This window comes from Cobetia amphilecti (genome assembly GCF_032923285.1).
Lineage (GTDB): Bacteria > Pseudomonadota > Gammaproteobacteria > Pseudomonadales > Halomonadaceae > Cobetia > Cobetia amphilecti.
Window position 1 is genome coordinate 4,091,315 of sequence record NZ_CP136695.1, and the last position, 40,920, is coordinate 4,132,234.

At 64.1% G+C, this 40,920-nt stretch carries 35 protein-coding genes (1 of these 35 running past the window's edge); 15 read left to right on the forward strand and 20 right to left on the reverse strand.

Going from position 1 to position 40,920, the window contains the following annotated elements; genetic code table 11:
• The 8 genes from ald to radC form a co-directional block, all read right to left on the reverse strand.
• Positions 1-1,023: the 5' portion of an alanine dehydrogenase gene (gene ald, locus R1T44_RS17255; RefSeq protein ID WP_215823535.1), read on the reverse strand. It extends 99 nt beyond the left edge of the window; the window shows 1,023 of its 1,122 coding nt (coding positions 1-1,023); its start codon is at positions 1,021-1,023; its stop codon lies beyond the left edge, outside the window.
• A 143-nt stretch (positions 1,024-1,166) separates the two neighbouring features.
• The gene (locus tag R1T44_RS17260; protein WP_317292326.1) at positions 1,167-1,673 is read right to left on the reverse strand and encodes an acyl-CoA thioesterase; all 507 of its coding nucleotides are present in this window, start codon (positions 1,671-1,673) and stop codon (positions 1,167-1,169) included.
• Positions 1,670-2,026, reverse strand: coding sequence for a putative signal transducing protein (locus R1T44_RS17265; RefSeq protein ID WP_153636614.1), 357 nt, complete (start codon positions 2,024-2,026; stop codon positions 1,670-1,672). Before R1T44_RS17265 ends, R1T44_RS17260 begins: the two co-directional genes overlap by 4 nt.
• A gap of 196 nt (positions 2,027-2,222) precedes the next feature.
• On the reverse strand, positions 2,223-3,413 hold the full coding sequence (locus R1T44_RS17270; RefSeq protein ID WP_317292327.1) for a class I SAM-dependent rRNA methyltransferase: 1,191 nt from the start codon (positions 3,411-3,413) through the stop codon (positions 2,223-2,225).
• A 130-nt stretch (positions 3,414-3,543) separates the two neighbouring features.
• The gene (gene mutM, locus R1T44_RS17275) at positions 3,544-4,359 is read right to left on the reverse strand and encodes a bifunctional DNA-formamidopyrimidine glycosylase/DNA-(apurinic or apyrimidinic site) lyase (RefSeq protein ID WP_317292328.1); all 816 of its coding nucleotides are present in this window, start codon (positions 4,357-4,359) and stop codon (positions 3,544-3,546) included.
• A gap of 156 nt (positions 4,360-4,515) precedes the next feature.
• Complete coding sequence (rpmG, locus tag R1T44_RS17280) at positions 4,516-4,671, reverse strand: 50S ribosomal protein L33 (RefSeq protein ID WP_016417370.1); 156 nt, start codon at positions 4,669-4,671, stop codon at positions 4,516-4,518.
• Between the two features lie 92 nt (positions 4,672-4,763).
• Complete coding sequence (gene rpmB / locus R1T44_RS17285; protein WP_043336270.1) at positions 4,764-5,000, reverse strand: 50S ribosomal protein L28; 237 nt, start codon at positions 4,998-5,000, stop codon at positions 4,764-4,766.
• 441 nt (positions 5,001-5,441) lie between these two features.
• A complete protein-coding gene (gene radC, locus R1T44_RS17290; RefSeq protein WP_317292329.1) occupies positions 5,442-6,116 on the reverse strand; it encodes a RadC family protein in 675 nt (224 codons plus the stop codon).
• Positions 6,117-6,416: 300 nt separating this feature from the next.
• On the opposite strand from radC, the gene coaBC reads away from it, so the two are divergent.
• The 5 genes from coaBC to slmA all read left to right on the forward strand — a co-directional run bounded on the left by coaBC (position 6,417) and on the right by slmA (position 11,676).
• A complete protein-coding gene (gene coaBC / locus R1T44_RS17295) occupies positions 6,417-7,784 on the forward strand; it encodes a bifunctional phosphopantothenoylcysteine decarboxylase/phosphopantothenate--cysteine ligase CoaBC (protein ID WP_317292330.1) in 1,368 nt (455 codons plus the stop codon).
• The gene (gene dut / locus R1T44_RS17300; RefSeq protein ID WP_043336274.1) at positions 7,785-8,243 is read left to right on the forward strand and encodes a dUTP diphosphatase; all 459 of its coding nucleotides are present in this window, start codon (positions 7,785-7,787) and stop codon (positions 8,241-8,243) included.
• A gap of 171 nt (positions 8,244-8,414) precedes the next feature.
• Positions 8,415-9,797 (forward strand): phosphomannomutase/phosphoglucomutase, encoded by a 1,383-nt coding sequence (locus R1T44_RS17305; protein WP_054556539.1) that lies wholly within the window; start codon positions 8,415-8,417, stop codon positions 9,795-9,797.
• 231 nt (positions 9,798-10,028) lie between these two features.
• The gene (argB, locus tag R1T44_RS17310) at positions 10,029-10,946 is read left to right on the forward strand and encodes an acetylglutamate kinase (RefSeq protein ID WP_043336279.1); all 918 of its coding nucleotides are present in this window, start codon (positions 10,029-10,031) and stop codon (positions 10,944-10,946) included.
• A 112-nt stretch (positions 10,947-11,058) separates the two neighbouring features.
• Positions 11,059-11,676, forward strand: coding sequence for a nucleoid occlusion factor SlmA (gene slmA, locus R1T44_RS17315; protein WP_043336281.1), 618 nt, complete (start codon positions 11,059-11,061; stop codon positions 11,674-11,676).
• 142 nt (positions 11,677-11,818) lie between these two features.
• Here the strand turns inward: slmA and R1T44_RS17320 are convergent, their stop codons facing one another.
• From R1T44_RS17320 to ftsY, 5 genes are all read right to left on the reverse strand, one after another.
• Positions 11,819-14,449 (reverse strand): putative bifunctional diguanylate cyclase/phosphodiesterase, encoded by a 2,631-nt coding sequence (locus R1T44_RS17320; RefSeq protein WP_317292331.1) that lies wholly within the window; start codon positions 14,447-14,449, stop codon positions 11,819-11,821.
• 195 nt (positions 14,450-14,644) lie between these two features.
• On the reverse strand, positions 14,645-15,520 hold the full coding sequence (rpoH, locus tag R1T44_RS17325; protein ID WP_043336284.1) for an RNA polymerase sigma factor RpoH: 876 nt from the start codon (positions 15,518-15,520) through the stop codon (positions 14,645-14,647).
• Between the two features lie 258 nt (positions 15,521-15,778).
• Positions 15,779-16,861, reverse strand: coding sequence for a permease-like cell division protein FtsX (ftsX, locus tag R1T44_RS17330; protein ID WP_225347357.1), 1,083 nt, complete (start codon positions 16,859-16,861; stop codon positions 15,779-15,781).
• Entirely contained in the window at positions 16,858-17,526 is a 669-nt protein-coding gene (gene ftsE / locus R1T44_RS17335; RefSeq protein WP_286988955.1) for a cell division ATP-binding protein FtsE, read from the reverse strand. Before ftsE ends, ftsX begins: the two co-directional genes overlap by 4 nt.
• Positions 17,523-18,761: a signal recognition particle-docking protein FtsY gene (gene ftsY / locus R1T44_RS17340; protein ID WP_409337976.1), complete on the reverse strand. Its 1,239-nt coding sequence runs from the start codon at positions 18,759-18,761 to the stop codon at positions 17,523-17,525. The genes ftsE and ftsY overlap by 4 nt, the downstream gene beginning before the upstream one ends.
• 628 nt (positions 18,762-19,389) lie before the next feature.
• Here ftsY and rsmD point away from each other — a divergent pair.
• Together rsmD and zapB are read left to right on the forward strand one after the other, a co-directional pair.
• Complete coding sequence (gene rsmD / locus R1T44_RS17345; RefSeq protein WP_317292333.1) at positions 19,390-20,064, forward strand: 16S rRNA (guanine(966)-N(2))-methyltransferase RsmD; 675 nt, start codon at positions 19,390-19,392, stop codon at positions 20,062-20,064.
• A 182-nt stretch (positions 20,065-20,246) separates the two neighbouring features.
• Positions 20,247-20,507, forward strand: coding sequence for a cell division protein ZapB (gene zapB, locus R1T44_RS17350; RefSeq protein ID WP_054556544.1), 261 nt, complete (start codon positions 20,247-20,249; stop codon positions 20,505-20,507).
• 194 nt (positions 20,508-20,701) lie between these two features.
• Here zapB and R1T44_RS17355 read toward each other — a convergent pair whose 3' ends face one another.
• The 6 genes from R1T44_RS17355 to prfB all read right to left on the reverse strand — a co-directional run bounded on the left by R1T44_RS17355 (position 20,702) and on the right by prfB (position 26,292).
• Positions 20,702-21,220 carry a GNAT family N-acetyltransferase gene (locus R1T44_RS17355; RefSeq protein WP_317292334.1) on the reverse strand — a complete coding sequence of 173 codons (519 nt, stop codon included), beginning with the start codon at positions 21,218-21,220 and terminating at the stop codon, positions 20,702-20,704.
• The gene (locus R1T44_RS17360) at positions 21,217-22,188 is read right to left on the reverse strand and encodes a hypothetical protein (RefSeq protein ID WP_317292335.1); all 972 of its coding nucleotides are present in this window, start codon (positions 22,186-22,188) and stop codon (positions 21,217-21,219) included. Before R1T44_RS17360 ends, R1T44_RS17355 begins: the two co-directional genes overlap by 4 nt.
• A gap of 2 nt (positions 22,189-22,190) precedes the next feature.
• A complete protein-coding gene (locus tag R1T44_RS17365; RefSeq protein ID WP_043336297.1) occupies positions 22,191-22,502 on the reverse strand; it encodes a BolA family protein in 312 nt (103 codons plus the stop codon).
• Between the two features lie 237 nt (positions 22,503-22,739).
• Complete coding sequence (locus R1T44_RS17370; protein WP_043336300.1) at positions 22,740-23,123, reverse strand: hypothetical protein; 384 nt, start codon at positions 23,121-23,123, stop codon at positions 22,740-22,742.
• 367 nt (positions 23,124-23,490) lie between these two features.
• Positions 23,491-25,029 (reverse strand): lysine--tRNA ligase, encoded by a 1,539-nt coding sequence (lysS, locus tag R1T44_RS17375; protein WP_317292336.1) that lies wholly within the window; start codon positions 25,027-25,029, stop codon positions 23,491-23,493.
• Positions 25,030-25,193: 164 nt separating this feature from the next.
• Positions 25,194-26,292, reverse strand: a protein-coding gene (gene prfB, locus R1T44_RS17380; protein ID WP_107335890.1) for a peptide chain release factor 2 whose coding sequence is annotated in 2 segments (ribosomal slippage) — positions 25,194-26,216 and positions 26,218-26,292 — 1,098 coding nt in all. Because the reading frame shifts where the segments join, the coding sequence is not laid out codon by codon here.
• Between the two features lie 419 nt (positions 26,293-26,711).
• Between prfB and R1T44_RS17385 the strand changes: the two genes are divergently transcribed.
• The 6 genes from R1T44_RS17385 to R1T44_RS17410 all read left to right on the forward strand — a co-directional run bounded on the left by R1T44_RS17385 (position 26,712) and on the right by R1T44_RS17410 (position 35,231).
• Entirely contained in the window at positions 26,712-28,337 is a 1,626-nt protein-coding gene (locus R1T44_RS17385) for a peptide ABC transporter substrate-binding protein (protein WP_317292337.1), read from the forward strand.
• A 150-nt stretch (positions 28,338-28,487) separates the two neighbouring features.
• Positions 28,488-30,125, forward strand: a complete 1,638-nt coding sequence (locus R1T44_RS17390) for a peptide ABC transporter substrate-binding protein (protein ID WP_317292338.1) — start codon at positions 28,488-28,490, stop codon at positions 30,123-30,125.
• A gap of 59 nt (positions 30,126-30,184) precedes the next feature.
• A complete protein-coding gene (gene oppB / locus R1T44_RS17395) occupies positions 30,185-31,111 on the forward strand; it encodes an oligopeptide ABC transporter permease OppB (RefSeq protein WP_043337152.1) in 927 nt (308 codons plus the stop codon).
• Positions 31,112-31,125: 14 nt separating this feature from the next.
• Positions 31,126-32,049 (forward strand): ABC transporter permease, encoded by a 924-nt coding sequence (locus R1T44_RS17400; RefSeq protein ID WP_175089707.1) that lies wholly within the window; start codon positions 31,126-31,128, stop codon positions 32,047-32,049.
• Between the two features lie 147 nt (positions 32,050-32,196).
• Positions 32,197-33,792, forward strand: coding sequence for an ABC transporter ATP-binding protein (locus R1T44_RS17405; RefSeq protein ID WP_317292958.1), 1,596 nt, complete (start codon positions 32,197-32,199; stop codon positions 33,790-33,792).
• A 356-nt stretch (positions 33,793-34,148) separates the two neighbouring features.
• The gene (locus R1T44_RS17410) at positions 34,149-35,231 is read left to right on the forward strand and encodes a porin (RefSeq protein WP_165874008.1); all 1,083 of its coding nucleotides are present in this window, start codon (positions 34,149-34,151) and stop codon (positions 35,229-35,231) included.
• Between the two features lie 177 nt (positions 35,232-35,408).
• On the opposite strand, the gene R1T44_RS17415 is transcribed toward R1T44_RS17410, so the two are convergent.
• Positions 35,409-36,662, reverse strand: a complete 1,254-nt coding sequence (locus R1T44_RS17415; protein ID WP_317292339.1) for an OmpP1/FadL family transporter — start codon at positions 36,660-36,662, stop codon at positions 35,409-35,411.
• Positions 36,663-37,105: 443 nt separating this feature from the next.
• Between R1T44_RS17415 and R1T44_RS17420 the strand changes: the two genes are divergently transcribed.
• Positions 37,106-37,561 carry a MerR family DNA-binding protein gene (locus R1T44_RS17420; RefSeq protein ID WP_317292340.1) on the forward strand — a complete coding sequence of 152 codons (456 nt, stop codon included), beginning with the start codon at positions 37,106-37,108 and terminating at the stop codon, positions 37,559-37,561.
• A 257-nt stretch (positions 37,562-37,818) separates the two neighbouring features.
• Positions 37,819-40,404, forward strand: coding sequence for a heavy metal translocating P-type ATPase (locus R1T44_RS17425; protein ID WP_394805780.1), 2,586 nt, complete (start codon positions 37,819-37,821; stop codon positions 40,402-40,404).
• Positions 40,405-40,920 lie beyond the last annotated feature (516 nt).

The window sequence follows — 40,920 nt, forward strand, 5'->3', positions numbered from 1 at the left end:
CGCGGCAAAGTGGCTGTCCCGGCTCAGCACCTCGCGATAGCCGCCATTGGCGAGGCGCACGATATACGGCAGCGTCGCACTGGTCAGCGCCTGGGTCGAGGTACGTGCCACCGCGCCGGGCATGTTGGCCACGCAGTAATGCACGATGCCATCCACCACGTAGGTCGGCTCGGCGTGGGTGGTCGCCTGGCTGGTCTCGAAGCAGCCGCCCTGATCGATGGCGACATCCACCAGCACGGCGCCCGGCGTCATCTTGCGCAGATGCTCGCGGCGAATCAGCTTGGGAGCCGCCGCGCCGGGCACCAGCACGGCACCGATGATCAACGCCGATTGCCGCACCGCTTCCTCCAGCGCCTCCGAGGTCGAATAGACGGTACGAATCTGGCCCTGATAGCGATGGTCCAGCGTCTCGAGGCGCGCCAGTGAGGTATCGAGAATCACCACCTCGGCGCCGAGCCCCAGCGCCATGCGCGCCGCGTTCTCCCCCACCACGCCACCGCCGATCACCGTGACCCGCGCCGGCGGCACGCCGGGCACGCCGGGCAACAGCACGCCCATGCCACCCTGCGCCTTCTCCAGCGCGTGCGCGCCGGCCTGGATCGCCATGCGTCCGGCGACGCGGCTCATGGGCGCCAGCAGCGGCAGGCCTCCGTCGGCATCCGTGATGGTCTCGTAGGCGATGGCCGTCACGCCGCTCTCCAGCAAGCTCTCGGTCAGCTCACGAGCGGCCGCCAGATGCAGATAGGTGAACAGGGTCTGGCCGTGGGTGAGCCGCGCCACCTCGGCCGGCTGCGGCTCCTTGACCTTGAGAATCAGCTCGGCGTCGCGAAAGACCCGCTCGACGTCCGACTCGAGACGCGCGCCCACGCCCTGATATTCGGCATCGGGGTAGCCACTGCCCTCCCCGGCACCAGACTCGACGATCACCTCATGGCCCTGGGCGATCAGCTCACGCACACCGGCAGGCGTGAGGGCGACGCGATACTCGTGGTTCTTGATTTCCTTCGGCACGGCAATCTGCATGGTGAACTCCTTGCACTGCTGGCGGAATGCACTGACGTCATCACGACGCCTGCTACAAGCACAGCAGACTCGTCAGCGTCTCGCCAATCAGATACCAGCAAGATTCACCAAAACACGCCAATGATGCAGTGGAATGCGAGGAATCATCGCTGACTGACAGTTTCCTCGCTCACCAGCGCCGCCGAATAGCATTCACGATAGGCGCCGGGCATGCGTCGGGCCCGTCCACTCGAGAGCTCGATGCAGACAAAGCGCGTGCGCGCCTCCAGCAGCGTCTGGCCATCCGAGCACCGGCGCAGCTGGAAGCGACGCGTCAGACTCAGGCGTCCATCGCAATCCACCAGCCAGGTCGCCAGCATCAGCGAATCGCCAAGTCGTGCACTGGCCAGATAGTCGATCTCGTGGCGGTGCACCGCCATGCCGCGGTCCTGCTCACGGTAGTGCGCCAGGCCAAGCCCCAACGCTTCGGAGTGTGCCCAGCTGATGTCCTCCAGCCAGCGCACATACTCGGCATTGTTGACGTGACCATAACCATCCAGCGCCTTCTTCTTCACGCTGATCGGCAACAGGAACGGCCGTGGCAGTGCCCAGCCGGGGGAATCTTGCGTCAACGGCGGCGCGTCGCTCGCCTTCGGGGTGCCTTTGCTCATGCCACGAACTCCGGGTCCTCATCACGCGGACGCGCCTGTGGTGCGGGCTGCTGCGGCGCGCTTGCCCCACACGCCCAGCACTCGCTGAAGCTGCCCTCGAGATGTTCGCCACAGGCACACTGCCAATCCGGCAAGGCCGGCGCGGCCTCGATGCTCGCCAGCAGACGGCGGGCATGCGCAAGGTCACGCTCTGCCACCCACAGCTGGGGCTCACAGTCGAGCACGGGCAACTCACCCGCGGCCGAGCCGAGCAGGCGATTGCGCAGCTCACAGGGGATACCCTCGCTTTCCAGCAGATTGCGCCAGTGATCGAGCAGCACGAGATTGTGATGAGATGTCAGTCGTCTATACATGCCGTCAGACTATCAGAGTCCATGAGCCATGGACGATTAGCCAAAAGCGGGCCGCAGTCGATAGACAAGCAAGCCATAGCCGACACTCAAGCCACAACCGTCACCCAAGCCACAGACGACAACGCCGCCCCGTAGGGCGGCGTTGTCGTCGATGCCGAATGGCATAGCCATCAGTCCTGGTAGCCGTCAGGCGTCATCAGTCACGATAGACGCGCACACCGAGGGCCTTGAGGTAGGACGTCTCGGGGATGGACGGGTGCACCGGGTGGTCACTGGCCTGATGGCCCTGGAAGATGACCTGGCCGTGGCGGTCCTGGTGACGCACGGCGCCACGCACCACATCCATCAGGCGCTCCGGCGCCAGATGCATGGAGCAGGAGCCGGACATCAGCAGGCCGTCACGACCCAACAGGCGCATGGCTTCACGGTTGAGGCGTGCATAGGCGCGCTCACCGTTGGTGATGTCCTTGCGCTTGCGGATGAAGGCGGGCGGATCCGCGATGATGACGTCGAACTGCTCGCCTTCCGCGCGCAGAGCCGAGAGGGCCTCGAAGACATCCGATTCCGCGATGGAGACGCGGTCCTCGACACCGTTGAGCACGGCGTTGCCCGAGACGCGCTCGAGTGCCGCGCCGGAAGCATCGACACACAGCACTTCGCTGGCGCCATGCGCCGCCGCCTGCACGCCCCAGCCACCGACGTAGCTGAACAGGTCCAGCACGCGCTTGCCTTCGACCTGACGGTTCAACCAGGCACGGTTGGCGCGGTGGTCGTAGAACCAGCCGGTCTTCTGGCCGTCGAGTACCGGCGCCGTGAACTGGACGCCGTTCTCTTCCAGCAGCACGCTTTCCGGCAGCTCGCCGTAGACGACTTCGACGTTGCGCTCGAGCTGCTCCTGGCGGCGACCGCTGGAATCGTTCTTGAACACGATGGCTGTCGGCTTGACGACCTTGAGCAGCGCATCGACGATCACTTCCGCCAGACGCTCCATGCCGAAGGTGTTGAGCTGACAGACCAGCACGTCGCCGAAGCGATCGACGATCAGGCCCGGCAGCAGGTCGCCTTCGCCGTGGACCAGACGATAGAACGGCTTGTCATAGAGGCTCTCGCGCAGCGACAGCGCCTGGTTGAAGCGGTGCACCAGCAGCGAGCGATCCAGACGCTGATCCGGGTTGCGCGACACGATGCGCGCGCAGATCAGCGAGTTCGGGTTGACGTAGGCAACACCCATCGCACGACCATTGCTGGCCTCGATGATGGCCTGGGCGCCCGGCTCGAAGTTCTTGAGCGGCGTCGCGACGGTATCGACTTCATTGGAGTACAGCCACAGATGGCCGGCCTTGAGGCGGCGATCAGCATTCTTCTTCAGGCGCAGACGTTCAGTCACGGGAAATATCCAGAAAGCAGAGGAAGGGACAGGACGACGACAGGACGCGCCCGAACGGGCCTATTCTAGTCGTCATGGCGGCCCCGGTCACGGAGCCCCCGGTCAAGCAGTGGTCTGATGCGGCTCGCCGCTAACGCTGACAATACGGGCAGAAGCAGCTGGCGCGTTGGCCCAGCACCAGACTCATGATCTCGTGGCCGCATTCGCGGCATGGCTCGCCACCCCGCCCGTAGACGTTGAGGCTTTGCGCGAAGTAGCCTGGCTTGCCATCTCCGCCGACGAAGTCACGCAACGTGGTACCGCCCTGGGCGATCGCCGCGGCCAGCACGCTGCTGGCGGCGTTGGCGAGGCGCTCGCATTCCTCGCGCGTCACTTCACCGGCAGGACGGCGCGGGTCGACACCCGCCATGAACAGCACCTCGCTGGCGTAGATATTGCCCACGCCCACCACATTGGCGTTGTCCATCAGAAACGGCTTGATCGCCACGCGGCGCTTGCGGGAGCGCGCAAAGAGGTGCTCGCCATTGAAGGCATCGGACAACGGCTCCGGGCCGAGTCGCGCCAGGCGCGTATCGGCATGCGGGTCACCACGCACGAAGTCGACGAAGCCGAAGCGACGTGGATCGTGATAGCGCAGCACATGGCCATTGCCGAGCACGACATCGACATGATCATGCGTGCGTGGCGGCGTGCCGATGGGTACCAGTCTGAGGCTACCGGACATGCCCAGGTGCCAGAGCAGATGGCCATCGGCGATCGGCAACAGCAGGTACTTGGCGCGACGCGCAAGCGTGCCGAAACGCTGACCCACCAGCCATTCGGCGAGCTCGCCGGGCACGGGGGTGCGCAGACGCGGCTGACGCACGATCACCTCGGTGACCTCCTGGCCCTCGACCAGCGGTGCGATACCGCGGCGGGTCGTCTCGACTTCCGGTAATTCGGGCATGTTCTCTCCTCGACTGACCGCCAGACGCACAACAGGGTGACGACAGAAGCCGCCACCCTGTTGCAGGATGCCCAGAACAGCGACATCCAGATACTCGAAAACCCGGTCAGGACCGGGTTTTCGAGGGTTCCGACAGCACGCTGGCGGTAGACAAGATCACTTGATCTTGGCTTCCTTGTACATCACGTGCTTGCGAACGACCGGATCGTACTTCTTGAATTCAAGCTTGTCCGGAGTGTTACGCTTGTTCTTGTCGGTGGTGTAGAAGTGGCCAGTACCGGCACTTGACACCAACTTGATCTTGTCACGCATTTTCAGTTTCCTTCCACAGTCGCATTCACCGAACGATTGAGAGCGTTGCCCTCGGCTCGGTTGCCATTGCTACAGGGGCTGTCTTCTAGTGTTTAGAAGCGCTCGCCACGTGCAGTGAGGTCCTTGAGGACTTCGTCGATACCCTTCTTGTCGATGATGCGCATGCCCTTGGTAGAGACGCGCAGCTTGACGAAGCGCTGCTGGGATTCAACCCAGAAACGGTGGGTGTGCAGGTTCGGCAGGAACCGGCGACGAGTCTTGCGCTGGGAGTGAGAAACATTGTTACCAGTCACCGGGCGCTTGCCGGTAACCTGACATACTTTGGACATTGGAGCCTCCAACCGCTGCGTTGGCTAAGTTGTTCAAAACCTGTCGGGCAAACCGGAAGTGGCAGGCGCCGCCTCATGCCCTGATTTCAAAGTGTTTACGTCCGTTCCGGAAGACAAGCTTTCGGGTGCTGGAACGTGCAGGCGCAGCATTTTACCCGAAGAGGAACGTGAAAGCACGTCCTATACGGATTTTTTTCGCCAGCACGCCCATGCCCGACGTGTCACATCGGTACAGACGCTTCTCAGCCAAACGCTTCACTCAGCCAATGTCGGCCAGAGTGGTCGCGAATTCTGTGGTGGGTGATACGGGAGGCGCAACATTACCACAACCAGTGCCCTGGTTTGCAATCCCTGCGCATTTCTCACGCCAGCGGCGACCGCATCTGGCGGGGGCTGTACCGTCATCGAGCACTCAGCGGCTCAGCCTCCTCGACGCCCCAACTAGAGCCAGCCACGCTCGGCAAACGAGACCACCTCGCCGTCTCCGACCACGAAGTGATCCAGCACGCGAATATCGAAAAACCCCAGCGCCTCTTCCAGGCGCTGCGTGATGCGCCGGTCGGCCTCGCTGGGCTCCGCGACGCCGGAGGGATGGTTGTGGGCCAGAATCAGGGCGCCGGCATTGAGCGCCAGCGCCCGCTTGACCACCTCGCGCGGGTAGACGGCGGCGGCATCCAGCGTGCCGGTGAAGAGTGTCTCGAAGCGGATGACGCGATGCTGGCTGTCGAGAAACAGCGCGGCGAACACTTCATGCGGCAGGTCGCGCAGATGCGAGGACAGATAGCGCCGCACCAGCAGGGGCGACGTCAGGGCGGCCCCGCGCATCAGCAGGCTCTCCAGATGGCGACGCGACAGCTCAAGCGAGGCCTGCAGCTGCACATACTTGGCGTCACCCAGTCCGCGCGCGGCGCAGAAGTCCTGCTGGGTCGCCTCCAGCAATGGCCTGAGACCGCCGAAGGTATTCAGCAGGTCGCGCGCCAGATCCACCGCTGAGCGACCTTTTATGCCCACGCGCAGAAAGATGGCCAGCAGCTCGGCATCTGACAAGGCCCCTGCCCCTGACGACAACAGCTTCTCGCGCGGACGCTCCCCGACCGGCCACTCTCGAATCCCCATGCACTCTTCTCCCATCGCCTGTCGCCCCGAATGGCTGACAGTCCAAAGCATGAGAAGCGTGGCCAGATGCCGCCTCTTTCGCCATTGTGAGCATCAACGCTTGCCGCCCCGAGGACCTGCGTCTGGCCCCTGCATGCCACCTGATGACAGCTCCCGCCCCATGAAGCGAGCGCTCGCAGGGACCATGGCGACACTCGGCGTCGCGGGCCAGCGGCGCTACGCAAGGTTGCATCACGGTGATATGGTAGAGGGCAAACGCGCGAGCGTAGCAATCGACGCATCAGGGACGCAGGACACACCATGCATTCACTCGCCGGACGGCGCATTCTGCTGGGCATCAGTGGCGGCATCGCGGCCTACAAGGCCGCTCTGATCACTCGCCTGTTGAAAAAGGCGGGCTGTGAAGTGCGCATCGCCATGACCGAAGGGGCTCAAGCCTTCATTACACCGCTGACCTTGCAGGCGTTGTCGGGCAATCCGGTGCACACCTCCCTGCTGGACCCCGAGGCCGAGGCCGGCATGGGGCATATCGAGCTGGCACGCTGGGCGGAGGTCATCCTGATCGCGCCTGCCACCGCCGATCTGATGGCCCGCCTGGTGCATGGCCATGCCGATGATCTGCTCACTACCCTGTGCCTGGCCAACAGCGCGCGCTGGGTGATGGCCCCGGCGATGAATCAGGCCATGTGGGCGCACCCCGCCACCCAGCGCAATGCCCGCCAGCTCAGTGCCGACGGCTGGACGCTGCTCGGCCCGGCCAGCGGCGAACAGGCCTGTGGCGACGTGGGCGCGGGCCGCATGCTGGAGCCGGAAGAGATCGTCGCGGCGCTGAGCGACCTCATGAGCCAGAGCGACCTCATGAGCCAGAGCGACCCCAGCCACCAGAGCAATGAGATGTCATTGCCGGCCGCAGGCCTGACGGTGACCATCACCGCCGGCCCGACCCGCGAGCCACTGGACCCGGTGCGCTATCTGAGCAATCACAGCTCCGGCAAGATGGGCTATGCGCTGGCCGCCGAGGCCGCGGCGTTGGGCGCCAGCGTGCGCCTGATCAGTGGCCCGGTGGCGCTGGCGACCCCGGCTGGCGTGGAGCGCATCGATGTCGAATCCGCGTTGGACATGCAGGCCGCCGCCGAGGCAGCCGCCAGCGAGAGCGATCTCTTCATCGGCTGCGCGGCAGTCGCCGACTTCCGCCCGGCCACGGTCGCCGACCACAAGCTCAAGAAGCAGTCGGGCGAGGAGCAGATGCAGGTCACGCTGATCCGCAATCCGGATATCATCGCCGGTATCGCCGCCCAGACGCAGACACGCCGAGCCGCCGGTCAGCGGGCACCACTGGTGATCGGCTTCGCCGCCGAGACCCGCGACGTGCTGCGCTATGCACGCGACAAGCTTGCGCGTAAACAGCTCGACATGATCGTCGCCAATGATGTGAGCACGCCGGGCCTTGGCTTCGGCAGTGACAGCAATGCCGCCACCCTGCTGTGGCAGCCGCTCGATCAGAACACGAACACGCAACACGAACAGGCCATCGCGGCCTGTCCCAAGACGGAACTGGCGCGCGCGATTCTGAAGCGCGCCCTGGCACTCCATCAGCACAGGGTCAGCCTCGACCCTGCCATCCAGACCGTTACACCGACTGTCACCGACGATCAGGAAGCACCTTAGATGACCCGCCCCCGGCTCGAACTCAAGATTCTCGACGAGCGCGTTCGCGATTACCCGCTGCCGCATCACGCCACTCCCGGCAGCGCCGGCATGGACCTGCGCGCACTGCTCGACGCGCCGCTGACCCTGGCGCCGGGCGCCTGTGAGCTGGTGCGCACCGGGCTGGCGATCCACATCGCCGACCCCGCACTGGCCGGCATGATCCTGCCGCGCTCCGGTCTGGGGCACAAACACGGCATCGTGCTGGGCAATCTGGTCGGCCTGATCGACTCCGACTACCAGGGCGAACTGATGATCTCGGTCTGGAACCGCGGCGAGAGCGAGTTCGTGCTGGAACCCGGCGAGCGTCTGGCACAGTACGTGCTAGTGCCAGTGGTACAGGCGGAGCTGGTGGAAGTCTCTGAATTCGAGGCCAGCCAACGTGGCGAAGGCGGCTTCGGCCACTCCGGTCGCCACTGATTGACCCGTCATGCCAGAGGGCAGCTGAGCGGCAGGCTTGCGTCGGCTGCCGGGCTTCCGGTCACAAGGAAGCCATGCAGGTTTCCACACTGATCGTCATGCAGCGATAGCGTTCGAGACGCATGACGCCTCAAGCGACTTCACGATTGATTCAACCGACAGGGATGCACCATGAGTCAGGTACCCGCTTCAATTTTCCGCGCCTACGATATCCGTGGCATCGTGGATGAGACCCTCACCGAAGACGGCGTGCGCGCCATCGGCCAATCCATCGGCAGCGAAGCCGCGGCACGCGGCGAATCCACCGTCGTGGTCGCGCGTGACGGCCGTCTCTCCGGCCCGCGCCTGTCCAAGGCGCTGATCGCAGGCCTGCGCGACGCCGGCCGTGATGTCGTCGACATCGGCATGGTGCCGACGCCGGTGCTCTACTACGCCACCAATATCCTGGAAGGCACCCGCTCCGGCGTGATGCTGACCGGCAGCCACAACCCGGCCAACTACAACGGTCTGAAGATCGTGCTGGCCGGCGAGACCCTGTCCGGCGACACCATCACCGACCTCTATCGTCGCCTGCAGGAAGGCGATCTGGCGCAAGGCGAAGGCAGCCTGCGTGAAGAGGACGTGCGTGAGCGCTATCTGGAGCAGATCACCGGTGATGTAGTCGTCAAGCGTCCGCTCAAGGCCGTGGTCGATTGCGGCAACGGCGTGGCCGGCGAGCTGGGGCCGGAGCTGATCCGTCGCCTGGGCGTCGACACCGTGCCGCTGTTCGACGAGATCGACGGCAACTTCCCGAACCACCACCCGGACCCGGGCAAGCCGGAAAACCTGCAGGACCTGATCAAGACCATGCAGGAAACCGGTGCGGACATCGGTCTGGCCTTCGATGGTGACGGCGACCGCCTCGGCGTCGTGACGCCCAAGGGCGAGATCCTCTACCCGGACCGCCTGATGATGGCGCTGTCGGAAGACCTGATCGAACGCGTGCCGGGCGCGCGCATCATCTTCGACGTCAAGTGCACCGGCAATCTGGCGACCGTGATCGAGAAGGCCGGCGGCACGCCGGAAATGTGGCGCACCGGCCACTCGCTGATCAAGGCGCGCATGAAGGAAACCGGCGCGGCACTGGCCGGCGAGATGAGCGGCCACATCTTCTTCAAGGAGCGCTGGTTCGGCTTCGATGACGGCATCTACGGCGCCGCGCGCCTGCTGGAAATCCTCGCCAAGCAGGATGTCGATGCCGACACCTTCTTCGCCCGTTTCCCGCAGGACCTCGGTACCCCCGAGATCAATGTGGAAGTGACCGACGAGAACAAGTTCGCTATCGTCGAGCGACTGGCCAGCGAAGGCGACTTCGGCAGCGACGGCGTCAAGACCACGCTGGACGGCATTCGTGTCGACTACGCCGATGGCTGGGGCCTGTGCCGCGCCTCCAACACCACGCCGATGCTGGTGCTGCGCTTCGAAGGCAAGTCGGAAGCCGCACTGGAGCGCATCAAGGACAGCTTCCGCGCCGCGCTGAAGCAGGCCGAGCCGAGCATCCAGGCACCGTTCTGATCCCGCACTCGCTCGCCATCGACAGGATGGCATGAGCCGCAACGGGGGCGGCGGTCTGCCGCTTGATCGCCGCCCTCGCCTTGCCAGGCACTGCAGCCGCTCATCCGGGCGCATCAGGTGCCTGAAGCAACCGATTTGCATGACAGCGAGCACCGCGCGCGCTGAAAGACCGTTTCGAGTGACAGTGTCCGGACTCTCTTTCCGGACCATTTTCTGTGGAGTGATACGCTGATGAGCCACGCCAACCGCGACCCGCATCAGGTGGTCGAGGTCCTGTCCGAAGCCCTGCCCTATATCCAGCAGTTCTCGGGCAAGACCGTGGTGGTCAAGTACGGCGGCAACGCCATGACCGAAGAAGCCTTGATCGACTCCTTCGCTCGCGACATGGTGTTGATGAAGGAAGTCGGCATCAATCCGGTGGTCGTGCATGGCGGCGGCCCGCAGATCGGCGCGCTGCTCGAGAAGCTGAACATCGAATCGCGCTTCGTCGATGGCATGCGCGTCACGGATTCCGAGACCATGGACGTGGTCGAGATGGTGCTGGGCGGCCTGGTCAACAAGGGTATCGTCAACCTGATCAACCAGAGCGGCGGCAAGGCCATCGGCCTGACCGGCAAGGACAGCGGCCAGATTCGCGCCCGCCAGCTCAAGGTCAGCGGCCAGACGCCGGGCATGAATGCCTCTGAAATCATCGACATTGGTCATGTCGGCGAAGTCGAGCATGTCTCCACGGACCTGATCGAACTGCTGACACGCAACGATTTCATTCCCGTCATCGCCCCCATCGGGGTCGATGCCGAGGGTCGCAGCTACAATATCAATGCCGACCTGGTCGCCGGCAAGGTCGCCGAGGCACTGGGCGCGGAGAAATTGATGCTGCTGACCAACGTGGCTGGCCTGATGAACGCACAAGGCGAAGTCATGACCGGCCTGACCACCGAGGCGGTGGATGGCCTGATCGAGGATGGCACCATCTACGGTGGCATGCTGCCCAAGATCAGCTGTGCACTGGACGCCGTGAAGCAAGGCGTGCGCAGTGCCCACATCATCGATGGCCGCGTGCCACATGCGACCCTACTGGAAATCTTCACCAATGCCGGGGTCGGCACGTTGATCAGCAACGCGGAAGCGGACACTGACAAGGCGTAAGGTGACAAGCCGGGGCTCGGCCCCGGTGTTTCGCGCGAGGCAAGCGACATGCCTCAGGACACGGACCCGCCCGTAGCACACTGCTGCAGGCCGCGATAAACGACAAGATTCCATGACGCAGGCGAATCCAAAACAATCACGTCGCGAACAGATCCTCCAGGCACTCGCTCTGATGCTGGAAGAGGACAGCGGCAAACGCATCACGACTGCAGCACTGGCACGACAGGTCGGTGTCTCGGAGGCGGCGCTCTATCGTCACTTCCCCAGCAAGGCCCGCATGTTCGAAGGACTGATCGAATTCATCGAGAGCACGCTGTTCGAGCGTATCGCGCTGATCATTCAGGACAACGACACTGCGCATGCCAGGGTGCATCACATCCTGAGCCTGCTGCTGGGCTTTGCCGAGAAGAACCCGGGGCTGTGTCGCCTCCTCAATGGTGATGCCCTCACCGGCGAGACGGCACGCCTGCGCACGCGCATGGCGCAGCTGTTCGAGCGTCTCGAGACGCAGATCAAGCAGGTACTGCGCGAAGCCGAGCCTCGCGAAGGGCTGCGGCCGGCCATCACCGTCACGGCAGCGGCCAATCTGTTGCTGGCGTGTGCGGAAGGCCGTATCGGCCAGTACGTGCGCAGCGACTATCGCAAGCGCCCGACCGAGCACTGGGAAGACCAGTGGCAGCTGCTGAGCCGCGACCTGTTGCTGAGCAGTCAGGAGCGCATTGCCGTCTGAGGGTCTTGCCCCGCGCGCATGCGCCGCACCAAAAAGAACGCCCCGCCTGCAGTCATTGCAGGCGGGGCGTTCTTTTTGGGTCAGGCCTTCTCATGTCACCACCGGGTGGGGTGGGATGGGGGCGGACTGCACGGACAGCGCCTCAGGCGTTGACGCTGAAGCGCTCCAGTATGGCCTCGGCGGACATCGGCCGCGCCAGCAGGTAGCCCTGATAGGTGTCGCAGCCCAGTCGCTTGAGCTCCTCGAACTGCACATCCGTCTCGACTCCCTCGGCGACGATCTCATGGCCCAGCGAGTGCCCCAGGCTGATCACGGCGCCGACCAGCTGGATAGCCTGCTGATTGGGACAGCGGATACCGCCGTCAGAGCCGGCGACCGCATCCATCTTCATCACGAAGCTGCGGTCGACCTTGAGCACATCCAGCGGCAGGGATGACAGATAGGACAGCGACGAATAGCCCTGCCCGAAGTCATCCAGCGCCACACGCACGCCCAGCTCGCGCAGCGCGCCGAGCACGGCAAGCCCCCCTTCCATGTCCTGGATCAGCAACGTCTCGGTCACCTCGACTTCCAGCCGCGTCGGCGACAGCTTCTGGCTTTCCAGCACGCCGAAGACTTCGTTCTCGTAGCCCGAGGTCAGCTGGCGCGCCGACAGATTGACCGCCATGCGCGGCATGTGAAGGCCGGCGTCCTGCCAGCGCACCATCTGGGCACAGGCCTCCTCGAGCACGAACCGTCCGAGGCGGAAGATCAAGCCGGTCTCTTCGGCCAGCGGAATGAACTGGGCCGGCGAGATCATGCCCAGCTCCGGATGCTGCCAGCGCAGCAATGCCTCGACACCCTGCAGCTCGCCCTGGCTATCCAGCTGCGGCTGGTAATGCAGATAGAGCTGCTCGCTGCCGATGGCCTGACGCAGGTCCTGCTCCAGCGTCATGCGCGACGCGACATGCTTGTCCAGCGACGACTCCCAGCGCAGCGCATGATCGCCGCGCGACTTGGCATGATAGAGCGCCACATCGGCATTCAGCATCAGCGCCTGGGCATCGCCATTGGTCTCGGACAGCACATAACCTGCCGTCAGACTGATGATCAGCGGGCGACCCAGAATCGTGAAGGGACGCTCGACCTTCTGCTGGATCTCCTCCACTACCTGCGCCGGATCATCATTGCCATGCGGCAGGTAGAGACCGAACTCATCGGCCCCCAGACGCGCCACCAGACCGCCCGGCGGCAGCAGACGATGCAGACGCTCGCCGACCGCGACCAGCAGCTGGTCACCGGCTTCATGGCCCAGACCATCATTGACGGTCGAGAAACGGTCGATATCGGCGTAGATCATCAAGCCACCCGCCGCGACGCGCTCGTCGGCCGCCGCCATGAAGGCCTTGCGGTTATAGAGCCCCGTCAGGGCGTCATGGCGCGCCAGGAAATCGAGCTGACGCTCGGATTCCTTGTGCGCACTGATGTCGAGCAGCAGGCCTTCCCAGTAGCGCACGCCATCCTCGCCCTCGATCATCACGCTGCGGTCCAGCACCCAACGCTCATGGTCGGCGATGATGCGGAAGACCTGCTCATGGCGCATCTGCGCACACATCGCCCAGTGGCGAGCGGCGCTGACGGACTGGCGGTCTTCCTGATGGATCAGCTCGGTCAGGGTGATGCCGGCGCCGACCAGTGATTCGGCCGAGCGGCCGAACAGCTCGGCCGAGCCGTTGCTGATGAAGGTCAGCACTCCAGTGTTGACCTCGATGCGATACACCACACCCGGCAGGTTATCCATCAACGTCACCAGGGTGCGAGAACGCGCCGTCATCGACTCGAGCGCGCCCTCCAGCTCATCGTGACGCTCAGCGCGCTTGCGCTCGGCGCGCGCCACCACGACCACCAGCACGACCAGGAAGATGCCGCCGAGCAGCATGCCGAACCAGATACGATTCCACCACAGCCACCACAGGCTGGAGAGTGGCTGACTCACGACGCTGAACAGCTTGAGCGGTGCGATATAGCTGCCCGCCGCCATGCGCGGCCGGCCGTCGAAGCCCGGCACATGATAGCGACGCACACCACGCTCGGAGATGTACTTGCCCATGTTGGCCATCGAGGACAGCGGCAGCTTGCCGGTCACGCCCAGCGCATGCTCCTGAGGGCTCGAGAACAGCAGCAGACCGTTGGTGGAGAACAGGCGCAGGCGCTGCCCATCATCGGAATTCGGGTTGGCCAGCAGGCTGCGTGCCTCGGAGAAGTCCAGGCAGCCGATCAGCAGCCAGGACATGCCTTCGATATCCATGTGACGGTAGAACGGCAAGCCCGGCTGACCGGATGCCAGCGGCAGTGCCGAGCCGAACAGCAGGCTGCTGCGCCCGGGCAGCGCCTGGGCTTCCGGCTGGGTCAGCTGCCAGCTGCAACTGCGCCCCACGCCGATCTGACGCAGGCTGCTGCCGCGGTAATCGGCAAACGGCACCACCATCAGCGAGACCAGAGAGGGATGACGGCCCAGCGCGCTATCCAGCGAGCCACGCCACAGCTCCTTGCCTTCGCTGCTCAACACGCGCTCCAGCACCATCATCTCGCGCGAGACATTGGCGATCAGCTGCTCGGTGGAGATATGCAGCTGGGTATCCAACAGCTCCAGGCGACGCATTTCCTGTTCACGCACATCAAACCATTGGCTGGCCAGAAACAGGCCACCCAATACCACCATCAAGGCTGCATTGAGCCCAAAGATTCGCCACAGCGAATGTGTGCCATTGACGTGCGAGGAGGTCGGGTCCACGGGGTCACCAGTAGAAATGTTTCATGTCTTAGTGTGACAGAATGAAACATTGTGTTGCAGTGTTCAACCAATAACGACGGATTCCTCGGGATCCACTCTCCCTCAACGAAAATGCCCCGCCGGGAAACCCGGCGGGGCATTTTCACGTGACAGCGAGCCTGAAAATCGCGGGCTCATGTCATGGGGTCATCATGCTCAGGCAGCGAAGCCTTCGCTCATGTCACCCATCGATTCACGCAGCTTCTTCATCGCGTTCTTCTCGAGCTGACGGATACGCTCGGCAGAGACGCCATAGATGTCGGCAAGCTCGTGCAGAGTCGACTTGTTGTCACTCAGCCAGCGCTGCTGGAGGATGTCGCGTGAGCGCTCATCCAGTGCCGCCAGCGCCTTGAGCAGACGACCGTGGGAGTCGTCTTCCAAGTCCTGCTGTTCCACCTGGGCAGCCGGATCGAGGCTGTGATCTTCCAGATAGTTGGCCGGCGCCTGATAGGCAGAGCTCTCGTCGTCGCTGGGGCCGGCGTCGAAGCCTGCATCGTGGGCGGAGAGACGGCTTTCCATCTCACGCACCACGGCAGGTTTGACGTCCAGATCGCCCGCGATGGCATCCACTTCATCGTTGTTCAACCAGGCAAGACGCTTCTTGGCGCCACGCAGGTTGAAGAACAGCTTGCGCTGAGCCTTGGTGGTCGCGACCTTCACGATGCGCCAGTTGCGCAGCACGAACTCGTGAATCTCGGCCTTGATCCAATGCACGGCAAAGGAGACGAGGCGTACGCCCTGATGCGGGTCGAAACGCTTGACCGCCTTCATCAGGCCGACGTTACCTTCCTGGATCAGGTCCGCCTGCTGCAAGCCATAGCCGCTGTAGCTGCGCGCGATATGCACGACGAAGCGCAGGTGCGACATGACGAGTCGACGGGCCGACTCCAGATGATTCTCTTCATGCAACCGCAGGGCCAGCTCATGCTCTTCTTCGGCAGTAAGCACAGCGATACGGTTCACCGACTGAATATAGCCGTTTAGATCTTGACCCGGTGACAGGTGGCCAAGTGGCTGAAGACTGGTGCTCATAGTGCAGATGTCTCCATGGTTGCCTAACACGCATGCAAGTAGTGAGACTGTGAAGGGTGGGACAGGTTCCCGTCAATAGCTGTACATGGCGTGTACAATTGTCATGACGAGTAGCACTTCGTAACGCTGTCGGGTGTGTGGTGCGTTTAACCACCCACCAGCCCCCTTCACTGACGCCCGACAGGAATGTTGTCGGAACGTAACTTTTGACCTTCCTGGGAAGAAACACTGGCTGAAAACCGCGAAAAATAATCGGAATCAGCGCGGAGAAATACTCGCCAGATGACGTCCGACCGCGATCCAGGCCCCTATCCAGCCCAATATTGTACTCGAAAACAGCAGCGTGGCACCCCCTGCAACGCCCAGCGCGGGCAACACATAGTTGCCGCCATAACTTTGTACAAGGGCCGTCACGGGTGCCGCCAGCCAGTTGCCGCCAAGCGCCAGGATTCCGCAGGCCAGCAGCCCTCCTCCCAGACCGTACCAGGCGCCGCTGTAGAGGAAGGGACGCCGTACGAAGGCGTGGGTCGCCCCGATCAGGGTCACGACCTCGATCTCCTGGCGGCGACTCTCCACGGACAGGCGGATGGTATTGCCCACCACCAGCAACACGCCCAGCCCGAAGAGTAACGCGAGTCCCAGCGTCACTTTCTGACCCAGCTCACCCAATTGGCGCAGACGCTCGAGCCAGGCCAGATCCAGGCGTGCGCTGGCGACACCCGGCTCGCCCTCGAGGCGCGTGGCCAGGGCGCGGACGGACTCCGGCGTGGTGTCCAGCGGCGTGATGACGATGCTGGCCGGCAGGGGGTTGTCATCCAGCAGACTCAGCGAGCGCTTGAGGTCCAGCGCCTGGGCGAATTCCTGCATGCCCTCGGCGGCGGTGATCAGCCGCACTCCCCCGACACCGGCGGCATCGCGCAGCGAGTCCGACAGCGTCAGCGCCTGGCTCTCGTCGACCGAGGTCTCGAGATAGAGGGTGAGCTGGGCGCTGTCATTGAGCTCATTGTCGAGCAGGCGCGCGCTGTCCAGTGCCAGCCACAGCGCCGCCGGCAACGTCAGTGCGATGGCGATGGCCAGCATGGTCAGCAGGCTGGCGATGGGCGCGACCAGCAGGCGGCGTGCGCTGTCGCGCGCCATGGCAGCGTGATGACGCAGCCAGCTGCGGTAGCGGCTCTCGACCGAGACGCGACTGGAGCGCGCACCCTTGCGCGCCGCACGCTCGGCGGCCTCCGGTGATTCAGGCGCCTGCGCGGCGGCCTTGCGGGTACGCGTCTCGGCGCGGGGCTGGCCACGCTCGCGTGAAGAAGAGGGAGACTCGTTGCGGGAACGCGGGGGGCTCATCGGGCATCCTTGTCGGCGATCAGACGACCATCGGACAGCTCCAGCGTGCGATGGTGCAGGCGGGTGATCAGCGCCAGATCGTGACTGGCAATCATCACCGTGGTACCGATGCGATTGAAGTCCTCGAACAGACGCATGATGTCAGCGGACAGTGCCGGGTCCAGATTGCCGGTCGGCTCATCGGCCAGCAGCAGCGCGGGCTTGTTGACCACGGCGCGCGCGATGCCGACCCGCTGCTGCTCACCACCGGACAGCTCGATCGGCAGCGCCTTCTCACGATGCAGAAGGCCGACCTTGTCGAGCGCCGCCCGCACCCGCCGCGCCTGTTCACGCGGCGGAACCCCCTGGATCATCAGCGGCAGGGCCACGTTGTGGAAGATGTTGCGGTCGGTCAGCAGCTGGTGGTCCTGGAAGACCACGCCGATCTGGCGGCGGTAATACGGCACCTGGGAGGTATGCAGCCGCCCGATATCATGCCCCGCCACCAGAATGCGTCCACGCGAGGGGCGCTCGAGGAGCATGATCAGCTTGAGCAACGAGCTCTTGCCGGCACCGGAATGGCCTGTCAGGAAGACCATCTCGCCACGCTCGACCCTGAAGTCGAGCCCGGCCAGTGCATCGAAGCGCCCTCCATAGCGCTTGCCGACATGCTCGAAGGCAATCATGCCTCGCGCGACTCGGCGTTGGCCTCTTCGCTTGCCTCATCGCCAGCACGTGCAAACAGGGCACTGACGAAGTCATCAGCCGCGAAGGGACGCAGGTCATCGACACCTTCCCCGACACCGATATAGCGGATCGGCAGATTGAGCTGCTTGGCCAGCGCGAAGATGATGCCGCCCTTGGCGGTCCCATCCAGCTTGGTCAGCGTCAGGCCCGTGATGTTGACCGCTTCATGGAAGGTGGAGGCCTGTGACAGCGCGTTCTGGCCGGTACCGGCATCCAGCACCAGCATCACCTCGTGGGGCGCGGACACATCCAGCTTGGCCATCACGCGCTGCACCTTCTTGAGCTCTTCCATCAGGTGGCTCTTGTTGTGCAGGCGGCCCGCGGTATCGGCGATCAGGATATCGACGTTACGCGCCTTGGCGGCTTCCAGGGCGTCATAGATGACCGAGGCACTGTCGGCGCCGGTATGTTGAGCGATGACCGGCACCTTGTTGCGCTCGCCCCACACCTTGAGCTGCTCCACCGCCGCGGCACGGAAGGTATCGCCCGCCGCCAGCATCACGCTGCGGCCCTGGCTCTGATAGCGCTTGGCCAGCTTGCCGATGGTGGTGGTCTTGCCGACGCCGTTGACGCCGATCATCAGGATCACGAAGGGACCGCTGCCCTTGGCCGGCAGCTCCAGGTCCTTGGCGACCGGCGCCAGCATCACGCGCAGCTCTTCCTGCAGCGCTTCGTAGAGCGCCTGCGGCTCCTTCAATTCCTTGCGCGAGATGCGCGCGGTCAGGTTGTCGATGATCTCGGTGGTCGCCTCGATGCCCACGTCTGCCATCAGCAGCTGGGTCTCGAGATCTTCCATCAGCTCATCATCGATCTGCTTCTTGCCGAGGAACAGGCTGGCGACGCCCTCGGTCAGATTGGCGCGTGTCTTGCCAAGACCGGCCTTGATGCGCGCGAAGAAGCCACGACGCGGCTTTTCCCGACCATCGCGGGCCGTATCACGCGCAGCGTCATCCTCGACCACGGCGTCTGCGCCAGCGGCGGCAGCCTCGGCGGCACGTGCTTCCTCTTCCTGGCGAGCCTGTTCCAGCGCGGCCTGCTCTTCGGCCTCGATGGCGGCCAGCTGCGCGGCGGCCTGACGCTCTTCTTCCTCGCGAGCCGCGATACGCGCCTCTTCGGCACGCGCTTCACTGGCGGCTTCTTCCGCACGGGCCTGAGCGGCCTGTTCGGCAGCGATGCGCTCGGCCTCTGCCTGGGCGGCCTGCTCGGCAGCCAGACGTTCCGCCTCTTCCCGAGCGGCCTTTTCGGCGGCGACGCGTTCTGCAGCGGCCTGCTCCTGGGCGATGCGCTCGGCTTCGTCTCGGGCGGCCTGTTCCTGAGCGGCCTGCTCCTGCGCTGCGCGTTCCTGCGCGATGCGCTCGGCTTCGGCCCTGGCGGCCTGATCGGCAGCCGCCTGCTCAGAGGCGCGGCGCTCGGCTTCAGCTTCGGCCTTCTGCTCTTCGCGCTTCTGAGCCTCGGCCTGCTGTTCTTCGGCCTTCTGAGCCTCGACCCGAGCCGCCTCTTCACCGGCAAGGCGCTCTGCCTCTACCTTCTCGGCCTCGAGACGCTTCGCCTCGAGCCGCGCTGCCTGCTCGGCATCGGCTTGCTCGTGGGGCGTGGCGTCTTGTGTCTGTTCAAGAGCCTGTTGCTCGAGGGCCTGCTGCTCGGAGGCTTTCTGCTCCTGAGCCTTGTGTTTCTTGCGCTTGAAAAAACCGAACATGGCGAGACAGTCCTGAACTCGTGAAAGTGGCGTCATCCTACCATCCCTTCGGGGCTGAAGGTACGCACCGCGCGGCATCCGGCGTCGCACATGCTAGACTCGCGGCATGAAAAAACGCGCATCCTCCCAAGGCCCCGCACGGGGCAAATCCAACGCGCCCTCGCGCGCTGACAAACAGAGCGGCAAGCGTGGCCAGGCCGCCGGTGGGCCAGGTCGCCTGCGCATCATCGGCGGGCGCTTCAAGCGCCGCCTGCTCAACGTGATCGACGCACCGGGCCTGCGCCCGACGCCCGACCGCGTGCGTGAGACGCTCTACAACTGGCTGGGCTTTCATGTCGGCAGCGCCCGCGTGCTTGACCTCTATGCCGGCAGCGGCGCACTGGGCCTAGAGGCGCTGTCGCGTGAGGCGGCGCATGTCACCTTCGTGGAACGCGACAGCCGCGTCGCGCATGCGCTCGAGGCCAATCTCGCGACCCTCGCCAACAGCGACAGTCTGCCAACACAGGTGGTGACCGGCGATGTCCTGCACTGGCTCGAGACGGCCACTCCCGCCGCAGGCGGCATGGACCTGGTGCTGCTCGATCCGCCCTTCCGGCTCGAGCTGGCCGCCGCGAGCTGCGCGCTGCTCGAAGCGCATGGCTGGCTGAGCGATGACGCCATGATCTATCTGGAAGTGGAATCCGGACTCGACCCCGTGGTGCCCGCCAACTGGCAGCTGCACCGGGAAAGCCGCGCCGGCGACAGTCATGGCCACCTGTATCGGCGCCATCCGCCCGCCTGAGCCACCTTCCCACTTGTGTCGACTCAGGCGGCGTCGTAGTCTGCCTGCAGGCGGGTATCGCTGCGCCATCCGGCAAGGATTCCCGACATGGCCGATATTCATCGCACCAGCATTTACCGCATACCTTTACCGCCCTCAACGAACCCCCTCGGGCCACGACCGTGACTCGACAAGGAGATAGCATGAGCACCGAACTCTTTACCCAACTTGAGCAGAAAGTCGGCCAGGCCATCGACAGCATCGAGATGCTGAAGATGGAAGTCGAAGAGCTGAAGGAAGAGAACCAGCGCCTGACCGAAGCCAAGACAGGTCAGGGCGAAGAGCTGGAACAGCTGCGCCAGACCAACGCTCAATTGCAGGAAGAGCGTGACCAGTGGGCACAGCGTCTGGAAGCGCTGGTCGCACGCTTCAGCGAGACCGAGAGCGAAACCCAGAGCGCCTGATGCTCCCGCGCGCCCTGCGCGCTGGGCCGCGTGAACATGCACTCTTGAACAATGGCTCTTGAACAGGAGCGCTTGAACAAGAGTTCATGAACAGGGCCTCATGAAAACGCCGCCGACAGGAGACTGTCGGCGGCGTTTTCGTGTCGGCACCAGCACCAGAGCGATAGCCGGAGCCCAAGACAGAAGGGCCAGGATCACACCAACGGCAGCGACATGAGCCAGGCATCTTCTCGCCCGCCGTCCGCCAGCGGGTAGTAGCCCTTGCGCACTCCATCCCGGGTGAAACCGGCTTTCGCATAGAGGGCTGCGGCGGCGGCATTGCTGGCGCGCACCTCCAGCAGCAGGCGCTCAAGCCCCGAGTCACGCTGCCAGTCACGCGCCCGCGCGATGGCGGCGGCCAAAAGGCGTGCACCGACGCCCTGCCCGCGCTGCGCGGCGTGTACGGTGATCGCCTCGATCTCGGCCTCGAAGCGCCCGCGCGCCAGCACCACGAAGCCGATCAGCTCCGCGGTCGACGACTCACCGTCCGACGACTCACAGGCCTGCCACCAGGCGCCCAGCACGCAGCGCGCGTCATCGTTGAGCACATCGATCAGCTGTGACTGGCTCAGGCCGTGTGCCTGGCTGGCCTCGATGGCCTCAAGCGCCGTCAGGGTCGCTTGATCATCGGCCAGCTCACGCAGTTCGAGGCGCCGGGCAGCTGACTCGCTCATGAGGCGTCCGTCTGCGGCGATGCCGACTGCCACTCGCGTCCCCAGCGAATCAACAGCGGCCACAGTTTGCGCTTGGCCTCACTGGAGCGCGCCAGCACCGGCAGTGCCGGCCCCTGCCAGACCGGCAGGTTCAGCAGACTGGAGGTCGCCTCGCCGCGCTCGGAAGCGGTGATGCCAAGCACCTCGCGCAGCGTCTCGCTGGCCTCATCGCTGCCGAAGATCAACAGCCGCTCCGGCTGCCAACCGCGACGCGCCGGGCCGCTCAGGAAGGCATGCAACCCTTCGCGAGCTTCCTCGAGTGGCGCACTGGCCTTGAGGTTGGGCAACAGCGGCCAGCGGAAGTGGCTGAAGGTGAGCCCTGATGTCGCCTCGATGCCGGCGGCGCGCCACAACGCCTTGAGCAAGGCCTCCCCTTCCAGATGCGGTGCCTCGTCACCGGGCAGCATGATCAACCAGCGCCCTTCCAGCGCCGCCAGCTGAACGCTGAAGCGCAGTGGCGGCTTGTCTGCCGCTGGCGGTGTCACTGCCTCATCTGCTGCCGGTGCCTCGGCCGTGACCTGCGTCGGCGGCGTCCCCCACGAGGCGGTGCTGCTGGTCTCGGCAGCGCCGGGCGCCGGCGAGGCAGCCGCAGCGGGGGCCTCGACCGCCGCCGGCGCCATGCCCAGCAAGGCGCGTGCACTCGAGGCCGGAGAAGGCCCTGCCGGGCGTGGCGTCGCGCCGCCGGCCATGCCGCCAGCCTGAGCGGAGGAGCCATGGCTGGCATCCGCCGTCTGGTGGGCAGCAGGCGGACGCGGCGCCTCATCGATCAGCGCGTGCAGGCGCGCCTGGGGCGCGACCGCCTCCGCCGCTTGCGGCTCGGGCCAGTCACACGCCTGGGTGGGCAAGGCATTGGGCAGCTGATAGCGACCGACCCAGGCGGTCAGTCCCATCGCGTCCAGATATTGCAGGCGTTGCGGTTCAGGGGTCATGGTCAGTGCTTGCCGCCGCCCAGACAGTTGGGGGAATCCGGAATCTCGCCGCCGCGTGCCGCCCACTCCTGCGCGGTGTACAGGTGCAGTGCCAGTGCGTGCACCGGGCCATCCAGCTCTTCGCTGAGCAAGGCATACAGCTGCTGGTGACGCTTGACCCGCGACAGGCCGCTGAAGCGATCGCTGACCAGCGTGACCTTGAAGTGGGTCTCGGAGTTGGCCGGCACGCTATGCATATGGCTCTCGTTGACGACTTCGACCATCAACGGGTCAAGCGTCGCGAGCTTGGTGTCTATCTGGGTCTGGATGCTCATGCGCAATCTCCTTGAAGGGGGGAAGCCGCACGACGGACATGCGGAAAATTGAGGGTGACGATGCGATCGCCACAACGCAAATGGCCTCGGGCATTTTGCCCGAGGCCATTGTAGCGTCTGTCGCCATCACTGACAGTCATTGCTGACGGCGCTTGCTGACAGCTCTTGCGGAAAGTGCGGCGACGGCGGCCATCACGCGTCTGACAATCGGCCAATCGGCGCGATCACACCGGAGATTCAGTCCAGATCGGCCAGCAGCTCGTCATCGACTTCACTGACTTCCAGCGGTGCCTCGTCGTCCAGGTCGACCGCCAGATAGCTGTGCTCGACGGTCAGGAAGCGCTCGAAGAGTGCCTTGTCCATCGGCTCCGGCCAATGGCGGGTGTCTTCTTCCCAGGCGCGCAGCTCGCTTTCCAGCACGTCCAGCCAGCGCTCGGAGACGAAGCCGTCCAGCGCCTCACGCGTGTCCATCTCGGGAATCAGGTAGACGGTGCTCTCCTGATTGACATCCTCCAGCGCCAGATCCTCGCCTCCCTCGCCTTCGGATTCCAGCGAGTTGATCCAGTCGACAAACGCCTGGGTCGGCTTGACGCTCAGGGCGGAACGGTTAAGCAGCTTCATTCTGCACTCTCCAGGACATTCAGGGACAATTCCGAGACAGGACACACCGTGGATGGCAGCGCCGCTCATCGAGCAGGCACGCGATGCGGGTGAGCCTCGAGGCGTCCAGCGCGTCACCCTGGCAGTGCCAGGGCGCCAGCAGACCGGACGCCGACCATTATGGCCGCTCGCGGGCAACAAAGCCAAGCGCCACCTTGCCTCATCGGCACCGATCATGCCCCGCGAGGCACTCGTCGTCAGTCATTCGTGTGAGACAGAGACCACAACGCCCCCGATCAGGGATCGGAGGCGTTGCGGGTGCCCTCAGCGTGGCCCGTCACTATGGCGCGTCATGATGCGCCATGGGGATGGGCTGGCGGCCGACTGCTCAGCCCTGCTGCGGACGCATGGCCGGGAACAGCAGCACGTCGCGGATGGAGGCGCTGTCGGTCAGCAGCATCACCAGACGGTCGATGCCGATGCCTTCACCGGCGGTCGGCGGCATGCCGTATTCCAGCGCGCGCACGTAGTCGGCGTCGTAGAACATGGCTTCGTCATCACCGGCGTCCTTCTCGGCCACCTGGGCCTGGAAGCGTTCGGCCTGGTCTTCGGCATCGTTGAGCTCCGAGAAGCCATTGGCGATCTCGCGGCCACCGACGAAGAACTCGAAGCGATCGGTCACGTGCGGGTTGGCATCGTTGCGACGCGCCAGCGGGCTGACTTCGGCCGGATATTCGGTGATGAAGGTCGGCTGGTCGAGACGGTGCTCGGCGACTTCCTCGAAGATCTCGGTCTCGAGCTTGCCCAGACCCCAGATCGGCTTGACCTGGATGCCGAGACGCTCCGCCGTGGCGCGCGCGGCGTCGTAATCGGCCAGGTCGGCTTCGGTGATGCCATCGCCGTACTTGATGATCGACTCGCGCATGGTCATCTGGATGAACGGCTGGCTCAGGTCGTACTCGCTGCCCTGACAGGTGATCTGCGTGGTGCCGAGCACTTCCTGGGCGGCAGAACGGATCATGTCTTCGGTGAGCGCGATCAGGTCACGGTAGTCCGCGTAGGCCCAGTAGAACTCGAGCATGGTGAACTCGGGGTTGTGACGCGTCGACAGCCCTTCGTTGCGGAAGTTGCGGTTGATCTCGAACACGCGCTCGAAGCCACCCACCACCAGACGCTTGAGGTACAGCTCCGGCGCGATGCGCAGGTACATTTCCATGTCCAGCGCATTGTGGTGCGTGATGAACGGACGTGCGGTCGCGCCACCCGGAATCTGCTGCAGCATCGGCGTCTCGACTTCCATGAAGCCGCGATCGCTGAGGAAGCGACGGATGGAGGCGACGATGCCGGCACGCAGCGCGAAGGTGCGGCGTGACTGCTCGTTCATGATCAGGTCGACATAACGCTGGCGATAGCGCATTTCCTGATCGGACAGACCGTGGAACTTGTCCGGCAGCGGACGCAGGTTCTTGGTCATCAGCTGGGCGCTTTCGATCATGACGTACAGATCGCCCTTGCCGGATTTGTGCACCGGACCGCTGGCACCGACGATGTCACCGATATCCCAGCTCTTGATGTCCTCGAGCAGCGCTTCCGGCAGGCCCTTCTTGTCGACGTAGAGCTGAATCTGGCCGGAGACTTCCTGCAGCACGATGAAGGGGCCACGTTTGCGCATGATACGCCCGGCGACGGCGGCCTTGCGGTCCAGCGTCTCCAGCTCGGCCTTGTCCTTCTCGCCCAGCTCTTCCATCAGGTCAGCGGCGAGGCTGTCACGACGGAAATCATTCGGGAAGGCACTCTTGCCTTCGGCGGCGGCCTGCTCACGGCGGGCGTTCAGCTTGGCGCGACGTTCGGCGATCAGGCGGTTCTCTTCCTGAGCCTGTTCGGCGGCCTGCTGCTCATCAATGGCGGGGGTCTGCTCTGTCGACATGGAGGGGCCTGTCTCGTGTCAAAGGGTCATGGCCTGGGCCACGACAGATCATGATCAGCCTGACGATTGTGACCATCAGTACTGACCGCGATACGGGGATTCGTGGCCTCCGCCGGCGAGACCGGCGGAGGCGAATAGGCACTGGGCCGCGAGGTTACTCGCGCTCAGAGCCCCATCTTGAGGCTGGCGACGATGAAGTCATCGAGGTCGCCGTCGAGCACCTTGTCACAGTTGCTCGACTGGACGCTGGTCCGCAGGTCCTTGATGCGCTGGTCATCGAGGACGTAGGAGCGGATCTGGCTGCCCCAGCCGATATCGGACTTGGAGTCCTCGAGTTCCTGCTTGGCGGCGTTGCGCTTCTGCATCTCGGCTTCGTAGATACGCGCCTTCAGCATCTTCATGGCGCGGTCACGGTTGGAGTGCTGGCTACGCTCGGTCTGGCAGGCCGCCACGATGCCTGTCGGCACGTGGGTGATACGTACCGCGGAGTCGGTGGTGTTGACGTGCTGACCACCGGCGCCGGAGGAGCGATAGGTATCGGTGCGCAGGTCGGCCGGATTGATGTCGATCTCGATGTTGTCATCGATTTCCGGCGACACGAACACGGACGCGAACGAGGTGTGACGACGGCCGCCGGAGTCGAAGGGACTCTTGCGGACCAGACGGTGCACGCCAAGCTCGGTGCGCAGCCAACCGAAGGCGTAATCACCCTCGACGTGGATGGTCGCGGACTTGATGCCGGCGACTTCACCAGCGCTCGCCTCGACGATCTCGGTCTTGAAACCGTGATGCTCGGCCCAGCGCAGGTACATGCGCAGCAACATGTTGCCCCAATCCTGCGCTTCGGTACCGCCGGAGCCTGCCTGGATGTCGAGGTAGGCGTTGTTGGCGTCCATCTCACCCGAGAACATGCGGCGGAACTCGAGCTTCTCGAGACTGGCCTTGAGCTGGTCCAGCTCGCGGACGACTTCGTCCACGGTGCCTTCATCCTCTTCCTCGACCGCCATTTCCAGCAGATCGGAGCAGTCGGACAGACCGTTGCTCATGTCGTCGAGGGTCTTGACGACCAGCTCCAGCGACGCACGCTCCTTGCCGAGCTTCTGCGCGTAGTCCGGGTCATTCCAGACATCCGGATTCTCGAGCTCGCGAGTGACTTCCTCTAGCCGATCCTGCTTTTCGGCATAGTCAAAGGTACCCCCTCAGGACTTCTGCCCTTTCGGACAGGTCCTTGATGAGGTTGGTGATCGGATTGATCTCTTGCATGGTCGTCCTGTCTTGAGGCGATGATGCGTGAATGGGTGCGCGGCGATCCTGTCGCAAGCGACGGGCTCCGCCACATGCCACCCGAGGGTGCATGTGCAGATCGACAGCGCGCAAAGCCCGATATTGTAGCCATTTCCCGGCGTGGCGACCATGCCCGGCCCATCATCCGTGGCCAGCGGGCAAGCGGCGGCTCTCGGCTGCCAGCCCAGCCACCCATCAGCGGCCAGGGGACGAGTACGACCAAAGTCATTCAAAGGTCCGTCAGCCCCGAATGGCCCGAGTTTCCACGCCTTGCATGACGTTTATCGAATGCATGCATAAGCCATCCAATTTTTAACATGGACAGCGGGCAGGAAAAGATTCGATGGTAAAAGGCGACACTCGTATTACCCCTAACAACAATAGCGAGCCTCCCTATCATGGCACGACTGTACTCCCCCTCTCGCACCCCGGTGCTCCCCGGACGCTTCGCGCTCAAACGCCTGGCAGGCTCTCTGCTGCTGGCCGGGGGCATCGTTGCCTCCCAGGGCATCATGGCCGACACGCTCAAGCTGGCGATCATGGGCGAACCGGCCTCGCTGGACCCGCAGCAGATCTCCGGCACCTGGGAAAATGACGTGGTGGGCGACCTCTTCGAGGGGCTGGTCACCGAAGCCGCCGATGGCGAGCGCATCCCCGGCGCGGCCGAGTCGTGGCAGATTTCCGACGATGGCAAGACCTACACCTTCACGCTGCGCGAGGATGGCAAGTGGTCAGACGGTGAGCCGGTGACCGCCGAGGACTTCGTGTACGCGCTCAAGCGCATCATGACGCCGGAAAATGCCTCGGATTACGCCTACATCCTGTATCCGATCAAGAACGCCAAGGCCATCAACAGCGGCGAGGCCGAGCCGGACACCCTCGGCGTGCGTGCCGTGGATGATCACACCCTCGAGATCACCCTCGAGCGCCCGACCCCCTACTTCCTGGATCAGCTGTCTCACTACACCGCCTATCCGCTGCCGAAACATGTGGTGGAGAAGTACGGCAAGGACTGGACCGACCCCGGCAAGATGGTCTCCAACGGTGCCTTCGAGCTGAGCGAGTGGCAGCCGCAGACCCGCATCGTCGCGCTCAAGAATCCTGAGTTCCACGATGCCAGGGAGGTCGCGCTGGATGAGGTGATCTACTACCCCATCGAGGAGCGCAACAGCGCCCTGAAGCGCTTCCGCGCCGGCGAGATCGATATCGCGCGTGAATTCCCGACCCAGCAATACGGCTGGCTGAAGGACAACCTGCCGGACGCCACCCACGTCGCGCCCTACCTGGGCATCTACTACTACGTGCTCAACTCGCGCGATGGCCATGCCACGGCAGACCCGCGCGTGCGTGAGGCGCTCAACCTCTCCATCCGCCGCAACATCATCACCGACAAGATTCTCGGCACCGGCGAAGTGCCGGCCTACAGCTTCGTGCCTACCGGCGTGAACCATTACGACATCCAGGAGATGGCCTTCAAGGACATGTCGATGGATGAGCGCATGCAGAAGGCCAGGTCCCTGATGGAAGACGCCGGCTACGGTCCGGACAACCCGCTGGAGTTGACCCTGCGCTACAACACCAGCGAAGACCACAAGAAGGTGGCCATCGCCGCCGCCGCGATGTGGAAGCCGCTGGGCGTGAAGGTCAATCTGCTGAACGCCGAAGTCGCGGTGCACTACGAGGACATGCGCCAGGGCAAGTTCGATGTCGGCCGCGCCGGCTGGATAGGCGACTACAACGACGCCCAGAACTTCCTCAACCTGCTGGAAAGCGGCGTGCCCAACAACTACGGCGCCTATTCCAACAGTGCGCTGGATGACGACATGCAAGAGGCTGCCAATACGCTCGACATGGAGGATCGCGAGGCACTGATGCAGGACGCCGAGCGCAAGGCGCTGGATGACTACGCCGTGCTGCCGATCTACTACTACGTGTCGCGCAATCTGGTGAACCCCAAGCTCAGCGGCTGGAAGAACAACATCGAGGATACCCACCGCTCGCGCTGGGTCTCGTTCTCCGAGTGAGGCGAGCCCTGTGAGCCTCTGAGCTGGCTCGCCGCTCTCTAGATCGTCATGGGTCCACGCTCGTGTCCGTCAGGGCAGGAGCGTGGCATCTGCCAAGGATGGCACCAGAAGATGACGTCGCGCCCCACGGGCGTGACAAGGAGTTCATGCATGTCCCCCACCTCACCGATGCAATGCGCGGCAAGCCTCAGCGCAGGCCTGCTGCTGCCCGTTCTTCCCCTCTCCCTCGGCGCTTCCGGCAGCGCCATGGCAGCAGAATCCACCAGCCAGAGCGAGCAGATCCTGCGTATCGCCAATGGCGCCGAGCCCGGCTCGCTGGACCCGCAACAGACCAACGGCACCTGGGAGACACGCATCACGCGTGATCTGTTCGAGCCGCTGATCGCCTACTCCGCCGACGGCGAGCTGATTCCCGGGCTGGCAGAGCGCTGGGAGTCGTCCGCCGATGGGCTGAGCTGGACCTTCCATCTGCGCGAAGGGCTCGAATGGTCAGACGGCACGCCGCTGACCGCCCAGGATGCGGTCTTCGCGCTGCGCCGCCTGCTGACACCCGCCACCGCGGCCCACAACGCCACGCTCTACTACCCGATCGTCAATGCCCGCGCGGTGAATACCGGTGCGCTGGCACCGGAGCAACTCGGCGTGGCCGCGCCGGATGCGCAGACGCTCACCATCACCCTCAGTCACCCCTCGGCGACGCTGGAGCAGACACTGGCGATGAGCGAAGCCGCCCCGCTGCCACGCCATGTGATCGCGGCCAAGGGCGCTGACTGGACCCGACCGGCCAACATGGCCACCTCAGGCGCCTTCGTGCTCAAGACGTGGTCGCCCCAGGCCGAGATTCGCCTGACACCCAATCCGCGCTATCACGCGGCGGACACGGTCGCGCTCGATGAGGTGGTCTACCTGCCCATCGAGGAGAGTCATGCCGCACTCAATCGCTTCCGCTCAGGCGAAGTCGAGATCGCCTACGGTGTGCCCGCCAGCCATTACACCTGGATCCAGGACAATCTGGCCGCTGCCCTGCAGACCTACCCGATCCTCGGCGAGTACTTCTATGTCTTCAATCTGCGTGATGGCTCGCCGGTGGCCGACCCGCGCATTCGTCGCGCGCTGAATCTGGCCACGCGCCGTGAGGTGATCACCGAGCGCATTCTCGGCATGGGCCAGATTCCCTCCTGGCACTTCGTGCCCAAGGCATTGAGTGAGCATCAGGGCGCGCGCTTCGACTTCGCTGACTGGTCGATGGACCGGCGCATGGCGAAGGCGCGCGAACTGATGGCCGACGCGGGCTACGGCCCGGATACCCCGCTTGAGCTGACCCTGCGCTACAACACCCTGGAAGACCACAAGAAGATCGCCGTGGCCCTGGGCGCGATGTGGAAACCGCTGGGCGTGAAGGTGACGCTGACCAACACCGAGGCCGCGGTGCATTACCGCGATCTGGCGCTGGGCGATTTCGAGGTCGGCCGTTACGGCATGATCGCGACCATCGCCGATGCCTACGACTTCCTGAACGCCTTCAGCAGCGACAACACCTCCAACGCGCCCGGGCTCAGCTCGCCGACCTACGATGCGCTGATCGAGGCGGCGGCGCGTGAAGGAGACGTCGGCACCCGCCAGCGCCAGCTCCACGACGCCGAGCAGTATCTGCTCGACAACGATGTGGTGCTGCCGCTCTACGACTATGTCACCTCCAGCCTGGTCGACCCCGCCATCAGCGGCTGGGCGCCCAATGCGCTGGACGTGCACCCGAGTCGCTATCTGCAGCTCGATACCTCGCACTGACAGACGACAGTCACCAATAACAACGACACACCCGGGCAGCGGCCCGGACGGAGCACTGGATGCTGAGCTACACCCTCAAACGGTTGCTGCAGGCGATTCCCACCCTGCTGATCGTGATCACCCTGTCGTTCTTCCTGATGCGGGTCGCCCCGGGCGGGCCCTTCGATGGCGAGCGCCGCCTGCCCCCGGAAATCGAGCAGAACCTGCGCGCGGCCTATCACCTGGATGAGCCATTGCCGATGCAGTATCTGCGCTATCTGGGCGATCTGGTGCAGGGCGATCTCGGCCCGTCCTTCAAGTACAAGGACTTCGATGTCAGCGAGCTGATCAGCCAGGGCTTCCCGGCCAGCCTGGAGCTGGGCATGTGGGCGATTCTGGCCGCGCTGCTGATCGGGGTGCCGCTGGGGGTGATCGCGGCCATCCGGCGCAACTCGACGGCGGATTACGTGGTGATGAGTACTGCGCTGGCGGGGATTGCGGTGCCCAATTTCGTGATCGCCCCGCTGCTGGCGCTGGTGTTCGGCGTGCTGCTCGGCTGGTTGCCGGCCGGTGGCTGGAACGGTGGCGCCTGGCAGAACCTGCTGCTGCCGGTGGTGGCGCTCTCCATCCAGCAGATCGCCTACATCGCCCGCATGATGCGCGCCAGCATGATCGAGGTGCTCGGCAGTCACTACATCCGCACCGCCCGCGCCAAGGGGCTGAGCGAGTGGAAGGTGATTCTGCGCCATGCATTGCGACCGGCGATGCTGCCGGTGGTCTCGTATCTCGGCCCAGCCATCGCCGGCATCATCACCGGCTCGGTGGTGATCGAGCAGATCTTCGGCATTCCCGGCATCGGCCGTTACTTCGTGCAGGGTGCGCTCAATCGTGACTACACCCTGGTGATGGGCACGGTGGTCTTCTATGGCGCCTTGATCCTGCTGCTCAACCTGATCGTCGATCTGCTCTACAGCATGCTCGACCCGCAGATCCGCTACGACGACTGACCCGAGGCCCTGACATGTCACAGACAACTCCCGCTCCCCACGGCACCGGCGGTGCCAGTGCCTTCGACGGCCAGCCTCCTGCCGCGCCGGCAGGCGACAGCCTGACCCGCGACGCCTGGCGTCGTCTCAAGCAGAACCGCGCTGCCATGTGCAGCCTGGTGGTGATGGCCATCATCGTGCTGGCCTGCCTGATCGGCCCGTGGCTGACGCCCTTCGAACTCGATGAAGTCGACTGGAACGCCATCGGCACCGGCCCGGACCTGGCCTCCGGCCACGTCTTCGGCACCGACGTCAACGGCCGCGACCTGCTGACCCGTACCCTGCATGGCGGCCAGATCTCGCTGTCGGTGGCGCTGGTCGCCACCTTCGTCAGCCTGGTGATCGGCGTGCTCTACGGCGCCGTCTCCGGCTACTTCGGCGGACGTACCGACAACCTGATGATGCGCTTCGTCGACATCATGTATTCGCTGCCGTTCATGTTCCTGGTGATCCTGCTGATGGTGGTGTTCGGTCGCAACATCTTCCTGATCTATGCCGCCATCGGCGCGGTGGAGTGGCTGGACATGTCGCGCATCGTGCGCGGCCAGGTGCTGGCGCTCAAGAAGCGCGAATTCGTGGAGGCGGCGCATGCGCTGGGGGTGCGCGACCTGCAGGTGGTCACCCGCCACCTGATCCCCAATGCGCTGGGCCCGGTGATCGTCTACGTCACGCTGACGGTGCCCAAGGTCATCCTGCTGGAAAGCTTCCTGTCGTTCCTCGGTCTCGGCGTGCAGGAACCGTTGACCTCGTGGGGCGTGTTGATCTCCGAAGGCAAGGACATGATGGAGACCGCACCCTGGATGCTGCTGGTGCCCTCGGCCTTCCTCGCCGCGACCCTGTTCTGCCTCAACTTCCTCGGCGATGGGCTGCGTGATGCCCTCGACCCCAAGACTCGCTGAACCGGAGCGCTGATCATGACTTCTTCACCCTCTACCTCCGGCACCTCCTCCAGCCTGCCGCCAGCACGCAACGCCGCCGACCAGGCCCGCGCCGACACCCTGACCCGCCTGGGACTGGCCGCCGAGGCGCCGGGCACGCCGCCGCTGATGGAGATCGATGACCTCAAGGTCGACTTCCAGTTGCCGGACGGCGCGGTACCCGCCGTCAAGGGCGTCAGCTTCACCCTCAACAAGGGCGAGACGCTGGCGCTGGTCGGCGAATCCGGCTCCGGCAAGTCGGTCACGTCCACCGCCATCCTGCGCCTGCTGCCGGAACTCGCCGAGATCAAGGGTGCCATCCGCCTGCGCGGCGAAGACCTGCTGAGTGCCTCGACGCGGCGCATGCGCGAGCTGCGCGGCAACCGCATCGCCACCGTCTTCCAGGAGCCGATGACCTCGCTCAATCCGCTGCACCGCATCGGGCGCCAGATCATCGAGGTACTGGCACTGCATCGTGACCTCAAGGGCCGCGCGGCTCGCCACAAGGCGCTGGAACTGCTAGAGCAGGTCGGCATCCCGGAGCCGGCGCGACGTATCGACAGCTATCCCCACGAGCTGTCCGGTGGCCAGCGTCAGCGCGTGATGATCGCCATCGCGCTGGCCTGCGAGCCGGACCTGCTGATCGCCGATGAGCCGACCACCGCGCTGGATGTCACGGTGCAGGCGCAGATCCTGCGGCTGCTCAAGTCGCTGCAGCAGCGCTATGGCATGGCGATCCTGTTCATCACCCACGACCTGAGCATCGTGCGCCACTTCGCGGACCGCGTCTGCGTGATGCGTCACGGCGAGCTGCTGGAAACCGGCGCCACCCACGACGTCTTCGAAAGCCCGCGGCATGCCTACACCCGCATGCTGATCGATGCCGAACCGGCCGGCGAGAAGGCGCCGGTGGCAGCGGATGCACCGGTGCTGCTGTCGGCGCGCGATGTGCGTGTCAGTTTCACCATCAAGCGTCCGCTGTTCGGCCCCAAGGTCGCCTTCGAGGCGGTGCGCGGCATCGATCTCGAGGTGCGACGCGGCCAGACTATCGGCATCGTCGGCGAGTCCGGCTCCGGCAAGTCGACGCTGGGGCGTGCCCTGCTGCGCCTGCTCAAGAGCCAGGGCCAGATCAGCTTCGATGGCGTCGATATCATGCCGCTGGACAAGTCAGGCATGCGCCCCTTGCGCTCGCGCATGCAGGTCGTCTTCCAGGACCCCTTCGGCTCCCTGTCACCGCGCCTGACCGTGGGCGAGATCATCAGCGAAGGCCTGCGCGTGCATCACCCCGAGCTCAAGCGCGCCCAGCGCGATGCGCGGGTCTGCGACGCCCTGAGCGAGGTCAGCCTCGACCCCGGCATGCGCAATCGCTATCCACATGAGTTCTCCGGCGGTCAGCGCCAGCGCATCGCCATCGCGCGCGCCCTGGTGCTCAAGCCGGAATTCCTGCTGCTGGACGAGCCGACCTCGGCGCTGGACCGCTCGGTACAGGTCACGGTGATCGACCTGCTGCGCGACCTCCAGGCGCGCCACGGCCTGACCTATCTGTTCATCAGCCATGACCTGGCGGTCGTGCGTGCGCTGTCAGACCACCTCATCGTGATGAAGGAAGGCGAGGTGGTGGAAAGCGGCAGTACCCACGCCATCTTCGAGGCACCCCGTGAGCGTTATACGCGTGAATTGATGCAGGCTGCCTTCGCCCCGGACCTGGGCCAGACGCACCACTGACATCCTGAAAAGACGACATGCCTGATGGGCGCTGCGGCGCCCATCAAGACCCCGCTTTGCCTGGGAAAAGGCGCAGGGCCTCATCGCTGCCTGTCTGAAGGGTGGCGATGAGCGCCCGGCCTCGCCCCGGGCAAGGGCAGCCGAGTCGCTCACACGAATCGACATTGGCTGCCAACCGGGTGCTTGCACCCGACCGAGGCCGGAGCAGGACGCTCCGGCATTACCCACACCGATGGAAAGACATGCACAGGATGACGATGCAACCTACAACAACAACAGCCAGCATCCCCCTTCACACTCACTCACGACTGCGTCACGCGATTGGCGCAGCCCTGCTCGGCACGGGACTGCTGAGCATGAGCCCCATGGCCCAGGCCATCGAGGTCTACAAGACGGATACCGACCGCGTCGAGTTCAGTGGCCGCCTGGCGGCGTTTGCGGTGATCCAGGATGGCGCACACGATGAGATCTACAACGGCGGCTCGCGGGTGCGCCTGATCCACGAGCATCAGTTCGAGCAGGGCTGGAGCTCCATCATCCGCGCCGAATGGGGCTTCGATCCCTGGTTCAAGGACGGCACCGATGCTCACTACAAGCGCATGCTCTATGCCGGAGCGGCCCACGAGAAATGGGGCAGCTTCACGGTCGGCAAGCAGTATGGCCCCTGGTACGACATGGTGGCCGTCAACACCGACTGGTTCTGGATCAATGGTGGCGAGGCGTCCGGCACCTTCGAAGGCCGCAGCGGTGACGGCGGCCTGCATGGCACGGGGCGGCCGGACAACTCGCTCTACTGGAAGAAGGGCTTCGACGACGTCACTGTCGGCCTGCTCTACCAGCTCGGCCATGATGGCCAGCACAGCAACGAGACCTCCCTCTTCGAGGATGGCGTCTTCACCACCGAGACCGAGTATTCGGGGTATGAGCGTGACTACAGCTATGAAGCCGCGCTCAACTGGCACCCGAACGAGGACTTCACGGTGGGCGGCGTCTTCCACCATACGGAGCTGAGCGACTACGAGAGCGGCAACAGCGAGAACGGCGATATCGATGCCTGGCTGCTCGGCGGCCACTGGTCACCGGGCAACTGGTACATCGCCCTCGTCGGCGGGGAATATCGCAACCACATCGCCGGCAGCACCCTGGACTCCTCGGAAGATTTCGTCGACAAGGCGCGCGGCGCGGAATTCGTGGTCAACTACAAGTTCAAGGAGGTCATCTGGGGCGATGACAGTGTCGAGCTCTACGGTGGCTTGAATCACCTGGAGGACGCCGACAGCGAAGCACGCTACGCCTATCAGATTCTGGGCGCGGCCTGGCGGGTCAAGGACCTGACGCTGGCCACCGAGTATCGCTTCGACAACAGCCGCCAGTCAGACGGCAGCGAGTACAGCGCCGACCGCGACCAACTGATGTTCCTGGCGCGTTACGACTTCTGATCGTCATGTCAGACGCTGGTGACGGTTCGCCAATGCTCGCGCTGAGGCGATAGTTCCCCCTTGCCTGATGAACCCGGCAGGGGCGACAAAAAAACGCCCGGTCATATGACCGGGCGTTTTTTTGTCGGTTGTATCGGTTGTCCCGAGACCAGTTCAGGGTTTCAGCCGCTGACGTACTCAGAAGCGATAGGTCGCGCCGAGACCGAAGCCATGCGCTTCATTCTCGTAATCGGCTTCATAGGTGCCACGGTTGGGCTCGCTCAGGCTGACGGTGGCCGTCTCTTCCCACAGGTAGGTGTAGGCCATGTCGATGGTCAGCTCCGGCATCGGCGTCCAGCCGGCCCCCAGCGAGAAGATGGTCCGGTCACCGGACGGGATACGCGCGCTGCGATGCTCGTCCACGGTCGGGCTGTCATCGAAGGCCATGCCGGTGCGCAGCACCCACTGCGGATTGAGCTGATAGCTCAGACCGACCGCGTACTGCCAGCTGTCTTCGTAGCCCTGCTCCTCGACGATGTCGCTCATGTTGTCGACTTCCACCGCGATCTCGTCGAAGCGGCTCCAGTGCACCCAGGTCACGCCCGCCATCAACGTCCAGCGATCATCCAGCTTGTGCGTCACGGAGAAGTCGATGCTTTCCGGCAAGGTCACGTCCAGCGACGCATCCTGCTCGGTATTCGCGAAGCCCGTGCCAGTGAAGACATTGTTGTACTTGGCCTCACCTTCCAGGCTGTAATCCACCTTGGAGCGATAGGACAGACCGAGACGGGTACTTTCCACCGGCTGGAAGATGACCCCGACGTTGTAGCCCCAGGCGGCGTCGTCGCCCTTGATCTTGACCTTGCCATCGCCTGTGCCAGCATCGAGAGTATTCGACGTCAGCTCACCCTTGACGCTGTTGTAGGTCACACCGGCGCCGATGGCCCACTTGTCATTGATGCGGTAGGAAATGGTCGGCTGGGCGGTGACCACCTCGACTTCACTGTAATTGGCGAAATAACGGCCGCGGAAATCAGAACCATAATCGGTGATCACGCCAAAGGGCGCGTAGACCCCGAAGCCCAGTGCTACCCGGTCGTTCATCGGCTGCACGTAATAGAAGGAAGGCACTGCCGCCCCTGGCACCATGTCGCCGTCATCACTCCCTGATACCGGGCGGCCGAGTGCATCATTCGCGCTGGCGACATCAATATCGGTATTGACGTCCAGATAGGTCACACCGCCGGTGATCTGGGCACGATCCAGGAAGGACATGCCGGCCGGGTTGCCGAACACGGTAGAGGCATCATTGGCATTCGAGGCGCGCCCGGCGAAGGAGGTGCCCTGGGTGCTGACACTCTGCTCGTTCAGCTGGAAGGCCCCCGCGTGAACGCCACCGGCATAAGCCGTGGCAGCCGCTGCCAGAGCGACCCCGAGGGTGAGTTTGTTCATCTTGTTTTTCATTATGGATGGCGTCCCATTGCAGGTGGCTGGAGAGCCGCATGTTGTTGTTATCATTCGTTGATGCATAGCTCTGTCACCTACGTTTTGGGCGAGTCGTGCGTTCAAGTCAAGGGCGAACGTTTGTTTGAATAGGGAGATTTCTAGTATTCAGGGAACTTTCATTCATGTCTGCACTGTCACGTGCTGCTAAACCCATGACCTGGCGACGATTTAGTGCCTCGTCGCCAGCGTTTAAAACACGACAGCCCCCTCTGCTCCCCCCTCTAGCCTATTGGTCGAACATCAGCTTTTTCGTATGTATCGGCTCGCTTGACCTATGTGCAACACATAAGTCTTACACTGATGATCAGTCACGGAACATTGGCTGCCGACAGACCTTCAGGGCAGCCGAATGCTCTCTCCGCCACTCTTGATCTCCAGGAGATGATGCAATGAAAGTCGCTGAACTGGCCCGCGCGGGGGGCGTCACCGCCGAAACCGTTCGCCATTACACGCGCCAGGGGCTGATCACGGCCCGACGTGATCCCGTCAACAACTACCAGCGCTTCGATGAGCAGGCGCTGGTACGCCTCAAATTCATCAGTCAGGCACGCCAGCTGGGCTTCAGCCTTGCCGACATCAAACAGATTCTCGAGCAGGCGGACCAGCACGACTCGCCGTGCCCGCTGGTTCGTGACCTGCTGCGACAGCACCTGCCGAGAGTGCGCGAGCGCATTCGTGAGCTGGAAGCCCTCGCAGAGCGCATGGAGCAGGCGCTGGATTGCTGGCAGGACCTGCCGGATGGCGTGCCGGACGGCAACAGCGTGTGCTGTCTGATCGAAGGCTTTCCGCAGGACGTGCCCGACACCGCTTCCACTTCCAAACGCCGCGACGGGGGGCAATCATGATGACCACATCACTTCCCGAGACACGCCTTCTGCAGGCGCCAGGCATCCATTGTCAGGGCTGTGTCAGCAGGATTCGTCGTGCCCTGCAGGCGCAGGACCCGCAGGCCGAGTTGCTCGGCGCGCCTGACGCAGAACTGTTGCTGATGCACAGCCAGTTGTCATCCACGGCACTGCAGGAAGTCGCGGACGACTGCGGCTACCCCCTCAAGGAGGAAGCCCTGCCGAAACGCGCCCATCACGATCTGTCGGTGTACGGCATGCACTGCCAGAAGTGCGTCGCCAGATTGCGCGAGGCCATCCAGCACTGGGATGGGGCTGCGCAAGTCACTGGCACGCCGAAAGAAGACATTCTCGACGTGGACACCTGTCTGCCGCGCGGGCTGCTCGAAAGAATCATCCTCGAGACGGACTATTCGCTTGAGGCCCCCGCCGAGGAGGCTGAAGCTCAAGCCGCGCCGGCTGCTGATACGCCAGCCGTTGCGAGCAAGTCAGGCGCTGCGAACGCGTCAGGTACTGCAAACAAGGCAGCGACTGCGAGTCAGCCAGCCGATAGCGCAAGCGCCGAGTTCTCGCTGTCCGGCGTCACCTGCGCCAGCTGCGTGGCGACGATCCAGAAGGCACTGGATGGCCTGGATGGAGTGGAGCAGGCGCAGGTCAACTTCGCCTCGCGCACCGCCCAGGTCACGAGCCGCCTCGCTCCCGACGAGATCGTCTCTGCCATCGAAGCCGTAGGCTACGGGGCAAGCCTGGTGGAAGACGCGCAGGCCGGTGAGCAGCAACAGCAAGAGGACGCCGATCAGGAATATCGCTCTCGTGTCCGTGACAGCGTGCTGTCACTGGGCATCGGTATCCCCCTGATGATCAGCATGTTCTTCCATCATCCCGGCTTCGAGGGGCTCGAGCGCGGGGTGTGGCTGGCGATCGGCGTCGCCGTGCTGGGCGTGCTCGCCACGGCAGGACGCAGCTTCTTCACCAGCGCCTGGAAGGCCTTCACGCACCACCAGGCCAACATGGATACGCTGGTGGCGCTCGGTACCGGGGCGGCATGGCTTTACTCCATGGGCGTGCTGCTGTTCCCCGACAGCGTGCCCCCGGCGGCGCGCGGGCTCTACTTTGAAGCCTCGACCATGATCATCGGCTTGATCAGCCTGGGGCAGGCGCTGGAAGTCCGCGCCCGGGGCCGTACTCAGCAGGCGCTGCGCGCGCTGCTGGATCTGCAGACTCGCACGGCTCGCGTGATCCGCGACGGTGAAGAGCGCGAGATCGATATCAACGAGGTCCGCAGCGGGGACCAGGTGCGCATCCGCCCCGGTGAGCGCATCCCGGTGGATGGCAGGGTCACCGAGGGCCAGAGCCATATCGATGAATCGATGCTCAGCGGTGAGCCACTGCCCGTGTCACGCGGTATCGACGACGAGGTAGCCGCCGGTACGCTCAATACGCGTGGCAGTCTGGTCTTCGAGGTCGAGCGTGTCGGTAGCGAGACGCGCCTGGGGCGCATCATCAGCCAGGTGCGTCAGGCGCAGAATTCGCGCCCGCCGATCGGCCGGCTGGCTGACACCATCTCCGGCGTGTTCGTGCCCAGCGTGATGATCATCGCCATCGTCGCGGCGCTGGTGTGGTTCAACTTCGGTCCTGCGCCGACCGGCGTGCATATGCTGGTGGTCGCGACGGCGGTACTCGTCATCGCCTGCCCGTGTGCGCTGGGCCTGGCGACGCCGATCTCGACCATGATCGGGGTCGGCAAGGCGGCGGAACATGGCGTACTGGTACGCAGCGGTGAGGCACTGCAGACCGCCAGTCGCTTGACCGCACTGGTGGTCGACAAGACCGGCACCCTGACACGCGGCAAGCCGGAAGTCACCGAGGTCTCGCTCCTCGAAGGGGAAGACGAGGAAGCCGTACTGGATGCAGCATATGCACTGGAGCGGGGCTCCGAGCACCCGCTGGCCGCGGCACTGCTGGCACATATCGAAGCCAGACGCCCCGATGCCTCGCGCAGCAAGGCCTTCCATGACTACCAGACCATCAGCGGACGCGGCATTCAGGCCCAGGATGATGCAGGTCGCACCTGGCGCATGGGCAACGCTGCCATGCTGGAAGAGGCAGGCATCAGCCTGGCCCCTCTCAGCGAGCAGATCGCTGCGCTGGAAGACAATGCGCGCACCTTGATCCTGATGGCTCGCGACGATGAATTGCTCGCCGTCTTCGGCCTGGCCGATCCGCTGCGTGAGGATAGCCGCGATGCCATCGCTCGCCTGCATGCCATCGGCCTCAAGGTGATCATGCTGACCGGTGACAACCCTCACACGGCAGCGGCCGTGGCGCGCGAGACCGGTATCGATGATTACCGTGCCGGCGTCTCACCGGATGACAAGCACGATGAGATCGCGCGGCTGCAGCAGGAAGGTCATGTAGTGGGCATGGTCGGCGATGGCATCAATGATGCGCCGGCGCTGGCGCTGGCCGATGTCGGCTTCGCGATGGGCGAAGGTACCGATGTCGCCATCGAGACCGCCGGTATCACGTTGATGCAGCCGTCGCTGGGCGGGGTCGCGGATGCGATCGCGATCAGCCAGGCCACCCTGCGCAACATCAAGCAGAACCTGGTGGGAGCCTTCGGCTACAACCTGATCGGCATCCCGATTGCCGCGGGCATCCTCTACCCCTTCACGGGCATGTTGCTGTCGCCGGTCATCGCGGGGCTGGCCATGTCCCTGTCATCGGTCACAGTCGTGACCAATGCCAATCGTCTGCGTCGCTATACGCCCCCGAGTGCAGCTGGATCCGCAACGAGTAACCCCGAGAATACCGCCACCACCTCACAAGGAGCGTCAGCATGATCTGCATGGCCATCAATCTGCTAGGGTTCGGCCTGATCGCTGCCATTGTCTGGTGGTTCTGGCTCGCCAAGTCATGAAGCACACTCCAGGCCTTGCTCTGTAGTCGCTGAAATAGAGCAAGCTGATCGCACAAGACAATCGAGCAAGATCATCAACTCAAAGCCCTGTCACATCCTGTGTGGCAGGGCTTTTTTCGTGACTGTTTCCGGATCAAAAGGGCTCCAGGCACCCGGCAGCACACTGGAGGGAAAACAGCTGTCGCGAGTTCGTATGGATAGCTCCTGCACTGACGAATCTTGAGTTTTCCACAGCCTCTTTGCTCTTCTTTATCCCGCTTGCCCAAGGTGCCGAGAATGCAAAAACGCCCCTGCCACATCAGTGACAGGGGCGTTTCCTTCGGCCTTCTTTCTGCACAGCGGATCTGCTGACGTCTCTATGCGTGCCTTTCCACACATGTCACACATGGCTTATCCCACGCATGACCTTCGCGCCTATGATTTTTTCTGAGCACAAGGA

Bases quoted from the DNA above. Each gene is read 5' to 3' on its own strand.
- R1T44_RS17260 (WP_317292326.1), bottom strand. From the start codon at position 1,673: ATGAGCAAAGGCACCCCGAAGGCGAGCGACGCGCCGCCGTTGACGCAA.
- R1T44_RS17265 (WP_153636614.1), bottom strand. From the start codon at position 2,026: ATGTATAGACGACTGACATCTCATCACAATCTCGTGCTGCTCGATCAC.
- mutM (WP_317292328.1), bottom strand. From the start codon at position 4,359: ATGCCCGAATTACCGGAAGTCGAGACGACCCGCCGCGGTATCGCACCG.
- rpmG (WP_016417370.1), bottom strand. From the start codon at position 4,671: ATGCGTGACAAGATCAAGTTGGTGTCAAGTGCCGGTACTGGCCACTTC.
- rpmB (WP_043336270.1), bottom strand. From the start codon at position 5,000: ATGTCCAAAGTATGTCAGGTTACCGGCAAGCGCCCGGTGACTGGTAAC.
- radC (WP_317292329.1), bottom strand. From the start codon at position 6,116: ATGGGGATTCGAGAGTGGCCGGTCGGGGAGCGTCCGCGCGAGAAGCTG.
- coaBC (WP_317292330.1), top strand. From the start codon at position 6,417: ATGCATTCACTCGCCGGACGGCGCATTCTGCTGGGCATCAGTGGCGGC.
- dut (WP_043336274.1), top strand. From the start codon at position 7,785: ATGACCCGCCCCCGGCTCGAACTCAAGATTCTCGACGAGCGCGTTCGC.
- R1T44_RS17305 (WP_054556539.1), top strand. From the start codon at position 8,415: ATGAGTCAGGTACCCGCTTCAATTTTCCGCGCCTACGATATCCGTGGC.
- argB (WP_043336279.1), top strand. From the start codon at position 10,029: ATGAGCCACGCCAACCGCGACCCGCATCAGGTGGTCGAGGTCCTGTCC.
- slmA (WP_043336281.1), top strand. From the start codon at position 11,059: ATGACGCAGGCGAATCCAAAACAATCACGTCGCGAACAGATCCTCCAG.
- rpoH (WP_043336284.1), bottom strand. From the start codon at position 15,520: ATGAGCACCAGTCTTCAGCCACTTGGCCACCTGTCACCGGGTCAAGAT.
- ftsX (WP_225347357.1), bottom strand. From the start codon at position 16,861: ATGAGCCCCCCGCGTTCCCGCAACGAGTCTCCCTCTTCTTCACGCGAG.
- ftsE (WP_286988955.1), bottom strand. From the start codon at position 17,526: ATGATTGCCTTCGAGCATGTCGGCAAGCGCTATGGAGGGCGCTTCGAT.
- rsmD (WP_317292333.1), top strand. From the start codon at position 19,390: ATGAAAAAACGCGCATCCTCCCAAGGCCCCGCACGGGGCAAATCCAAC.
- zapB (WP_054556544.1), top strand. From the start codon at position 20,247: ATGAGCACCGAACTCTTTACCCAACTTGAGCAGAAAGTCGGCCAGGCC.
- R1T44_RS17355 (WP_317292334.1), bottom strand. From the start codon at position 21,220: ATGAGCGAGTCAGCTGCCCGGCGCCTCGAACTGCGTGAGCTGGCCGAT.
- R1T44_RS17360 (WP_317292335.1), bottom strand. From the start codon at position 22,188: ATGACCCCTGAACCGCAACGCCTGCAATATCTGGACGCGATGGGACTG.
- R1T44_RS17365 (WP_043336297.1), bottom strand. From the start codon at position 22,502: ATGAGCATCCAGACCCAGATAGACACCAAGCTCGCGACGCTTGACCCG.
- R1T44_RS17370 (WP_043336300.1), bottom strand. From the start codon at position 23,123: ATGAAGCTGCTTAACCGTTCCGCCCTGAGCGTCAAGCCGACCCAGGCG.
- lysS (WP_317292336.1), bottom strand. From the start codon at position 25,029: ATGTCGACAGAGCAGACCCCCGCCATTGATGAGCAGCAGGCCGCCGAA.
- R1T44_RS17385 (WP_317292337.1), top strand. From the start codon at position 26,712: ATGGCACGACTGTACTCCCCCTCTCGCACCCCGGTGCTCCCCGGACGC.
- R1T44_RS17390 (WP_317292338.1), top strand. From the start codon at position 28,488: ATGTCCCCCACCTCACCGATGCAATGCGCGGCAAGCCTCAGCGCAGGC.
- oppB (WP_043337152.1), top strand. From the start codon at position 30,185: ATGCTGAGCTACACCCTCAAACGGTTGCTGCAGGCGATTCCCACCCTG.
- R1T44_RS17400 (WP_175089707.1), top strand. From the start codon at position 31,126: ATGTCACAGACAACTCCCGCTCCCCACGGCACCGGCGGTGCCAGTGCC.
- R1T44_RS17405 (WP_317292958.1), top strand. From the start codon at position 32,197: ATGGAGATCGATGACCTCAAGGTCGACTTCCAGTTGCCGGACGGCGCG.
- R1T44_RS17410 (WP_165874008.1), top strand. From the start codon at position 34,149: ATGAGCCCCATGGCCCAGGCCATCGAGGTCTACAAGACGGATACCGAC.
- R1T44_RS17415 (WP_317292339.1), bottom strand. From the start codon at position 36,662: ATGAACAAACTCACCCTCGGGGTCGCTCTGGCAGCGGCTGCCACGGCT.
- R1T44_RS17420 (WP_317292340.1), top strand. From the start codon at position 37,106: ATGAAAGTCGCTGAACTGGCCCGCGCGGGGGGCGTCACCGCCGAAACC.
- R1T44_RS17425 (WP_394805780.1), top strand. From the start codon at position 37,819: ATGCACTGCCAGAAGTGCGTCGCCAGATTGCGCGAGGCCATCCAGCAC.